The 45008-nt window shown below is 45.5% G+C and carries 41 protein-coding genes; 29 read left to right on the top strand and 12 right to left on the bottom strand.

Going from position 1 to position 45008, the window contains the following annotated elements; translation table 11 throughout:
* On the top strand, positions 1-1096 hold a 1096-nt coding region (locus QZZ54_RS17350), incomplete at its 5' end, for an aconitase family protein (protein WP_290704920.1).
* Between the two features lie 608 nt (positions 1097-1704).
* Here the strand turns inward: QZZ54_RS17350 and acnB are convergent.
* A complete protein-coding gene (acnB, locus tag QZZ54_RS17345) occupies positions 1705-4299 on the bottom strand; it encodes a bifunctional aconitate hydratase 2/2-methylisocitrate dehydratase (protein WP_290704917.1) in 2595 nt (864 codons plus the stop codon).
* Positions 4300-4728: 429 nt separating this feature from the next.
* Here acnB and QZZ54_RS17340 point away from each other — a divergent pair, with 429 nt between their 5' ends.
* From QZZ54_RS17340 to QZZ54_RS17310, 7 genes are all read left to right on the top strand, one after another.
* Positions 4729-5181, top strand: a complete 453-nt coding sequence (locus QZZ54_RS17340; RefSeq protein ID WP_290704915.1) for a hypothetical protein — start codon at positions 4729-4731, stop codon at positions 5179-5181.
* A gap of 39 nt (positions 5182-5220) precedes the next feature.
* Entirely contained in the window at positions 5221-6516 is a 1296-nt protein-coding gene (locus QZZ54_RS17335) for a hypothetical protein (RefSeq protein WP_290704912.1), read from the top strand.
* 96 nt (positions 6517-6612) lie between these two features.
* Positions 6613-7248 (top strand): hypothetical protein, encoded by a 636-nt coding sequence (locus QZZ54_RS17330; protein WP_290704909.1) that lies wholly within the window; start codon positions 6613-6615, stop codon positions 7246-7248.
* 54 nt (positions 7249-7302) lie between these two features.
* Complete coding sequence (locus QZZ54_RS17325; protein WP_019622314.1) at positions 7303-7665, top strand: roadblock/LC7 domain-containing protein; 363 nt, start codon at positions 7303-7305, stop codon at positions 7663-7665.
* 82 nt (positions 7666-7747) lie between these two features.
* A complete protein-coding gene (locus QZZ54_RS17320; protein WP_290704900.1) occupies positions 7748-8218 on the top strand; it encodes a PAS domain-containing protein in 471 nt (156 codons plus the stop codon).
* 5 nt (positions 8219-8223) lie between these two features.
* Positions 8224-8970 carry a phosphate/phosphite/phosphonate ABC transporter substrate-binding protein gene (locus QZZ54_RS17315; RefSeq protein WP_290704898.1) on the top strand — a complete coding sequence of 249 codons (747 nt, stop codon included), beginning with the start codon at positions 8224-8226 and terminating at the stop codon, positions 8968-8970.
* A gap of 326 nt (positions 8971-9296) precedes the next feature.
* A complete protein-coding gene (locus QZZ54_RS17310; RefSeq protein WP_290704895.1) occupies positions 9297-10586 on the top strand; it encodes an NAD(P)/FAD-dependent oxidoreductase in 1290 nt (429 codons plus the stop codon).
* Between the two features lie 87 nt (positions 10587-10673).
* Here the strand turns inward: QZZ54_RS17310 and QZZ54_RS17305 are convergent, their stop codons facing one another.
* On the bottom strand, positions 10674-12902 hold the full coding sequence (locus QZZ54_RS17305; protein WP_290704892.1) for an NADP-dependent isocitrate dehydrogenase: 2229 nt from the start codon (positions 12900-12902) through the stop codon (positions 10674-10676).
* A 289-nt stretch (positions 12903-13191) separates the two neighbouring features.
* The gene (locus QZZ54_RS17300; RefSeq protein ID WP_290704890.1) at positions 13192-14259 is read right to left on the bottom strand and encodes a 3-deoxy-7-phosphoheptulonate synthase; all 1068 of its coding nucleotides are present in this window, start codon (positions 14257-14259) and stop codon (positions 13192-13194) included.
* A 276-nt stretch (positions 14260-14535) separates the two neighbouring features.
* On the opposite strand from QZZ54_RS17300, the gene dsbD reads away from it, so the two are divergent.
* Together dsbD and QZZ54_RS17290 are read left to right on the top strand one after the other, a co-directional pair.
* Entirely contained in the window at positions 14536-16407 is a 1872-nt protein-coding gene (dsbD, locus tag QZZ54_RS17295) for a protein-disulfide reductase DsbD (RefSeq protein WP_290704887.1), read from the top strand.
* Positions 16408-16496: 89 nt separating this feature from the next.
* Positions 16497-16826, top strand: a complete 330-nt coding sequence (locus QZZ54_RS17290) for a hypothetical protein (RefSeq protein WP_290704884.1) — start codon at positions 16497-16499, stop codon at positions 16824-16826.
* Positions 16827-16964: 138 nt separating this feature from the next.
* Here QZZ54_RS17290 and QZZ54_RS17285 read toward each other — a convergent pair whose 3' ends face one another.
* Together QZZ54_RS17285 and QZZ54_RS17280 are read right to left on the bottom strand one after the other, a co-directional pair.
* Complete coding sequence (locus QZZ54_RS17285; RefSeq protein WP_290704881.1) at positions 16965-17624, bottom strand: CoA transferase subunit B; 660 nt, start codon at positions 17622-17624, stop codon at positions 16965-16967.
* Between the two features lie 74 nt (positions 17625-17698).
* Positions 17699-18400, bottom strand: a complete 702-nt coding sequence (locus tag QZZ54_RS17280; protein WP_290704878.1) for a CoA transferase subunit A — start codon at positions 18398-18400, stop codon at positions 17699-17701.
* Positions 18401-18627: 227 nt separating this feature from the next.
* On the opposite strand from QZZ54_RS17280, the gene QZZ54_RS17275 reads away from it, so the two are divergent.
* Entirely contained in the window at positions 18628-19542 is a 915-nt protein-coding gene (locus tag QZZ54_RS17275) for a LysR family transcriptional regulator (protein ID WP_290704875.1), read from the top strand.
* An 88-nt stretch (positions 19543-19630) separates the two neighbouring features.
* Here QZZ54_RS17275 and QZZ54_RS17270 read toward each other — a convergent pair whose 3' ends face one another.
* Together QZZ54_RS17270 and QZZ54_RS17265 are read right to left on the bottom strand one after the other, a co-directional pair.
* Positions 19631-20176, bottom strand: a complete 546-nt coding sequence (locus QZZ54_RS17270; RefSeq protein ID WP_290704872.1) for a hydrolase — start codon at positions 20174-20176, stop codon at positions 19631-19633.
* A 119-nt stretch (positions 20177-20295) separates the two neighbouring features.
* On the bottom strand, positions 20296-21495 hold the full coding sequence (locus QZZ54_RS17265; RefSeq protein ID WP_290704869.1) for a multidrug effflux MFS transporter: 1200 nt from the start codon (positions 21493-21495) through the stop codon (positions 20296-20298).
* Between the two features lie 224 nt (positions 21496-21719).
* Here QZZ54_RS17265 and QZZ54_RS17260 point away from each other — a divergent pair, with 224 nt between their 5' ends.
* From QZZ54_RS17260 to QZZ54_RS17245, 4 genes are all read left to right on the top strand, one after another.
* Positions 21720-22196 (top strand): GFA family protein, encoded by a 477-nt coding sequence (locus QZZ54_RS17260; RefSeq protein WP_290704866.1) that lies wholly within the window; start codon positions 21720-21722, stop codon positions 22194-22196.
* 362 nt (positions 22197-22558) lie between these two features.
* Positions 22559-23176 carry a bifunctional phosphoserine phosphatase/homoserine phosphotransferase ThrH gene (gene thrH, locus QZZ54_RS17255; protein ID WP_290704863.1) on the top strand — a complete coding sequence of 206 codons (618 nt, stop codon included), beginning with the start codon at positions 22559-22561 and terminating at the stop codon, positions 23174-23176.
* Positions 23177-23448: 272 nt separating this feature from the next.
* Positions 23449-24399 (top strand): transcription termination factor Rho, encoded by a 951-nt coding sequence (rho, locus tag QZZ54_RS17250; RefSeq protein ID WP_290704861.1) that lies wholly within the window; start codon positions 23449-23451, stop codon positions 24397-24399.
* Between the two features lie 60 nt (positions 24400-24459).
* Positions 24460-24948: an AAA family ATPase gene (locus tag QZZ54_RS17245; protein WP_290704858.1), complete on the top strand. Its 489-nt coding sequence runs from the start codon at positions 24460-24462 to the stop codon at positions 24946-24948.
* Between the two features lie 88 nt (positions 24949-25036).
* Here the strand turns inward: QZZ54_RS17245 and QZZ54_RS17240 are convergent, their stop codons facing one another.
* On the bottom strand, positions 25037-25954 hold the full coding sequence (locus QZZ54_RS17240; RefSeq protein ID WP_290704855.1) for a LysR substrate-binding domain-containing protein: 918 nt from the start codon (positions 25952-25954) through the stop codon (positions 25037-25039).
* 100 nt (positions 25955-26054) lie between these two features.
* On the opposite strand from QZZ54_RS17240, the gene QZZ54_RS17235 reads away from it, so the two are divergent.
* The 3 genes from QZZ54_RS17235 (at position 26055) to QZZ54_RS17225 (ending at position 28375) form a co-directional block, all read left to right on the top strand.
* A complete protein-coding gene (locus QZZ54_RS17235; RefSeq protein WP_290704852.1) occupies positions 26055-26960 on the top strand; it encodes a PhzF family phenazine biosynthesis protein in 906 nt (301 codons plus the stop codon).
* A 399-nt stretch (positions 26961-27359) separates the two neighbouring features.
* Entirely contained in the window at positions 27360-28070 is a 711-nt protein-coding gene (locus QZZ54_RS17230) for an AzlC family ABC transporter permease (protein ID WP_290704849.1), read from the top strand.
* Positions 28067-28375, top strand: coding sequence for an AzlD domain-containing protein (locus QZZ54_RS17225; protein ID WP_290704846.1), 309 nt, complete (start codon positions 28067-28069; stop codon positions 28373-28375). Before QZZ54_RS17230 ends, QZZ54_RS17225 begins: the two co-directional genes overlap by 4 nt.
* A gap of 99 nt (positions 28376-28474) precedes the next feature.
* On the opposite strand, the gene QZZ54_RS17220 is transcribed toward QZZ54_RS17225, so the two are convergent.
* The 3 genes from QZZ54_RS17220 to QZZ54_RS17210 form a co-directional block, all read right to left on the bottom strand.
* On the bottom strand, positions 28475-29227 hold the full coding sequence (locus QZZ54_RS17220; RefSeq protein ID WP_290704843.1) for a helix-turn-helix transcriptional regulator: 753 nt from the start codon (positions 29225-29227) through the stop codon (positions 28475-28477).
* 365 nt (positions 29228-29592) lie between these two features.
* Positions 29593-31518, bottom strand: a complete 1926-nt coding sequence (locus QZZ54_RS17215) for an FAD-dependent monooxygenase (RefSeq protein ID WP_290704840.1) — start codon at positions 31516-31518, stop codon at positions 29593-29595.
* A gap of 439 nt (positions 31519-31957) precedes the next feature.
* Entirely contained in the window at positions 31958-34501 is a 2544-nt protein-coding gene (locus QZZ54_RS17210) for a bifunctional diguanylate cyclase/phosphodiesterase (protein ID WP_290704837.1), read from the bottom strand.
* 566 nt (positions 34502-35067) lie between these two features.
* On the opposite strand from QZZ54_RS17210, the gene QZZ54_RS17205 reads away from it, so the two are divergent.
* From QZZ54_RS17205 to QZZ54_RS17185, 5 genes are all read left to right on the top strand, one after another.
* A complete protein-coding gene (locus tag QZZ54_RS17205; RefSeq protein ID WP_290704923.1) occupies positions 35068-35886 on the top strand; it encodes a fatty acid desaturase in 819 nt (272 codons plus the stop codon).
* Positions 35887-36335: 449 nt separating this feature from the next.
* Positions 36336-37892, top strand: coding sequence for a peroxidase family protein (locus QZZ54_RS17200; protein ID WP_290704834.1), 1557 nt, complete (start codon positions 36336-36338; stop codon positions 37890-37892).
* A 236-nt stretch (positions 37893-38128) separates the two neighbouring features.
* Entirely contained in the window at positions 38129-39133 is a 1005-nt protein-coding gene (locus QZZ54_RS17195; RefSeq protein WP_290704831.1) for a hydrolase, read from the top strand.
* Between the two features lie 88 nt (positions 39134-39221).
* Positions 39222-39629: a VOC family protein gene (locus tag QZZ54_RS17190; RefSeq protein WP_290704828.1), complete on the top strand. Its 408-nt coding sequence runs from the start codon at positions 39222-39224 to the stop codon at positions 39627-39629.
* A 186-nt stretch (positions 39630-39815) separates the two neighbouring features.
* Entirely contained in the window at positions 39816-40427 is a 612-nt protein-coding gene (locus QZZ54_RS17185) for an MOSC domain-containing protein (RefSeq protein ID WP_290704825.1), read from the top strand.
* A 177-nt stretch (positions 40428-40604) separates the two neighbouring features.
* Here the strand turns inward: QZZ54_RS17185 and QZZ54_RS17180 are convergent, their stop codons facing one another.
* Positions 40605-41111 carry a YcxB family protein gene (locus QZZ54_RS17180; RefSeq protein WP_290704822.1) on the bottom strand — a complete coding sequence of 169 codons (507 nt, stop codon included), beginning with the start codon at positions 41109-41111 and terminating at the stop codon, positions 40605-40607.
* 619 nt (positions 41112-41730) lie between these two features.
* Between QZZ54_RS17180 and QZZ54_RS17175 the strand changes: the two genes are divergently transcribed.
* From QZZ54_RS17175 to QZZ54_RS17155, 6 genes are all read left to right on the top strand, one after another.
* Positions 41731-42522 (top strand): hypothetical protein, encoded by a 792-nt coding sequence (locus QZZ54_RS17175; protein WP_290704819.1) that lies wholly within the window; start codon positions 41731-41733, stop codon positions 42520-42522.
* A 77-nt stretch (positions 42523-42599) separates the two neighbouring features.
* Positions 42600-42905: a hypothetical protein gene (locus tag QZZ54_RS17170; RefSeq protein WP_290704816.1), complete on the top strand. Its 306-nt coding sequence runs from the start codon at positions 42600-42602 to the stop codon at positions 42903-42905.
* Between the two features lie 97 nt (positions 42906-43002).
* Positions 43003-43533, top strand: a complete 531-nt coding sequence (locus tag QZZ54_RS17165) for a hypothetical protein (protein ID WP_290704814.1) — start codon at positions 43003-43005, stop codon at positions 43531-43533.
* Between the two features lie 2 nt (positions 43534-43535).
* Positions 43536-44060 (top strand): macro domain-containing protein, encoded by a 525-nt coding sequence (locus tag QZZ54_RS17160; protein WP_290704811.1) that lies wholly within the window; start codon positions 43536-43538, stop codon positions 44058-44060.
* Between the two features lie 97 nt (positions 44061-44157).
* Positions 44158-44424, top strand: coding sequence for an abortive infection system antitoxin AbiGi family protein (locus QZZ54_RS19210; protein ID WP_366645836.1), 267 nt, complete (start codon positions 44158-44160; stop codon positions 44422-44424).
* 196 nt (positions 44425-44620) lie between these two features.
* Positions 44621-45008 (top strand): HD domain-containing protein (locus QZZ54_RS17155; RefSeq protein WP_290704808.1); only part of this gene is annotated, 388 nt, incomplete at its 3' end.

Raw genomic sequence — 45008 nt, 5'->3', positions numbered from 1 at the left:
GTCTGTGAAGGTAACCTTTAAAGGTTCTATGAAGCCTCACATGGACTTCCGTGACATCGTACACGCGACTCAAGCACAAATGCTGAAGAAGTTCGGTGGCGAAAACGTATTCCAGGGTCGTGTAATCGAAGTACAAATTGGTACTCTGCTTGCTGACCAGGCTTTCACCTTTACTGACTGGACTGCAGAAATGAAAGCGAAAGCTTCCATCTGTATTTCTACTGACGACACGCTGATCCAGTCTCTGGAACTGGCTAAGTCCCGTATCCAGATCATGATCAACAAAGGTATGGAAAACGAAGCGGGTATGCTGCAAGGTCTGATCGATCTGGCTGACAAGCGTATTGCTGAAGTGACATCCGGCGAAGCACCTGCTCTGGCTCCGGACGACAACGCTAACTACTATGCTGAGCTTGTAGTTGATCTGGACGTAATCGATGAACCAATGATTGCTGACCCAGACGTAAACAACGAAGATGTCTCTAAGCGTTACACCCACGATGTTATCCGTCCTGCTTCATACTATGATGGCCGTAAGGTAGATCTGGGCTTCGTTGGTTCTTGTATGGTTCACAAAGGCGATATGCAGATCATCGCTGCGATGCTGCGTAACCTGGAGAAGAAAGGTCCTATTACCTTTAAAGCGCCACTGGTTGTTGCGCCACCGACTTACAACATCGTTGACGAACTGAAAGCAGAAGGCGACTGGGAATTGCTGGAGAAATTCGCCGGCTTCGAATTCTCTGACGAGAATCCAAAAGAAGCAGCGCGTACCAAGTACGAAAATATTATGTACCTGGAGCGCCCTGGATGTAACCTGTGTATGGGTAACCAGGAAAAAGCAGAAGCGGGTGACACCGTGCTGGCTACTTCTACCCGTCTGTTCCAGGGCCGTGTTGTAGAAGATACTGCAGAGAAGAAAGGTGAGTCTCTGCTGGGCTCTACTCCAATGGTTGTACTGTCTTGTGTCCTGGGTCGCTTCCCGACTCTGGAAGAGTACAAAGAAGCGGTTGAGGGTATTAACCTGACTACTTTCGCTCCACCGAGTGAAGACTTGAGTGTTGCGCCTACAGCTATCCCAGCTGCACGTATCTAATTACTGATAACGTGACTAACAAAAAGCCCTGATTATTCAGGGCTTTTTTTGTTTACGGGTTAGCTTGTTTATTCTGAACAAAGCTATTTAAATCATCCTAAGCCGTTCTTTCGCCGAACCTACCGCAGCATCAACACTACTCCAGTCGTGGCCCTGTGCCTGATACGGGTTGTGTACCAGCCATTACTATTACCAGCACAGCAATATGCTGGCAGATTGCTTTAACACTGTAGGTATCTGCAGGAAGTGATGTCAGAGCTACTTTAAGCCCCGTCTTTCCCAGTATTCAGATAGATCAGGATTCTTCTTGCGCGCCTGTGGAGAGGCCTTCATTTGGACTAATCGATCATGTTGCCCATAGCGTTAAATCTCTTCTTTGACCAGACTTATTGTTCTGGCATCAGCCAGTGACGCTGCTTGCCCTGTTGTGAGACTCTAAGCAACAGATCAGTGATCCAAAAACATTTGTCCAGCAGGGATTGCTGAACAGGCATAAAAAAATTCGATGTTGCTATCAACATCGAATTTTCTATCAAGCCCTCTATCGCTCAAATGCTTAAGTGAACACTATTGCACCAACAGGCGGTTTTTATCAGGCTATTTAACGGCTATGCAGTAGCGATAACGTTTGAAGCTGCATCCTGATAAGTCTTGATCTGATCGAAATTCAGGTAGCGGTAAACATCTTCAGCCATGCTGTCGATCTTTAACGCGTACTCCATATACTCAGCAACTGTAGGTATTTTGCCGGTCAGAGCTGCTACAGCAGCCAGTTCAGCAGAAGACAGGTAAACGTTAGCGCCAGTACCTAAACGGTTAGGGAAGTTACGGGTAGAAGTAGAAACAACGGTAGTGTTGTCGCCTACACGTGCCTGGTTACCCATACATAGAGAACAGCCTGGCATCTCCATACGCGCGCCTGCTTTTCCGAAGATGTTGTAGTAACCCTCTTCAGTCAGCTGTGCTGCGTCCATCTTAGTCGGTGGAGCGATCCACAGACGGGTTGGCGTAGTAGTGCCGGCGGCTTCAAGTAGCTTGCCTGCAGCGCGGAAGTGGCCAATGTTGGTCATACAAGAACCGATGAATACTTCATCGATCTGTGTGCCTGCAACGTCAGTCAGCAGCTTAACGTCATCCGGATCGTTAGGGCAGGCCAGGATTGGCTCCTTGACATCATCCAGATCGATTTCGATAACGGCGGCATAATCTGCATCAGCATCGCCTTCCATTAGCTCAGGGTTAGCCATCCATTCCTGCATACCAACGATACGACGCTCGATAGTACGTGGGTCACCATAACCTTCCGCGATCATCCACTTAAGCATGGTGATGTTTGAGCTTAGGTATTCTTTAATTGGTGCTTCGTTCAGTTTGATTGAACAGGCAGCAGCTGAACGTTCAGCAGCCGAATCAGACAGTTCAAATGCTTGCTCGACTTTCAGGTCAGGCAGGCCCTCGATTTCAAGGATTCGACCGGAGAAGATATTCGTTTTACCAGCTTTAGCAACGGTCAACAGACCCTGCTTGATAGCGTAGTAAGGAATAGCGTTAACCAGGTCGCGAAGAGTAATACCGGGCTGAAGCTTATCGCCTTTGAAGCGAACCAGAACAGACTCAGGCATATCCAGAGGCATAACGCCGGTAGCTGCTGCGAAAGCAACCAGGCCAGAACCTGCAGGGAAAGAGATCCCGATTGGGAAACGGGTGTGAGAGTCACCACCGGTACCAACAGTATCTGGTAGCAGCATGCGGTTCAGCCAAGAGTGGATTACACCGTCACCAGGGCGCAGAGATACACCGCCACGGTTCATGATGAAATCTGGCAGAGTATGATGAGTGTTTACATCAATAGGCTTTGGATAAGCAGCAGTGTGGCAGAAAGACTGCATCGTCAGGTCAGCAGAGAAGCCAAGGCAAGCCAGGTCTTTCAGTTCGTCACGGGTCATAGGACCAGTAGTATCCTGAGAGCCAACAGTCGTCATCTTAGGTTCGCAGTATGTACCAGGGCGAACACCTTCGATACCACAAGCTTTACCAATCATCTTTTGAGCAAGAGAGTAGCCTTTGCCAGTGTCAGTAGGTTGATCGGGCTTACGGAACAGCTCAGTAGGGCTTAAACCCAGCGCTTCACGTGCACGGTCAGTCAGGCCTCGGCCGATGATCAGAGGGATGCGGCCGCCGGCGCGTACTTCGTCATACAGCACTGGCGTTTTCAGGCTGAATTCGCTCAGTACTTCGCCAGTTTCAGCGTTTTTAGCAACACCTTCATATGGGTAAACGTCTATAACGTCACCCATGTTCATTTTCTCAACATCCATTTCGATAGGCAGGGCGCCTGCATCTTCCATGGTGTTAAAGAAAATAGGTGCAATCTTATTACCGAAGCAATATCCGCCAGCACGCTTGTTTGGCACGTTCGGGATATCATCACCGAAGAACCACAGAACCGAGTTAGTTGCTGATTTACGTGAAGAGCCGGTACCTACAACATCACCTACGTACGCAACAGGGTATCCTTTAGCTTTAACCTCTTCGATTAGCTTCAGCGGGCCTACAGAGCCCTGCGTCTCAGGAACAATTCCATCACGAGCCATCTTCAGCATCGCATTAGCGTGCAGTGGGATGTCTGGACGGGTGAAAGCATCCGGAGCGGGAGACAGGTCATCAGTATTTGTTTCACCGGTTACTTTGAATACAGTAACGGTGATCTTCTCAGCAATTTCAGGCTTAGCAGTAAACCACTCGGCATTAGCCCATGATTCAAGAACTTGTTTAGCGTGGAGGTTACCTGCGTCAGATTTCTCTTTAACGTCATGGAATGCATCAAACATCAATAGCGTGTGAGACAGTGCTTTAGCTGCGGTAGGTGCCAGAGCATCGACATCCAGAGCTGCAATCAGTGGCTGGATATTGTAACCGCCGAGCATAGTGCCCAATAATTCTACCGCTCTTACATTATCAATCAGTGGGGATGAGGCTTCGCCTTTAGCAATAGCGGCAAGGAAACCAGCTTTTACATAAGCAGCTTGGTCAACACCAGCAGGAACACGATTTTCCAGCAGGTCCAGGATAAATGCTTCTTCGCCAGCCGGCGGATTTTTCAATAGTTCAACTAGAGAGGCTGTCTGATCAGCATCCAATGGTTTAGCTGGCACGCCTTCTTGGGCGCGTCTTTCTGCATGTTCACGGTAAGCTACAAGCACAATACACCCCTCATTGGTTATCTATGTCCGGCGAGATACAGATGAACTACAGCCCGACTATCAATCAGTATAGGCATTCCGATCTTGAAATGGCAGGTGAGCTTTAGCCTAAATGGCCTCAAAAGTTAATATTTTCAGACCCTTTACCTGCTAATGCTAGCCTGCCTAGGCTAGGTGATAATTCTACTTTTTCTATGGGTTTTCATACGTTTGTATAATTTCGCCTATATGATGCAGATCAACGTTATACCTCGATTGAGGTGCAACCGATAACAATATGGGTATGATGCGATTTCATTACTTAAAATGTGTAGTGTTTCATTTCTCAAACACACGTTTATATATTATCTTTTGTTGCTAGCTATGTTATTCCGGTTATTGACGTATTCGACGGATGAGAGAAAAACTTAAGTAGTAGAGGTCGGGCTTGTGAATTCACCTATTTGGGCAGCTGTTTCTGGCTGGGAACTGAATGCAGAACTTGAGGGGCTAAACGCCCTCAATATTGAGACTCTTTTTACCGCACTTGAAGGTAAGGGGCTGATCTATGATGGGCCTCACAAGTCCGTACTGCTTCATCACTTCAATCGCTTGGTTGCGTCTACATCTAATAACCTCCGCAGCCACGTTCAGCGGGTGTACCTTTCTGTTCTTTGTCATGATGGTGTCGAGCTCACGGGAGCGTTGATGGATCTGTTTCTGACTCTAGACGGGCGAGGCCTTGCGTTAAGGCAGCGTTTGCTTGATCAGGGTGCTCCGCTACTTAACCCTGATGACTTGGAATTGTTCAAAGCTGTTTTGGATGATGGTGACAACTCCAGGCTGCTATCGCTGAATTCTCAGAAATCTGTTCTGTGCAATGGCTGTTTTTCGCTGCATTGATCAATTAGTAAAACTGACTTAAACAGGGCGGGAATAGTCGTGGGAGTATCTCATATCAAACTAAGCAAACGTGCAGCAAGCAAAGTTATCAAGCTGGGTGTCGTTGGCTTTGAGCTGCAATCCAAATCAGCGATTGATCTGTTCTTTATGCAGCATCAGGAGGCATACCGTATGGTACCGACTGAACAGGCTGAAGTCTTGATCATCGATATGGAGCACCCTGCGGTTAAACCCGTTATTGAACAATACAAAGCCAGTCGTCCGATCATTGCTGTTACTGCGACCGAAAACTCGTTTGATGGTTTTGAAACATTAAGTAAGCCTTTGGAAGGCAAGCGGCTTATTAAAGCGATTAAGCAGGCTGTTGAAAAATTTGTACCGGCTAAAAAAGATATGAACAGCTCTCCCAGCCTAAGTAATGAAGGGGAGAAAGCGTTTCAAGAATATCAAAAGCGTGTTGCAGCGGGTCGTCAGGCAATGTCTGATTACAGCTCTTTAACGACTGATCGGGATGAGCTTTCTCAGCAGGTACGCCAGCGTTTTCAGCTGAATGACACAAATTCAGCTCCCTCAGAATCCCCAGTGGTGCCACCTGAAGCTGTTGTTAAAAAAACAGGTGCTCAGAAACCTGTCGTAGCGCCGTCTAAATTAGAGGCTATTAAGGTAGCGACGCCAGCACCGCAGAAAACACCCGAAAAGAAGCCCCAGGACGTCAGAGCTAAGCTATCCTATCAAATGGTATATGAGTGCTGTGGTAATGCCCCTGATGTGAATATGCATGAGCCAGATCAGCGTCGCCGAGTATTTTTCAAAGATGATTCAACCTTGCTGGCTATCCTTCAGGAAGTGATTGCTGAGGGCGAGGCTCAGAAAGTGCCCGTTGAGATTACCGGTTTACCCGGCACTCTTGCGTATCTGCCAGAGCAGAAGAACTTTTTATTCGATTTTAGTGAAGAGCTGTTAGTGCCTCTGGCGCTGACACGTTTTGGTTATCAGGAGTTAACGCTGAAGGTGCGTCCTGATCTGGATGCTGATCGTCCTAGTGTAGCGGGCTCAACGGTGACAGTTGTCGATAGTGACGAGCTAATGTGGAAGCTCGCGCTCTGGACTTCAAAAGGTCGCTTGAACCGTAGTATTGACCCTGAAAAACCTCTGCGGCTGTCAAAGAAACTTGATTTTAATCAATTGCTTGCTATTCCTCATGCGACGACTATAGGTAGTTTATGGGGGCGGCATAGTTTGTCTGCTCTGGAAGTGGTCAAGGTACTGAAAATTCATCAGCGTTACGTTTTTTCTTTTATGACTGCGGCCAATGCTGTGGGCGCATTTAAATAAGTTGTGGTGTAGTTAGAGTCCTAAATGTTGATTCGTAGATATTTTGTGAATCATGGGGGCGTAAGATAATTTATGAAGGTATACGGAGAATAGTAGGTGGGAGATTTTAATCAGGACTCCATTCGTTATATCGCTATAACTCCTAGCGGTGCTTTTTTTGCAACACTGAATTCGACCCCGGATGACGCGCGGGCGATGTTGCTGCAATTGCTATCGACCGATTTTGAACTGTTGTACTCCCTTGAGCTTGTTTCTGAACTGGCGGATCTGGATGAAGTGCAGGCAATGGGGTTATTTCAGCAGTTATTAGACAGGGGCTTTGTCTGTCTTACAGAGACGCTGCCTGAAATTAAGCGAGGGCCCTTAGAAGACACTCTGCCTGATCTGTTAATGCAGTTGTCTGATAGTGGTAAAGCATTGCTCGCAGACGATCAGGGCTTCTGTCTTTCTTCTACAGGCTACCCATCAGAGCAGGCCGAAACGTTGGCAGCACTGGCAGCAGATCTGATATCACTGCAAGAGCGTCATCAGAAAGTTATAACTAACGACCTTGAGCTGGCTGGCGACTCCTGGGGCATTATGAATGCTGCAGGGCAGAGTCAGGTGGGCTTCTGGGTTGTTCATATTGGTCATCAGCGTTTTAGTCTGGTGATCTCGGATATGCCAAGACTTAATCAGCAGGCATTTGCTGAATTACTGAGTTGTTTGGCACGTCGTTATCTCGATTATTAATTTTTTGATTCTAAATAGCTCCCATAAAGGGAGACATTACCGAAGGAGTGTTCTATGCGTTCTGAGATGCTTACCTCAATTTTGAGTGATCTCAACGGTACATCAGCTGATATCGAAGCCTCTGCAGTTATCTCTACAGATGGTCTTATGATTGCGGCGTTGTTGCCATCTAGTATGGATGAAGACCGTGTTGGTGCGATGAGTGCTGCCATGCTTTCTCTAGGTGAGCGTACAGCTAAAGAGCTGGCTCGCGGAGAACTTGAGCAGGTACTGGTTAAAGGTGATGAGGGATATATCCTGATGACCCATGCAAACCAGGATTCAGTGCTGACTGTTGTTGCAAAGCCAAATGCGCGTCTGGGTTTGATTTTCCTGGATGTTAAGCGTGCGGCAGAGGCGATCGGTAAGATCCTTTAATCGTTAACGTAGGTTGCTGATTATTGTTAAAGCAGTCATTGACTGAGCAATAAGTGGTTTCCGAACGAAGAAGGCTTGAAGTATGTCTGAGCAAGACACAGGTGAAGTTCGTAACGTCGAAATAAAGTATTTTGATGGTACTGCGCGTACGGCGGCTATTACAGACAGGGAAGTTCCATACCCTGATGGCAAGTTGATCGTGTCACGTACTGATCCGCAGGGGATTATAACCCATGCGAATCAGGCATTTATCGACATGTCCGGATACAGTGAAGAAGAATTGATCGGTATTAACCATTATATTCTACGCCACCCTGATATGCCGGCAATAGCTTTTAAGGGGCTCTGGGATACGATCGATCAGGGCACAAAGTGGAATGGTTACGTTAAAAATTTACGAAAAGATGGCGCCTATTACTGGGTAAAGGCCACGGTTATTCCAAATATTCGTAATGGAAAACTGGTGGGCTATACCTCAGTCCGACGCAAGCCCTCACGAAGTAAGATCGAAGAGAGTGAAGCACTGTATAAAACTTTGTTGGCTGAGGAGTGACTGCCATGACTTTCAATTTGACGGTCAGCCCTGATTTTGCGCCTGACCATATCTCTGGATGGTATTTTTTTAATACCTGGCTTCAGCGTCAACTGGAAACAGGTATTCATCTGGAGCTGTATGATAGTTTTGAAGCGCAGCGTAATGATATTCGCGCTGATAAATTCGATCTTATCTATGCTAACCCATACGATGCGTCTATGTTGGTCCGTGAACTTGGCTTTCAAGCGATAGCGCGGCCTGCCAGTAAATCAGACGAGACGGTGATTGCGGTTAACGCTGAGTCCGGTTTTCAAACGGTTGAGGATCTTAAAGCAGGTGCACGGATAGCAACAACAGATGATCCTGATGTTCATACTATGGGTATGATCATGCTGGAATCTGCTGATCTGGATAAAAGTAATACAGAGATAAAAGAGCATAGCAGTTATATTGTTGTAGCGAAGAATTTGCTCAATGGTGGCGCGGATGCTGGTTTCTTTCTAAAAGAAGCCTACGATGAGATGTCTGATCTGATTCGCTCTAAAATGCGGGTGTTGGTTAGTAGCCAGATTAGTGTTGTGCATCACTCTTTGCTGGTCGGGCCACGAATGGCCGAGTATATTCCCGCTATTCAGCAGGCTATGCTGACTATGCAGGATAACGAAAAAGGTAAGAGTGTGCTGGAGAGTATGGACGTCAGCCACTGGGAGCCGATGGACTCGGAGCAAACCGAGTTTATGATCGATTTGATTGATACTCTTATCGATTGAGAATACGCCCCGAAAGGGGCGTTTTTTTTGTCTGAATTTTTAAAGTTCAATCCCCTGTTATTTCCTCTTAATAGTACGAGAGCCTTCTCTGCTAGCATCAGTTTCTCGCTCTTTTATAGACGCTATTTCTTATAAGCTTTTCTGCCTAGTCTTAGGGGTCCTAAGAGGCATGTCCTCAAGTATCTGTTTGTTTGTACTATAGATATATATAAAAATTAGTTAACAGATGGTCTAGTTATCTTGTACTGTTGCCACCTGAATAAGCCCAGATAAGTCAGGTTAATGCTCTAATCAGAGCATTAACCTCACTTTTTTGAGGTTCCAAAATGAAAACAATTGTAATCGTAGGAGGTGGTGCTGGTGGTCTTGAGCTGGCGACACGGTTGGGTCATAAGCTAGGTAAAAAGAAGCGAGCTCAAATTATTCTGATTGATCGTAATCGTCAGCATATATGGAAGCCATTACTCCATGAAATCGCAACGGGCTCGCTGGATATAAACAGCGATGGCGTAATCTATCGTGCTCACGCAGCGGTTCACCATTATCAGTTTCAATTAGGTGCAATGATTGGGTTAGATAACGCTAGTAAGGTTATACGTTTACAGTCACTGCATGATGATGATGGTAAAGAGGTGCTGCCAGAAAGGGAGATTGCTTACGATACTCTGGTCATGGCAGTAGGAAGTGTGAGTAATGATTTTGGCACTCCAGGCGTTGCTGAGCACAGCTACTTCCTTGACTCTCATCACCAGGCAGAGCGTTTTCACATGGCTTTGCTAAATCAGTTTTTGCGCATCAACCAAAAGTCTACCGAAGCAGAGCTGCGTTTAGCTATCGTTGGCGGTGGTGCTACCGGTGTTGAGTTGGCCGCTGAGCTTAATCATGTTGCGGATCTGTTGAAGGTCTACGGTATGCCGGATATGTCGGCTAAAAGGCTTAAAATCGATCTGATTGAAGCGGGCCCCAGGATTTTGCCCGCTTTACCTCAGCGGATTGCAGCAGCTGCTAAGAAAGAGCTGAATATCCTGGGTATTACCATTCATGAAAATGTACGGGTAACCAGCGCCGACGAAAGTAGTTTTATTACACTGGATGGTGATCCAATCAAGGCTGACCTTAAGGTTTGGGCGGCAGGGGTTAAAGCGCCAGATTTTATAGAAGCGATTGGTTTGTTTGAGACGAACAGAAACGGGCAGATAGTCGTAAAGCCAAGTTTGTTAAGTACGGTTGATGATTCTATCTTTGTGATTGGTGATTGTTGTGCATGCGAACAGCCGGATGGTAGCTGGGTACCGCCTCGGGCACAGTCGGCGCATCAGATGGCGAGCCTGGTATATAAGAATATCCTTATGACAGAGCAGGGTAAGCCGTTACAGGAGTACTTGTATAAAGATCATGGCTCACTGGTGAATTTAAGCCGCTACAGCACGGTGGGGAGTCTGATGGGAAATCTGACCAAAGGATCGATGTTTATTGAGGGGCGAATGGCCCGATTGGTTTATGTCTCTTTGTACCGTATGCACCAGATAGCCATTCACGGCTGGGTGAAAGCGTCAGCTGTGTATTTTGCACAAAAAATCGGCAGCAGCGTTAAGCCTAAGATGAAACTCCACTAGTTTCGCCAGTAAAGCGTCTTTTATTGGACGTAAAAAAACCGGGCTATTGCCCGGTTTTTTAATATTCTTTATACCTTGTTTTGGGTATTAAGAATTAAGTGAAGCTAAAGCGTTATTCAAGGTTTCACTTGGACGCATAACTTTCTTCACTCGATCGCGTGTAGCGTGGTAGTAACCACCTAACTCTGCAGGTGTACCCTGTACAGCGCTTAACTCAGCAACAATCTTAGCTTCGTTGTCAGTAAGCGTTTTTGCCAGTGGAGCGAAGATAGCTGCCAGTTCAGGGTTTTCGGTCTGACCTGCAACTTCCTGTGCCCAGTACATGCCAAGATAGAAGTGGCTACCCCGGTTATCCAGTTCACCAGTTTTACGAGACGGAGACTGGTTGTTTTCAAGCAGAGTGCCGGTCGCTTTATCAAGGCATTTAGCCAGGACTGAAGCGCGACCGTTATCTTCTTTGATACCCATCTCTTCTAGAGATACCGCTAGTGCCAGGAATTCACCCAGAGAGTCCCAGCGAAGGTGGTTCTCTTCTTCCACCTGCTGAACATGCTTAGGTGCAGAACCGCCAGCACCAGTCTCGTACATACCGCCGCCCTTAAGCATAGGTACAACAGATAGCATCTTAGCAGAGGTACCCAGCTCAAGAATTGGGAACAGGTCAGTCAGGTAGTCACGTAGTACGTTACCGGTTACGGAGATAGTATCGTTGCCACGGATCAGGCGATCCATAGTGAAACGGATTGCCTGGCTGTAGGACTTAATAGAGATGTCCAGACCGTCAGTATCGTGATCTTTCAGATACTCTTTAACTTTCTTGGATAGCTCAAGATCGTGAGCACGCTCTTGATCCAGCCAGAAAATAGCAGGGGTGTCAGACTGACGTGCACGAGTCACGGCCAGCTTAACCCAGTCACGGACAGGCTCATCTTTGGTTTGGCATGCGCGCCAGATATCACCTTTCTCAACATCGTGCTGAGTCAGTATAGTGCCGTCAGCAGCAACAACGCGCATTACGCCGTCTTCAGTCTCAAACGTTTTGTCGTGAGAACCGTATTCTTCAGCTTTCTTAGCCATCAGGCCAACGTTTGGTACGGTACCAATGGTAGTCGGATCAAATGCACCGTTGGTTTTACAGAAATTAATCATGTCCTGATAGATACGTGCGTAGGTTCTTTCTGGCATTACCGCTTTAGTATCTTTAGGTCGGCCATCCGGGCCCCACATCTTACCGCCGTTACGGATCATTGCTGGCATAGATGCGTCAACGATTACGTCGGAAGGTACGTGAAGGTTAGTGATGCCTTTAACGGAATCAACCATCGCCATTTCAGGGCGGTGCTCGTGGCAGGCGTGAATCGCTTCTTCGATCTCTTCGCGCTTAGAGCGAGGCAGATTAGCGATTTTGTCGTAAACACTGCCGATACCGTTATTCGGGTTAACTTCCAACTCTTCAAACAGATCTGCGTATTTTTCAAATAACTCTTTGTAGAAAACAGTAACCGCGTGGCCGAATACGATCGGGTGGGATACCTTCATCATGGTCGCTTTAACGTGCAGAGACCACATGACGCCAGTTTCCTGTGCATCGTTTAGGGATTCTTCAAAAAAATCACGTAGTGCTTTGCAGCTCATACGCATGCTGTCTAGAATTTCGGCTTTTTCAAGGCTCAATTCTTTCTTAACAGTAACGTCGCCATTAGGTGCTACGAATTCGATACGTACATCGCCAGCTTCTTCCATTGTGAAAGATTGCTCGCTAGAGAAAAAGTCGCCATCGCGCATGTAATCGGCATGGGTACGGGATGCTTTGCTCCACTTACCCATAGAGTGGGGGAATTTACGAGCGAAGGCTTTTACTGCACCTGGTGCGCGGCGATCAGAGTTACCTTCACGCAGTACAGGGTTTACAGCAGAACCCAGAATTTTGGAGTAGCGGGCCTGGATCGCTTGCTCTGCATCAGACTTAGGTGCTTCAGGGTAAGTAGGGATATCGTAACCCTGAGATTGTAGCTCTTCGATACAAGCTCTCAGCTGGGGAATAGAAGCAGAGATATTTGGTAGTTTAACAATGTTGGCATGTGGGTCCTGGGTCAGTTTACCCAGAAAGCTCAGGCCATCTTCAACTTTTTGATCGTCGGTAAGATTGTCGGGGAAAGTTGACAGTACACGGCCTGCCAGAGATATGTCGCTGATCTTAACGTCGATGCCTGCTGCGCCGGTAAATGTTCTAACTATCGGTAGAAAAGAACATGTAGCCAGTGATGGAGCTTCGTCGGTAAGGGTCCAGTAAATAGTTTGATTAGTTGTAGTCATTTCATCCCCTTTGTATTTTTGGCTGATAAGCCAGAGGCTTAACAGAGCAGCTTGTGGCTGTCTGTCACATCTTTGCGTAAGCCTTTCTAATTTTTTATTCCGCGGTGCATTATACGTTATAAATTTACCAATACTGAAGTATTAAGACGGACTCAGATGTGAACTATCGACTAAAAGATAGTGTGCTGTAGTATTATTACCGCACTGCAGCATAGAAAGTTAGTGATTCTGTGTTGCCAGATAATAAAAAAGAGACCCGAAGGTCTCTTTTTTCAAGGCTTTACTCAACTTAGCGAGTTGGCAAAACATCTTTTAATCTGGCATGCATATCGAGTAAGGTTTTCTCAGTAGTATCCCAGTCAATGCAAGCGTCGGTGATAGAAACACCATACTGGAGATCGGCAGGGTCAGCAGTCATCTTCTGATTGCCCCAACCCAGGTTAGATTCAACCATAAGACCAATAATAGATTTATTACCATCCATAATCTGATGAGTGACATTTTCCATTACCAGTGGCTGCAATGCCGGGTCTTTATTGGAATTTGCATGGCTGCAATCGATCATCAGGTTGTTCTTTAAGCCGGCTTTATCAAGCGCCTGCTCACACAGAGCAACATTCACAGAATCATAGTTAGGCTTACCGTTACCGCCGCGCAGTACTACATGGCCGTATTCATTGCCTTTAGTACGCACGATGGAACATTGGCCTTCTTCGTTAATACCGAGAAAATTGTGCGGATGGGAAACAGATTCCAAAGCGTTGATCGCAACGGTAAGGCCACCATCAGTGCCATTTTTGAAGCCAACAGCTCCAGAAAGACCGCTGGACATCTCGCGGTGTGTCTGTGACTCAGTCGTACGTGCACCAATAGCCGACCAGGATATAAGGTCTTGCAGATACTGAGGTGAGATTGGGTCTAGTGCTTCTGTCGCTAGCGGCAATCCGGCTTCTGAAAGTTGTATCAGTAGTTCACGGCCTATATGTAAACCCTCTTCGATCTCAAAAGAGTCATTCATATGCGGGTCGTTGATCAGGCCTTTCCAGCCAACGGTGGTACGGGGCTTCTCAAAATAGACGCGCATTACCAGATAGAGAGTGTCCTGTACTTGCTCAGCAAGCTGTTTAAGCTTGTGGCCATATTCGATTGCGGCTTTGGTGTCATGGATAGAGCAGGGGCCCACCACCACAAACAAGCGCTTATCTTCACCCTTTATAATATCCTTTATTACCTGGCGGCCTTCCATAACAGTAGCCGTTGCAGATTCAGACAGGGGAAGCTTAGTTTTTAGCTGGTCAGGTGTGACCAGAACCGTATTACTCTCAATATTGAGGTTTTCGACTCGGTTATCAGACATCTCAATTTCCTAAAGTGCACAGCCTTTACTCTGTACACCCGTTAGCGCGTTCGTAAAGGAGGTACTTTGTAACATATTCAGAGGAAAGGTTTAAGTGCTGAGCAAACTGATCAGATGATACAATCGTCTTAAAGCTATTGATCTTTTATATTCTTTAAGGTTATTAAGATATATAGATAAGTTTGTTTGATCGTTTTTTGCATCGTTTATCGAACTCCTCCGATAGATTGCTGTCCATAAAGCTGTCCGATATTGCTTATAATTTAAGGGGTTACCGTGCCTGTAGTTTTACATCGTCTAACAGTTTCTATGATAGCAGTGCTGGTGTTAGCACTGCTGCAGTTCAGCTTGCCCGCGAGGGCGGGGCTGTTTGATAACGCCAACCCTTTTTCTTCTCAGGATGGGCCTCTTCAGGTTGAGCAGGCATTTGTCTTTGATTCTGAGCAGAATGGCGGCAGTGTCAAACTGATCTGGACGATTCCGGATGACTATTATCTTTATCGTGACAAAATTGAGCTAAGTTACGGGCCAGAAATTAATGAATTAAGTCGTGATTATTCTCAGGCTACTCAGAAACAAGACCCTCTGTTTGGTCAGGTCTGGGTTTTCCATAATCAGGCCGTAGTGAATGTCGACCTCACAAGTACCACTGGCCAACCAGTCGACTCCGTGGTCACTATTAATTACCAGGGCTGCTGGGACGGAGGAATATGCTACCCGCCGGTAACCAAGACCATCAATCTGAGTCAGGTACCGCTACAAACTCAGTCCGTTAGCGCCACAAGCACACCCCAAAATGATTCTAGGGTGATTCCTGCGCAGGCTAGTCAGCTCGCTTCAACCCAACTCAGTGAACAAGATCGATTTGCTGCGCTTATTTCGGGTAGTAGTTTGTTGCTGACACTTGGCGCTTTCTTTGTCGCTGGCCTCGCGTTAGCGCTAACACCCTGTGTGTTCCCGATGATTCCGATTCTCTCCAGTATTATTGCGGGACACGGGCATAAAACCACAGCGGCACACGGTTTCATGTTGTCGCTGGTTTACGTATTAGCGGTATCGCTGACCTATACCGTTGCGGGTGTCATTGCTGGATTGTTCGGTGAAAACTTACAAGCAGCGTTTCAGAATGCTTGGATTATTAGCGTCTTCAGCTTGATTTTTGTTCTGCTTTCGCTATCGATGTTCGGCTTCTATGAGCTGCAGCTGCCCTCAGGTTTACAGAGCCGTTTAAATAACCTCAGCAGTAGCCAGAAAGGCGGCACTGTGATGGGTGTCGCGATAATGGGTTTCTTGTCAGCATTGATTGTAGGGCCCTGCATGGCCGCTCCTCTGGCGGGTGCGCTTATCTACATCGGTCAGAGTGGTGACCCATTATTGGGTGGCGCAGCGCTGTTTAGTCTGAGTATCGGTATGGGAGTGCCGCTGTTGGTGATTGGCGCATCTGCGGGTAAGTTATTACCTAAAGCCGGTGCCTGGATGGAAAGTGTTAAAGCGGGCTTCGGTGTCATGCTGTTGTTGTTGGCTGTGTGGATGCTGGATAGGGTTATTGCCGATAATATCGCGTTACTACTTTACGCCGTGATACTGCTGGTGGCGGCTGTGCATATGAAGGCGCTGGACAGGTTAAAAGATAAAGCCGTCGGCTGGAGTTATTTCTGGAAGGGGATAGGCGTCGTATTACTGCTCTATGGAGGCATTCTGTTTATTGGTGGTTTGACGGGTGGGAAAAGCCTGTTACAGCCGTTGAAAGGCTTTGCTGGGGGCGGTCAGGTTCAGGCCTCTTCAGAAATGAGTTTTGCCAGAGTTACCAGTAAGCAACAACTCGATCTATTGCTTGACGAAGCGAAGTCAAAACAACAACCCGTGATGCTGGATTTCTACGCCGATTGGTGTATTTCCTGCGTTGAGCTGGATTATGTCACTTTTGCCGATAGCGCAGTGCAGGCTGGGCTAAGTGGATTCTCACGAATTAAGGTAGATGTGACAGCTAATGATGAGGCGGCAAAAGAGTTAAATCGCCTTTACAGTGTCATCGGCCCACCCGCGCTGATCTTTTACGATCGGGCGGGTGAATTACAACCCAACATGACTTTGATCGGGGTAATAGACCCACAAGTATTTGTAAACCATATCGCTGTACTGAATTGATAGGGAGTGCTGTACTGAGTTAATACAAGTACAGCAAAGCAGGTTTATAGCGCCTCCCTAAAAATAATAAAAAGTCTATGGAGGACTCTATGAAAAAGATCTTACTTGCTGCGACAGCAATCTGTTTAACCTGCGGACCGGTATTGGCTGCTGATCCTGATACTGGGAAAGAGCTATACGATGAAGTGCAGATTGAGCGCACCTATCAGGGGGAGCATCGCACTGATATTGACTGCGAAACTTGCCATGACACTGACTTTTTTTCTCGAAGCGATCGAAAAGCAACAACCTACGCTAAGCTTGAAGCGATGGTTGAAGGCTGTAATACCAACCTAGATGTTGGTTGGTTTCCGGAGGACGTAGCCGATGTGGCGGCCTATATGAATAGGGAGTTTTATCAGCTGCCCGCGCCGGAATAAACTCAGGATTCATTCAATAAAAAAGGCTGATGCGTTAAGCATCAGCCTTTTTTGTGTCAACCAGTTGTTATTGACTCGATAGCTTATTGCTCACTATCGGAAAGGCTTTCTCTAGCCGTTAACAACTAGCGGCTGCCTTTAAGAAAATGTCATCTCTGGTACTTCGTCAGGAACAACCAGCTTGCCTTCAGTCTTAGAAATGATCTCTTCAACTGAAACGCCTGGAGCGCGTTCTTTCAGGTGAAAAGCACCATCTTTTATTTCCATATAGGCAAGGTCAGTTAGTACCTTTTTGATGCAGCCAGAACCGGTTAGGGGCAGGGAGCATTCTTTCAGCAGTTTGGATTCGCCGTGCTTTGATGCATGGGTCATGGTGACGATGATGTTGTCAGCACCGGCTACCAGGTCCATCGCGCCGCCCATCCCTTTGATCAGTTTGCCGGGAATCATCCAGGAAGCGATGTTGCCGTTAACATCAACTTCAAATGCGCCTAGCACTGTTAGGTCTACATGGCCGCCACGAATCATCGCAAACGACTCAGCAGATGAGAATATAGATGCGCCAGTCGCTGCAGTAACGGTTTGCTTACCCGCGTTGATCATATCTGCATCGATCTCATCTTCAGTAGGGAAAGGGCCCATTCCTAGCAAGCCGTTTTCTGATTGCAGCATTACTTCTATTCCGTCCGGAATATAGTTAGCCACCAACGTTGGGATACCAATACCCAGGTTAACGTAAAAACCGTCTTGTAGTTCGCGGGCAATACGCTGTGCTATCTGTTCACGTGAGAGTGCCATTGTCTTTCCTCTTCTTCCTGATAGCGCAAACTTAGCTGCTATCCGAAATTAAATATGTTTACCGGAGTGTCGTATCAGCCCTGACGCACAGTGCGCTGCTCAATACGCTTTTCGAAAGTGCCTTTAATTACACGATTGACGTAGATGCCAGGCGTGTGAATTTCGGCTGGGTTCAATTCACCAGGCTCGACAATTTCTTCAACTTCTACCACAGTGATCTTGCCAGCTGTCGCTGCCATCGGGTTGAAGTTTTGAGCGGTATCACGGTAAACCACATTGCCGTAAGTATCAGCTTTCCAGCCTTTTACAATGGCAAAATCTCCGGTAATGGACTCTTCCATAATGTATTTACGGTCATTGAATTCGCGAACTTCTTTACCATCACCGACGGGAGTGCCGTAACCAGTGGCAGTATAAAATGCTGGAATACCTGCACCACCAGCACGCATTTTCTCAGCCAGGGTGCCCTGAGGTGTTAGTTCAACCTCTAGCTCACCTGCTAACAACTGTTTTTCAAACAGCGCGTTTTCACCGACATAGGAAGAGATCATCTTTTTGACCTGACGATCTTCGAGAAGGATGCCCAGACCAAAGCCATCGACACCGCAGTTATTAGAGACAACGGTAAGGTCCTTGGTTTTCATTGTCTTGATCTGTGCGATCAAGTTTTCTGGGATACCACAAAGGCCAAAACCCCCGGCGATGACTGTCATGCCATCTTCAAGGCCCTCCATCGCTTCTTCATAGCTGTTTACAACTTTATTGAAACCTGACATCGGTGTAACTCCGCATTTTTGGTTTTTGTTATCTTAGATCCGCACTTTTTAGGCACTTTGAAAAATGGTATCCGGCTGGGACTATTCCGTTCCCGGAACACCGGATACCTGTTTCGCGAATAGGTTAAGTTTCTTATAGGTTGTATTATTTAGCAAATTTAATGATTTAAACTATTTATAAATTTTGTTTATATATAGGTTGGATATGATTAGTTGGATAACGCGAAATGGCCAATATTACCCTGAAGCAGTTGCGAGCTTTTGTCGCGGTTGCCCGAACACAGAGTTTTACTGAAGCTTGTGCTCAGGTACATCTGTCTCAGCCAGCGCTGAGTATTACCATTAAAAATCTTGAAGAAGAGGCGGGTGGCGCGTTATTCAGCCGAACTACCCGGGCGATTGCACTAACTCCTGAGGGTGAAGAGTTCTATCCGGTCGCACAAAAAATTATTCATGATTATGATGCAGCACTGGATGATCTGACGCAGCGTTTTGCGCTTAATCGTGGGCGCGTAGTACTCGCGGCGATGCCGTCATTCGCCAGTAGTTTACTGCCTAGTATTATCAGTGATTATCGCTCGCTTTATCCAAATGTCAGCGTAACAGTGAATGATGTTATCGCTGAGGACGTCGTAGATATGGTACGAAATGGTCAGGTTGAAGTGGGTATAACCTTCGATCCAGGCCGGTTTGATGATCTGAGTTTTACACCTTTATTTGATGATCGATTTGTTGCGGTTGTCTATCCTGATCATCCATTGGCTCTGCAAGAAACGGTTGCCTGGCAGGCGTTGTTAGATAATGACTTCATCGCACTGCAGCGACCCTCCAGTATTCGCTTATTGATCGAAGCTAAGTTGCGTCAATTGGGGTTGCAGGTATCACCTGAATTTGAAACGCATCAACTGGCGACTATCGGCCGAATGGTGGCTACCGGGTTGGGGGTGAGTGCCGTCCCTTCACTCTGTATTCAGCAGATGCGGGAGTTAGGCGCTATATGCCGTGAGCTTGATACGCCGGTTATGTCTCGCCCGGTAGGAATTCTAACCCGCAAACGTTATCCGCTCTCAAAAGCAGCGGTAAGTCTGGTTGATATTATTCAAGGGGCAGCCGCTGATCTGTCTGAGCGGATAAAACTTTAGCGTTTCAGTGAATGCTACAGATACAAAAAAGCCACCCTGTTAAAAGGTGGCTTAGTTGGTGGGCCAGTATTAAATTAGTGCTGCAATATCAGCGCGCGTAGTTGATATTGAATTCTTTAAATTGAGGAGTGCCTGATGTCTGCATCCACTCATACCCAACCATTTCTTTGGTTACAATATGAATTCCACAATGGCGCATTCGTTCAAGCGCCATCGCCTTATCAGCGGGGTTACGTGAAGAGACAGCATCGGATACAACAAATACTTCCCGTGCCTGCTGTTTAATTTGAATGGCTGTCTGCAAAACACAGACATGGGCTTCCATTCCTACAATGATTACCTGATTAGGGCGAAGGCTATTGATCTTCTCGTTACAGCCCGGGTCAGACATACAGGAGAAGTGAAGCTTTTCCATATAGCCGTCTTCAGGTAATACATCCCGCAGTTCCTTAACGGTCCGGCCTAAACCTTTCGGGTATTGCTCCGATGTTAAGACGGGTACTTTGGCGAGTTTCGCTACCTCTACTAACCAGCGTGCGTTGGCGACCACAGCTTCGGCTTCATGTATCGCTGGGGCCAGTTTTTCTTGTATATCAACAACCAGCAAACAAGATGAGTTTGGATAGATCAACATAAATATTCTCCAGCGAAAAGATACAAAATAGAGTAGTGAATAGTCGTACTGCAGGCGTTACTTTCACATGAATATTCATAAAGATAAACCCTTATTAAAACTTTGACCTTGGTTAAAACTCAAAGTTGGTTTTTGCTTATAGCGGGTTTAACAAGTAGTAAGAAGCTTAGCAAAGAGAGGGCCCCCATTAACGCAATCGTCACTGCCATGGTGGTCGGTGTGCCACTATGGTAATGCCCAACCAACATGCCCGTAGTGGCGGCAATCACTGACTGGGTGAAACCAAGCAGAGAAGAGGCTGTGCCGGTGATTTTAGGGAAAGGTATGAGCGCGCCTGCCATTGCCTGGGGCATTATCATACCGACACCTACCATATAGACGACCTGAGTTAACGCCGTTAGCCAGAGGTTGTGAAAGTTAAACAGGGCGGGTACGAGCATAGTGATTCCCGAGATAACGGCAAATAAGGCACCTCGCTTGATAACGCCATTAATACCCACGCGGGAGCCGATGCGCTGGGCAATGATAGTACCGGTTAAGAAGCCGCAGGAGGCGATAGCGTAGAAGATACCACTGTGTTCAGCCGGAAACCCAAAGTAGTCGATGATGACAAAAGGTGCACCTGAGAGAAAGGCGAATAAGCCGGAAAAAATGAAGCTACAGCTTAGCGTATAACCCATGAAGACAGGCTGCCTCAAGAGAGAGCCAAAGTTTTTCAGGATGGTCCAGGGGTTGAGTGAGTTACGGTTTTCAGCAGCCAGGGATTCGGGCACTTTAAACACAATCAGTATGAAGGCTAAAACGCCATAGATGGTGAGGAAGATAAAAGTTGAGGTCCATTCGAACCAGAGAATCATCCAGCCACCAATAATGGGGGCTACCACCGGCGCAAGCGCCATAATACTGCCCATCATTGAGAGAGCTTTCGCAGCATTAACGGGGCCATGAATATCACGCACCATTGTTCGGGCCAATACCTGTCCACCGCAAGCGCCAAGGGCTTGAAGGAAACGAAACACTATCAGTTCATCAATGGTGGTTGACTGAACGCAACCGATAGAACTAAAAATGAACAGTACCAGCCCGCCTAGCATGATGGGTTTGCGGCCAAAACGATCCGCCAAAGGGCCGTAGACTAATTGAGCGAAGGCAAAACCATAAAGATAGACTGAAAGCGTCACCTGTACTCGATCGATCGTCGTATCAAATACCCCGGTCAACCCTGGCAGGCTTGGCAGATACATGTCCGTCGACAGTGGCCCCAATGCAACGGCTGCTGCGAGAATGATAATGACTGAAATCGATTGAGGCTTAAACATCTTCTTCCTACAAACGGCCTTTCAGGTTATGAAGGCAGTTATTTTGACAAGACCAATTTAATTAGCATGTTAATTAAATTATAAGAAAATAGGAAGGCTTGAGTGCTGTTTCTGGCTTATCATCGAGCCAGAATACGTCTGGAGCGATGTGTGAAAATATGCGAGAGTTAGATCGTTATTCGTCTTAGCCAAATTAGACTACAAGTAAATGAGATACATGAATCATGTTAAAACCAATGCGAGGGGAGTGTCAGTGCGGTCAGGTGAAGTATGAACTGACAGCACCGGGATTCGTTGCCTATACCTGTCATTGCCGTGCCTGCCAAAAACTTTCGTCGAGTGCATTTAATATCTGTATGCAGGTACCGGCTGAAGCCCTGACTATCTCTCAGGGGAGCGCCGGTAGCAGAATTAGGGTTGCAGATTCGGGTAATGAACTGACAAGCTGGTTTTGTATAACCTGTGGCTCAGCATTGTTTGCACAGAATTCTGCTCGTCCCCGCATTAGAACTCTTTATGTAGGTACTCTCGATAATCCAGAGGCTGTTCAGGTAAGTGCGCATATCTGGATTAAGCGAAAGCTACCCTGGGTTATTCTGCCGCAAGAACATCGTATCTTTGACGGTGCAGGTGACTGGACCGAAGATTATGCAAGCGATATGAGTCGATATAAGCCTGAAGCGTCGCCTCGCGGTTGCTAGAATGAGCTTCGTAGGTTGGGGTGAGGTACGAACCCCAGCGTGATCAATCAAGTGTTTATCTGAACGATTAGAGCAGTTCGTAGGTTGGGATGAGGCACGAATCCCAACGCGATCTATTGAACAATCTTGAGTTTCCATATGAGCGATTAACAGCGTATTTAACTGCCCAAGTAGCTTTATTCCCTGACAGACCTTTAATGCTAAGTCTCTTTGAAATCCAATATTCAAAAGAAAGCTATGAGCAAGTCCCTTGTACATAGCTTTCTTAGCTACTTGTTGAGTAGTGCTTCATTCCGGTAGAATCTGGCGCACATAATTTGATAGCGCTTTTTGCTAAATAACTAAAAACACAGGAGTCGCTTGTGGAACTCGCATGTCTTGACCTGGAAGGTGTACTGATCCCTGAGATCTGGATCGCTTTCGCTGAAGAAACCGGAATTGAAGAGCTTAAAGCGACCACCCGTGATATTCCTGACTATGATGTGCTGATGAAGCAGCGTCTGCGTATTCTGGATGAGCATGGACTGACACTGCCGCAAATTCAGGCGACAATTGACCGTTTGTCACCGCTGGAAGGTGCCGTCGAATTTATCGATTGGTTGCGTGAACGTTTCCAGGTCGTGATCCTGTCAGATACCTTCTATGAGTTTGCCGCACCTTTAATGAAGCAGCTGGGTTATCCGACTCTTCTGTGTCATAAACTAGAAGTGGACGAGAGTGGTCGTATTACTGACTACACACTGCGTCAGAAAGACCCAAAGCGCCAGTCTGTTCGTGCCTTTCAACTGTTGAACTACCGTGTGATTGCCGCGGGTGATTCTTACAATGACACCACCATGCTGACTCAGGCTGAATCGGGTGTACTGTTCCATTCACCACAAAATGTTATCGATGAATTCCCGCAGTTCCCAGCGGTACAGTCCTTTGAAGATCTGAAGAAAGAGTTCATCAAGGCGAGTAACCGCGAACTCACTCTTTAAGAGTGGTTGCCTGTTGTTAGAACGTCGCTGCGCGACTCGCTAGATAAGAATTAAGAGCGCTCATGCGCTCTTTTTTTGTCTCTCGGGTGTGCCAATATTTTTAAGGCTGAGGTCTGCCTGAAATCTTTCCTGCATAATGGGGAGGACTATGAATAAATAGGTTAAATTATATTCATTCGAGTTACTCAGAATTTAACGTCACAAGAGCCTTCGTTGGACTATTGTTAACTGGTCGATAAACACTTAATTCTCTAGAGCTATAAACAGATATCATGACGCGAAAAACATTAAGCTTGAAGGTGAAAAAGAATAAAAATGCGGTACCCGTAGATGCAGTGGACCAGTTTGATGGTGACCCACTCAAGCGTTTTGCAAATGGCGTAGTTATCCATCCTACACCCGGTATTCGCCTAGAGGCAGGTTCTAAGGAACTCTCCATGCGAGCGATGGATTTGATCACGCCCATTGGAATGGGACAGCGAGGTTTGATTGTTGCTCCTCCAGGTTCTGGTAAATCCACTATGTTGAAACATATATGCCAGGCCGTGGGAGAAGCTTACCCCGAGATAAAGCTATACGCATTGCTCATCGATGAGCGCCCTGAAGAAGTGACTGATTTTAAGCGCAACGTAAAGGCAGAAGTTCACGCTTCATCCTCCGATGAAAGTTATGCCCAGCATGTTCGTGTGGCTAATGAGCTTCTTAACACCGCCCGTAAGCAAGTTGGGGAAGGTCATGATGTCATGATTGTCATAGACTCACTCACGAGGCTCTCACGGGTTCATAATGCAGAGCGTAAGAGTAGCGGCCGTACAATGTCAGGTGGGGTTGACGCTCGAGCCCTGGAAATACCACGTAAACTGTTTGGCGCTGCGAGAAAAATTGAGAATGGTGGCTCGCTAACGATTTTGGCGACCATACTGGTTGATACCGGAAGCCGGATGGATCAGGTGATATTTGAGGAGTTCAAGGGTACCGGTAATATGGAAATCGTATTATCGCGCGAGGTGGCGAACCACCGGGTTTTCCCCGCGTTGGATATTTCAAAAAGTAGCACGCGCCGTGAGGAACTTCTTCTCAATTCTAAAGAGATTCAAAGCGTAAGAGTTTTGCGTAGAAGTCTTACCAATCTTAAACCGTTGGAAGGTGCCCGCAAGCTTGTTGAGTTATTAGAAAAGTACCCAACGAATGCCGAGCTGTTGAAGGACTTTTCACCAACATAAATGATGGTAGAACTCTTAACTTACATAACAAAGTGCTAAGCGTTTTTTTGAGGTGTAAGAGTGCAGAAAATTTTGGTATTTGGAAACTCCGGCGCTGGTAAATCGACTCTCGCGAAAGAGTTGTGCGTTAAGCGTGGGTTAGCTCACCTGGATTTAGATCTGCTTGCATGGCTGCCTACAACGCCTCCTTCAAGAAAACCGTTAGTGGATTCTCAGAAAGAGATTTCTAAATTTATGGAATCTAACGAAGCTTGGGTCATTGAAGGCTGCTATTCAGATCTGCTTGAGATGGCGTTGCCAGAGTCTGATGAAGTTATATTTATGAATCTGCCGATTGATGCCTGCATAGCAAATGCCAAGAGCAGGCCATGGGAGCCCCATAAATATGCCACTAAGAAAGAACAAGATGCGAATTTAGCCATGCTGCTGGACTGGATAGCTCGGTACCCTGAAAGGACAGATACTTTTTCTCTGGCCGCCCACCGTGATCTGTATAACAGATACGCTGGCAAAAAGAGTATGTTTACCAACAATGAAAGAAGCGCGTAACAAATCAAAAAATTTCTCTCGTCGACCTTGCGCTGGCAGCCTCGCTACAGTTTTTAGTTTTTCGAAACCTAGAGGTTAATTAGACCTGCTAATCGGTTTTTGTAGTTGTTAGTATCTCGTTTTTGAGCCAATCACGTAGCCCTTTGAATCGGTTTGTTTCGGCAAAACTGGCTGAGCAGACGAGCCAGTAACCTGACTTCATACGGACCGGTGCGCCCAACGTTTTGAGATACCCTGCCTCAATATCGCCTTCGACAAGTAGTGTTCGACCCAGACCAATACCCATGCCACCAATAACTGCCTGCAACATCAGATCTGCACGATCAAAATGGTACTGCGGCTTAAAGTCTTTATTTACTGATTCAATCTCTTCGTAGTAATAATCCCAACTAAAATCGGTCTTATCGGTTTCGCCGCGACGATCAGCAAGGAATGTGGTTTCTGGGTTGGTTAAAAGGGTCTCATCATTGGTTCGGCCATCAAGATAGGCAGGGCTCACAACAGGTTGAATCCAGCTATGGGAGAGGCGTGTAGCATGCAGCCCTGGATACGGACCCTGACCAAACCGGATAGCTGCGTCGGCTTCATTGGCGTGGAAGTTGACTGTTTCCTCGTTCACATCCACTGATATGTTCAAACCCTTGGCTTGCGCATTCGGCAATACTGGGATTAACCATTTCATCGCCAGTGATGAGGGCAAAGACAGATGTATCAGGTTTGTCGACTGGCTGCGTTCTAGTTTATCGAGTGCGATATCCCATCTGGACATAGTATCTGAAGCGGCATGACACAGAATCTCTCCAACTTCAGTCAATCGCAGCTGCCGGGTGGTGCGATCAAAGAGCTTGTGGCCCAGTGCGTCTTCCAATGATTTGGTTCTATGGCTAATAGCCGACTGGTTTACCTTTAGCCGTTCGGCAGCTCGAGTAAAGCTCATCTCTTCACCAATAGCGGCCAGCATAGGGGAGGCGTTAATCAGCTTGGCAATCGTTTCGTTGCTATCCATATTAATGAGCTAAGCTCATGTTCATATGAGTTCCTATGTCATGTTAGTTGCTTTAAGTTTGTTAATACGAACTATATCAATAATTAACTCTGAGAATAGCATGAACAAAACTCATATAACTACGAAAACTATTTCGGCTCATATTGTCAATGGCTTTGTCACCGGCGGCATTGGCGGCAATCCTGCAGGCGTCGTATTGGATGCCGATGAACTGAACGAAAACGAAATGCTCAGGATAGCGGCGAACATCGGTCTTTCAGAAACCGCGTTTGTTTCTTCGTCAGAAACGGAGGGGGTTAAACTCGACTTCTTCACCCCCAACCGTCGGATCGCCCATTGCGGTCATGCTACTGTTGCAACGTTCTCTTACCTAGCAGAACTTGGGCGTGTGTGTGAAGGGGATACATCCAAAGAAACCGTCGATGGTCCACGCAAGATTTCGATCAAGAAAGGCGCTGCCTATATGGAGCAGTTGGCACCTAAGTATCGGCTACCGAGAGATTGGGAAAAAGATGATGTAACAAAGGCTGACCTGCTGGAGTCTCTCGGGCTAACTGAAAGCGAGCTGGATGGTAGTCCTATCTTGGTGAACACCGGAAATAGTTTTATCGTCGTTGGGGTGAAGGAGGGGGCAACGCTAAGCGACTTAAAACCCAACTTCGATCTAATCTCGGGTATCAGTGAAAAATTAGATTTGATCGGTTACTACGTATTCACAACTGATCGCAATGCAACCAACAAAGACGCAATAACTCGGATGTTTGCACCACGCTATGCCATAGAAGAGGAGTCGGCTACCGGGATGGCAGCAGGGCCGCTGGCCTGTGTGCTCCGTGATTTCCTGGACATAAAAAAAGAGACTTTTCAAATCGAACAGGGTCAGTTTATGGAACCCGCATCTCCAAGCCTGATCAGGGTAGAGCTTGCTGTTGAAAATGGTGAGATTCAAAACCTTATGGCTGGTGGTAATGGAAAGGTGTCAAAAAGCCTCAGTATCGATTATTAAAACCTGCTGCTAGTGGCAAATGTTGCCTCCTCAGGTGCATGAAAGTCTGTGCAATGCGCTAGAAAGAATTAGAGCGCTCAGGCGCTCTTTTTTATCGCTTTCGGGGTTCTTGCGGGAATGGCTGAGGCTGTTCTGAAGGCTTGTCGGTCTCTTGAAAAGAGAAAGAGCTAACGGAATAAACGACAAAGACCGAGCACAAAGCAGATCAAATATATTTGGTTCATTAAGCGTTTTTATAACCGGCGGAAAAAGCGTAAGCTAACTCCGGTTGCTCTTAGCTGCTATCGGTGAAAACAAGCCTTTCCTTTAGCCATCACTAGCAATAAATTCTTCAGCATGAATTTGAGATTATTATGCTGGGTATCGACTGTAAAAAATGAGTTAAAGGGGCGGCGTCTGTTGTCAGATTTTGATGCGAATTTACACGAACTTACTTACCAAAATGTATGGGCTGGCTTTAAGCAGTTAGTGCCTATTTCTCTTTTTGTGGCGGTGTTCGGATTAGCCTTTGGGTTGGCGGCTACTCAGGTAGGTCTGGATGATTCTTCAATCATCGGCATGAGTGCGCTTGTCTTTGCCGGTGCTTCACAGTTTTCAGCTTTGGAACTCTGGGGGACTCAAGTTGCCATAATCCCGCTGGCAATTACTATATTTGCTATCAATGCCCGACATCTTCTTATGGGGGCGACGCTGTACCCTTGGTTGCGCCATCTTCCTCCCGTAAAACGCTATGGCGTTATGTTGTTTGTCACAGACCCTAACTGGGCTATGTCTATGCAAGCCTTTAGCCGCGGCGAGCCGGCTATGGGGCTTTTATTCGGCGGTGGTATTTCGCTCTGGATTTTTTGGGTATTAGGCACCTGGCTGGGTTTATTTTTTGGTAGTGCCATTAATGACCCCGTAAGTCTGGGGCTGGATATGGTGATGGGCTGCTTTCTGTTGGCGATGGTGTTTGGAGGGCAAAAGAACCTGCGTGTACTCATTATCTGGATAGTGGCTGCATTCTCATCGCTTATGGCTTACTGGTATCTACCGGCCAATAGTCATGTTGTGGTTGGAGCTCTGGCGGGGGGAATACTCGGTGCCATATGGATGGAAAAACAACAATGACTATAGAGACGACAGGCTTTGGTGCCCTTATCATCATTTTAGTGATGGCGGCGGTGACTCTGGTAACACGCTGGGGTGGGGTCTATGTGATGTCGTTCGTCCCCATTAGCTATCGAATACGACAGTTCATCAGTGCGATGTCGGGCTCAGTATTGGTGGCGCTGTTAACACCTTTAGCGATTAACGGAGACAACGGCGCCCGGTTGGCTTTATTGACCACGGCAATCAGCATGTTGCTCCTGAAGAAACCACTGCCATCGATCGCTTTAGGAATACTCGCAGCGGCGCTGTATCGGCAGATATGATTATCAAATTAGAGCGCTCCCGGAATAGAATTTAAGTCCAGCTTGCTCCTTATTGTCTTTGTATTGCCATTTCAAAAGCCGAACATTGTTAGGTTCTGATCATACGAACCGGACTAATTCAGATTTTCGATTGATCTGTAGTTTTTTAAACGCTCGTTTTTTGTAGGTGGTGATGGTTGATTCCGACAATCCAAGCTCATTACCAATCGATTTTGCGGTATGGCCCTTAAGAATCATATTACAGATCTGAGCTTCCCGTTCTGAAAGGCCGGAGGCGAGTAGGGATTTAATCACACCACGTTGTTTTCGCTCATCACGGAAATGCTTTAGCAGCAATGACCCTATCAGTGAGGATATCAGCTTCAGTGAGTCCAGCTGACCTTCGGCAAAGCCATCCTCCTTCTTGCTATAGAAGTTCACATAAAAGATATGTTGGCTTTCCCGGTCCAGCACGACTAATGAGAATTTGGTGTCGAAATTTGGGACGTTAAAAAAACGTCTTCGATAAACGTGAGGAAGCTCTCTTTTTTCCAGCAGGCGGTACGGTGATACGTCAGTTTGAGAGAGTACGGACTCCTTCAGCTCTTTCAGCATCGGGTCATCCAGATAGGCTCCATCCAGGTAAAGTGATGCCAGTTCGAGTCCCTGATCAGGACGATCCACATTATGGGCCAGACGGCAGGTGGCGTAATCGCCATTTGGTGAGAACTCAAACACCATATATTGATCGATCTGGGCGAGGGTTTTCATCATTTGAAAGAACCGAGGATAAAACTCACCGCTGCCGAGCCGGTCTATACAGCCCGCAATCAACTCAGGTATATCCTGCCAAATATCTCGTGAGCCTTGCATCTACACCTTCACCTCTAATTCCACTATAACGCCAAGAATAGCTCTATAACTGAATTATCTCCTGCAGGGGCTTAATCGTGACGTCCTCGGTCAACACTACAGCTGAGGGAGTCATTAATCGACGTTGACCCGCTGACCAGTTTTGCTGGTCATTAACGTCAGCTATGCCAGAGTATTCTTCGTGGCATAAATGGACGCCATCTATGTTGAAGTAAGAATCGCCATTAGCAGTGAAATTACATATAAAAAGCATACGTAAAACTTGGCATAACAGTTTGTACATCTGTGTTTTAACAATGTCGAAAAGCTGGTGGCGCCTCCTAAAATTACTCTTTTAAGAGGCGCTTTAGTATTTAAATTTTGCCTTATGAAATCATAAAGGCATCAAAAAAGTCACTCAATTCATCATAGGCATTGAGGGGTAATATATTGGCAATATGTTGATCGGGTCGCACCACAATCATACAGCCGCTAGAGCGATCTATGCCGCGTTGCTCAAATATATCGTTACCTTCTTCAGCATGAAAAACCTTTTCGTAATCTCTCAGTCCGTACTTTCCTTTGGCTGGCCATAGGTAATCAGGCATCTCCTCCATTAATAGATCTTGTTGCTGAAATACAGCATAGCAATCAATCACAGAATCTATATCGGTAGCATCAGGTGTATATTTTCGTACGGGTGAAGACTCAGCGTTGGCTAAGAACTGTATCAGCTTGTATGACTCAGAAGAGGCATCTACCGGGTTTTGTTTATTGCCAAAGATGAAAATGCGCCAGCGACCATCAGCTTTATTCAGATGCCCTAAGTGCTGTCTTCTACCATCTGCAACCCGGATAGCCTCGGCTGAATGAAATCGTTGGCCAATCTTAAATCCACTAGCCAATTTCTGATTCTCTGCACCCGTACAGATGTATGAAGGGTTGTACTCGATAGAGGTACCAGCAATAAAACCATTCTGCCGGGCTATGAATTTTTCAATATCGGCCGTATTTGTTTCAGTCTGGGCTGCACCATTACTGGACGTAGGACGAGTTGCCATCAATTTTGACATCTCTTTATCTGCGTTAATTAGCTGATACGCAACTTTTCGACGCTCTGACGCATAAGTCTGCAGCAGTTTTGGCTGAGATTTACCCAATAAAACAGCAGCCAGCTTCCAACCCAGATTGAAGGTGTCTGGCAGTGAAGTATTCAAACCCCAGCCGCCTTTAGGGCTGTGTGTATGACAGGCATCGCCAGCAACAAATGCGCGGGGAATAAGACCTTCTGTATTATCAGCAGGCGTGTCATCAAACCTGTCTGCTACGCGTTGTCCAACCTCATAGATTGACCACCACGCCACTTCTTTAACTTCGAATTTATATGGGTTCATGATGAGTTGAGCCTTGGCAATAACATCGTCGACGGTAAGATCGAGACTTGACGCTCTTTCATCTTTACCCAGGTTGTCGAGCTCTACATATAGCCTTACCAAGTAGCCACCTTCACGGGGGACGATCATCACCGCACCGTTTTCTTTTGACTGAATAAAGCTCTTAACTCTAATGTCGGGGAAGTCTGTAACACATAATACATCCATGACGCCCCAGGCCTTATTCGCTGAATCTCCCTCTAAAACTATCGATAGGCCCTTGCGAACAGCGCTTCTTGCTCCATCGGTTCCTACAACATATCGCGCTCGAACCGTTTCGACTTTGGATGATGAGGAATCGTTACGCTCAAAGGATGCCGTAATAGGGTGTGCGTCTAGATCCTGGGTAAGGCTGGCATCAACCTCTAACTCAAGCAATCGACGACTGTAATGGGGAACAAGGTGTGTGACTGACTCCTCCATGCCATCTAGCAATAACTCGTGTAATCGTGCCTGATTAACTACCACATGCGGAAACTCAGAGAGGCCAATTCTTGCATCGGGAACTTTGTGAGTACGCTTTATGTTATTGGGCTGCTCGTTGTCAGGCTCCCAGAATGCATTCTGATTCAGCGGATAAGCTTCTTTAACAAGCATTTCGCTGTTGTTAAATGCTTCCATAATCTCCATTGTGCGACAAGATATTCCATCCGCCTGGCCAAACAACAGAGGGCCGTCTTTTAAATCAACAATACAGGTTTTAATGCCGGCGAATTCTGATAACTGCCTTGCCATCGCTAAGCCTGCAGGGCCACAGCCGATAATTAACACATCTACTTCTTTTGGAAGATCTGCAATAGGTGGCTGAACGTATGGTTCTCGAGCTTCATCTGGAATCTGGTAGTTGCCGGGTTTAAAACCATTGAGATGATACTGCATCACATAATCCTCTTAGCTTACTTAGCTGGCCATTATTATTTTTGTATATCGTTTTTTTACATTCATCATTTACTGATGATGCAAAGTCTACGTGGATAAGTGCAGAGAGCCTGTCATCTAAAAATGGGGACTCTGGAATCACTACTGGCTTGTAGGTTTGGAGTTGGCTTTATACGTCTGGTGATTGTTCTAAATAGCCTGCATGAACATGGCTATCGAAGCAGCTGAGGAGTTTACTCTTGTAGAGGGGTGGTGGAGTTGTATCAATTACATAATAGAAACTGGCAATTTTATTTTGGTGCGAAGCTGAAACTAAAAACAGATGCTTTCTCCGTCTGCTTTGGTCGGGTAAGCAGCCTAATTGTTTTGGGCAGAACAAGAACAAACCTTTGATTGGTTTTGCGCCAGAAGCCGTCTTCGTATGAAAACTTCAATATCATTAAATAGCCTGTTCTGACTCACGAATAAAGCACAGAAACTCGTCAAAGGGTAAAGGCTTACTGAACAAAAAACCCTGAAAGAACGTACAGCCTTCTTGTGAAAGAATAGCTGCCTGTTGCTCCTCTTCAATGCCTTCGGCTACCATTTTCAGCCCAAGGCTTTTAGACATCGCAATGATTGCAGTGACCAAGGCCCGGCTTTGTTTATTTGAGGTTAAATCGTTAACAAAAGCTCTATCGATCTTTAGCGTTGATATAGGGTACTTATGTAAATAACTTAACGATGAATAGCCCGTGCCAAAGTCATCGATAGAAATTCCCACTCCCATGCGTCTGAGTTCCTCTAATTGTTCTAATATACATTTGTCATCGTTCAACATAAGACTTTCAGTAATCTCAAGAACAAGCCTGTTCGGGCTGAGACCGAAGCGTTCTAATGCTTTACCTACTAATAAAGGAATATTGTTTTTCTTAAATTGATAACTTGAAACATTGATAGAGACAAAGAAATCTTCAGGGCAGGTGGGCAGTATGGAGGAGATCTGACGACAGGCTTCGTTCAAGACCCATTCGCCAATGGTTAAAATTAAACCGGTGTCTTCCGCCAGTGGAATGAATTCTGCGGGGCTTACAATCCCCATATCAGGGCTTTTCCAGCGAATAAGCGCTTCACTGCCGACGATGTTTTTTGTAGTAGAATCGACTATAGGTTGGTAATAAAGAACAAACTCATTCTGATTTACGGCTCTGCGTAAGGAGTTTTCAAGTAGGCGTCGTTTTTCTGCATCTTTGTGCATTTCACCAGAATAATATTGAAAAGAGTTACGCCCATTTTCCTTAGCCTTATACATTGCGCTATCAGCGTTTCTCAGGAGATCATCGATGGTAATTCCATCATCTGGATAGACCGTTACCCCAATGCTGGCTGACAGATAAACTTCGTTACCTTCAATTTTATATAGCTTAGACAGGTTGTTAAGAATATTCCGGATGGAGTCTTCTACATGATGAATATCGGGCACGTCAGGAAAGATAACAGCAAATTCGTCACCTCCTAACCTGGCTGTAGTATCTGATTTTCGAACATGGCTGTAGAGCCTGGAGGAGACCTCTTGTAATAGCTTGTCACCGAACGTATGGCCAAGGCTATCGTTTACCTGTTTGAAGCGATCGAGGTCAATGAAGAGGAGGGCAACTCGGCTATTTTTTCTATCGGCGCGGTCGATTGCTCTTGAAAAACGATCGGCCAATAAATGGCGGTTAGCCAGACCAGTGAGAGCATCATAATTCGCTTGATACTCTATCTTCTCTTCGTATTCTTTCCTTTTTGTAATATCACTGAAGAGTGAGACATAGCCGCCTATGTCCCCTTGATCATTCTGTATTGCAGAAACAGTTAACCATTCAGGATAAATCTCTCCATTTTTTCTTCTATTCCATATCTCGCCTTCCCATTCGCCGCATCGCTGAAGGGTTTTAAGCATTTCGATATAGAAATATGCATCATGGCGTCCTGATTTGAGAACAGAAGGTGTTTCCCCCAGGACTTCATCTATTGTGTAGCCGGTAATGGTTGTAAATGCTTTATTGACTTTGATGATGTGATTATCGATATCAGTAACCATCACGGCCTCAGTTGCCGTTTCAAGAACGGTAGCCGCAAGCTTTAATTCTATCTCTTTCTTCTTCCGCCCTGAAATATTACGATCTACACCTCGGTAACCTTTGAATATGCCTTGAGAGTCAAAAATCGGAACACCACTGGTTTCTATGTATACGAGTGTCCCGTCTTTATGAATATTAATATTCTCAAGGCCAGAAAAGGTCTCTCTTTGCTCCCAGATTGATGTGAAAGAAAGCCTGACTTTTTCTGCTTCTTCCTTGGGCATAAAATCGAACGGCTTTTTTCCAACGAGTTCTGCAGCGGTATATCCTAGGAGTCCATCTGGGGAAGAACTAGAAAAACTGTATTCTACGTTTTCATTTACCTCCCAAATGAAGTCAGAAGAACAATCTACAAGATCACGGTATTGCTTCTCTTGATCGATTAACCGCTCCATGATGTTAAGGCGATCATATTCTGCGGCTACACGCCCGACTACCAAATCGAAATACGTCTGAATAAAGCCTTCATTGAGTATCGGCTTACTATGTAAAGCCACAATCAAGCCGAAAGGAGCTCCTGTAAGGGAAAAGAGGGGTGCTCCAACGTAACCTTCTATCCTTAGGTCTTTAAGCAAGGTATCTGTAGGAAAGGAGCGCTGAATACCCTCCTGATAAAAACATGCACTCTGGCCAATTACCCCATCGCATGGGGTTCCTGACAGCTCATAAGTAATGTTTTCAGATAAGCTGCCATGGGCATATACCGCTTTTGTTTGGATGGCAGATTTGTTGGCTGTAAGTTCTCCGATAAAAACCATATCAATCTTTAAGGCGTTGCTGAGATACTCAACCAAGGCCTCAAAGTACTCCTGACCAATCTTGGAAGAAGTCGCTTCCGAAAGATTCGCAATACCAAGGGAAATGTCTGAAAGCTTCATGACTCCGCCTGATTACAACTGATTAGCCTGTAGAGTAGCAAAGCCTGATGCCAATAATCATTAGAACCTAATGGATTAAATGACCACTTTGGTGAAGATATATATTGGTTCTACCATCCGATCACACCCTTTGAGGTTAATGATAAGTTGCAACATAGCCAATGGCGGGTGCTAAGTGATTATCGGGCTACGAACAAGCAATAAATGCGGCGTGCGTATTTTCTATCCTTTGCTCTAACCTCATTTCTTACTCGTTTTGGACCGTAGTTGTCGCATCCATTATATTCCGTGTGGCAACAAGCGGGCAGTGCGCCTTACCTAACTAATGACTGAAGCAGCTATTTGGTTATTTACAGATCCCTGATTTTACTTTATGTTTCTACCCTATTTTGCCGTGTTATCGTCTGAAATAAACCAGAGGCCTCGATGCAATTTCTTCGAAGAGGTTGTAGGGCAGCTGGTTACCGAAACAGGATGATAGGTGTAGGCAATATGAAAGAGGCAATGAAGTTTTGCTAACGTGCTGATAAATATTGCTTTTTTTACTGGAACTATGTGTGAAGAGAATGCTTGAGAAACTAAAAAAATTGAGTGGATTCAGATATAAGCAGGACCGTTGGCCTGTCTTTATCGTTCTCGCCCTGACCGTTATTGATTTTGTTTTGTATTTTACAGTCAGCAATATAGCCATTCTGAGCGGCTATTATCTGTTGATGCTAATTCCCAAGGGAATTATCTGTGCCTGGAATCACCACCACCAACACCTTTTCACATTTAGACAAACTTTTCTCAATCGTGGTTTAGAGTTCGTTTACGCCTTGCACACAGGGGTTACTACACACCTTTGGCGCCTGCACCATGTATTGGGCCACCATTTGAACTTTCTCGATCAAGAGCAGGATGAGAGTCGCTGGAAGCGCAAAGACGGAACCCGAATGGGTGTGATCGAGTACACGCTCATTGTCGCCCTGACAGCTTACACACGGGGCTATAGCGTCGGTAAAAAGTACCCTAAGCAGTTATCTCCCTTTCTTATTTATACGGCGCTAACATTCATCGTCGTTGCAATACTTGTTTGGTATAAACCAGTCGCTGGTTTAATGCTATTTGTCTTGCCGATGATCACCAGCCTCCTGTTCACCGCTTATGTGACATACGAGCATCATTCAGGTCTTGATACAGAAAATGAATTTGAAGCGTCCTACAACAATCTTGACCCGCTTTTCAATCGTCTGACCGGTAACCTGGGCTACCATACTGCACACCACCATAAACAAGGTGTTCATTGGTCTAAATTGCCTGCACTCCATGCGGAAATTGAAGATAAAATCCCTGCGGCCCTTTACCAAAAATCAATATTCACTCGAATGTTTTTGGGTGGCTGATATAAAGGCAGTTGCTAGATGCTAAATGTGGCTTCGCCACTGGCTAGAAAATGATGAAGAGCGCTTAGGCGCTCTTTTTTTTCGTCTAAAGATCAGGGCTTCATAGGTCGGGCAGTGGTAATTTACAAGCGATTGCTAGTGCATGGGTGATGGTTGTTTTCTGATAGTTCGCGACTATTCTTATTTAAAACTCTTGTTTTAATACAATCAAATGCAGCTAAGCGCCAAGTGAGTTTTCTTTAAACTCGACTGTTGTAACGCCTTGGAAACGTTATCCGGCCTGACTATATGCCCGATTAACATTAAAACAACATGCGTAAAAATTATGTGTTTTTGATGAGGGGGAGGCTCTTGTGATGAGCGCTTATCAAAGAGCTTTGTTCGATGAGCTTTGTCGCTAGTTGAACTGATTGCCTAAGTTTACCAACGACGATAGAAGGGAGTCAGATATGTCTACGCTGAACACACTACTAGGGTTTGCCAAACGAATACCTGGCGTTGCTAACCTTGCCAATCGAGTCGCTTCTAATAAGTTGGCGTCAGCCACAACACCCAGGCCCCATAGTTATAGCTTGTGGTCGCCCCTCGATAAAGTTGATTCATCCCCCAGTAACTATCTGACCTGGCACACGGTCACGGATAAAAACTACTTCGATCGGCATCTTGCCCCAGCAGATGATCGCTTCATGAAAGCCTTACCCTCAAATGAAGGGACGACTGAATTCCCTTTCGGTGAAGTGACGGCGTTATTCGAGCGAAAACATGGGATGAAGAAAGACAGGTCATCAGTCTTTTTTATGTTTGTTGCTCAGTGGTTCACCGACGGTTTTTTCCGTTCCAGTCATCTCGACTTTAGACAGACAACTTCAAACCACAATATCGACCTTGCCCAGATATATGGGTCTAACGAAGCCGTTGCACTGATGCTTCGTTCAGGTGAGGGCGGCAAGCTGCGTAGCCAGATGAAAGAGGGGGAAGAATACCCGGACACGCTTGGTGAGCTTGATGGCGATGGTGTCTGGCAGGTTAAAGATCGTTACAAAAACCTACCTTACATAGCCGATAAAGAGTGGATGGAGTCTATTTTCGGTGGGTTAAGTGATTCACAGAAAGCGAAGTTATTTGCGACAGGTTTAGAAAGAGGTAACTCAATCGTTGGGCATATGGTGATGAGTACCTTGTTTCTGAGGGAGCACAACGGTATCTGTGATCAGCTGGCCAGCAGAAACCCCAGCTGGGATGATGATCGGTTATTCCACACCGCTCGCATAATCAATACCGTTATCCTGATGAAACTTATCATCGAAGATTATGTAAATCACATTGCTGGACTCGATGTCTTGGTGATGGACACTTCATTCGTTGAGAAGCAGCAGTGGTACCGTACTCCCTGGATAGCCGCTGAATTCAATCTACTCTACCGATGGCATGGGCTGGTACCTGATGCGTTAAAGATAGCGGGTAGAGACGAGAGTCTGGTTAAAAACTTTGATCTGCTAACCAATGAAGGTCTGAGCAATCTGTTAGAAGCATCAACACTGCAGGTGGCCGGCAAAATTTCACTGGATAATGTCCCCGGGTTTTTAATGCCGGCAGAGCAAGCGATGATCAACAAAGGGCGAGATTGGCGATTAGGGTCTTTTAATGACTATCGCGTCAAATTTGGTCTGTCTCGGCTAGAGTCGTTCGATCAACTGACGGATGATGCTAACCTCAATAGAAGCCTCAAAGCGCTCTACAGCGATATCGATAATCTGGAACTCACGGTAGGGCTGTTCGCAGAAGACGGCAGCAGCACGCTGACAGGCGAGCTACAGACCGCAATGGTTGCCTACGATGCGCTGACTCAGATATACACGAATCCTTTACTGGCTAAGGAGAACTTCTGTGACAAACACTTCACCGCTTACGGTATGGAGCGAATCGAGGCGACAAAATCGTTTCAGGATCTGTCCGACCGTAATACCAAGCGACGGGTGAAAGTTAGCGTTGAGAGGCAGAAGTAAAACCGTGGCTCGTTGTTCGAACGTCACAAAAAACGTGACTTGCTCGTCGCTCGAAAAAGCCATCAAAAACCAACTTTAACACCTAAAAATATCACCACCGAGAACACGGAGAAGGACCGTTAACTAGCCTCTATCCGCTTTTCTCTGTGCTCTCTGTGTCCTCGGTGGTAAAAGCTCTGAAGTAGCGGCTTGATGATCTGTTATCCTATGCGCTTCCCTCAAATAACAGCCAATTTATGATGATCCGATCTTTTTTACCCCCCTGGTGGGCAAAAAGTCCACATGTGCAGACGATTTTACCTGTGTTTGCAAAGGTAGAGTCCCCAGCGCTATCCCGCCAACGCCTGGAATTAAGCGATGGTGATTTTATCGATCTTGATTGGTTGGGTGACCCCCAGAACGCCAGCAGCATTATCGTTATTTTGCATGGCCTGGAAGGGAGCTCTGATTCCCATTATGTACGCCGCTTATTGCGAGATTGTCATCGGTTAGGTTTATGCGCTGTTGTGCATCATCATCGTGGTTGTTCTGGCGAACCGAACCGTTTGGCTCGCAGTTATCATAGTGGAGATACTCAAGATATTAGAGGCTCCTTAGCGTATCTCCAACAGCATTACCCCCAAGCAAAGCTGTGCGCTGTTGGTTATAGCCTAGGGGGGAATGTATTGGCTAAGTATCTAGGAGAGTTGCAGGGTGATAGCGCCATAGGCCGCGCCGTTGTTGTCTCGGCTCCTCTGCAATTATCATCCTGTGCCAAACGACTAGAAAAAGGTTTTTCGACCCTTTACCAATGGCATCTGATTAAGCAGCTTCGAGAGAAACTCACCGAAAAATTTAATCATCGAACCATTGTTGATCAAGCATCAGTCACGCAGAAGCAAGTCAGTACACTGAAAACATTTTATCAATTTGATCACCGGGTGACGGCACCATTACATGGTTTCGAGGGTGTTGATGATTACTATGCGAAAGCTAGCGGGCTACCTTATCTGACGCAAATTAAACGGCCAACGTTAGTGATACACGCCGCTGATGACCCGTTCATGAATGCAGATGTCATCCCTTCAACTAACCAGTGCTCCGCAGATGTGACTTATGAGCTGCATCAACATGGTGGTCATGTCGGCTTTATTGATGGGGGCTCTCCATTCAAACCACGCTACTATCTAGAGCAACGCATACTCCATTTTCTGACGATAAATAAAGCCGTTGCTACTGATGAAGCAGTCGCTAGTGGTTAGACGTAGCTTCGCCACTTGCTAGAACGTCGCTACGCGACTCGCTAGGAAAAGATTAAAAGCGGCAAACTGTAAATAAAGGCAGGACTCAATGAAAGAGATCACACGAATTAATCATATTGGACTTCGGGTTAGAGATTTAGATATCTCTAGAAAATTCTACGAGCAGTTAGGATTTAAATTCATTGCAGGCCCGGTTGGTCCAGAGCCCGCGGCTATCGTAGAGCATCCATCAGGCATCAATATTAATTTCATTCTCAACGCATCTGATGACGCACCTGAGGATAATATTCTAATGAAACAGGATATAAAATATCCTGGCTACACGCATATCGCGTTGGAGATAACTGACGCAGAGGTCGTGTCTAAGAAAATTGAAGATCTGGGAATAACAATCACTGAACGGGTAGAGATTAATGGTGCAAAATTCTTCTTTATCAGAGACCCGGACGATAACGTCATAGAACTTCATCAGGCCTCAAATAAGAGCAGTAGCTAGTGGTTAGACGTGGCTTCGCCACTTGCTAGAACGTCGCAATGCGACTGCTAGGGAAGGACTAAAAGCCGTAGCGCGTTGTTCGATCGTCACATTCACATGGGATATTAAGTCAGAATGATCAAGGACAACTTTCTCAATAACATATTCCAAGGAAAGGTAAAGCAAAGCTTTGGCCTAGAGACAGGGATGGAGAAATCGCCTGTTGAAGGTGATATTTACCTGTCTATTGAAGGCCTAGAAGGTGACGCCTGTGCGGATAAAAATCACCATGGTGGCTTAGAGCGTGCCCTTCATCAGTATCCATCTGAACACTACAAATATTGGTGCAAGCGATATGGGGCAGGGGTTCAATGGCATGCGCCGGGAATGGGAGAGAATCTTAGCTCTACGGGTATGACAGAGCAGAACGTTTGCATCGGCGATCGTTTTAGCTGGGGCGATGCCGTCATTGAGATAAGCCAGCCTCGCTCACCCTGCTATAAACTCAATACACGTTGGGGCATAGAAGACTTTTCACTTCATATGCAGGAGATCAGTCGATGCGGGTGGTTATATCGAGTGATCGAGCCCGGAATAGTGAATGTTGATAAGCCTCTTCAACTGATAGAGCGCGTTCCTGACGCGCTAACGGTTCGTGAAGTATGTGATATGTACTTTGGAAACCCACTCGATCAAGAGGGTTTGTGTAGACTGAAACAGCAAGCTAGATTGTCTGATAGTTGGATGCAAAAAGTTGTACAGCGTATGGAAACAGGTGAAGTTGAAAATTGGAATTTTCGATTATTAGGTCATGCTTAAACGTTGAGCATTAGTTGAGTGTGAAGATTTGGAGCAGTAGCTAGTTTTGGAGCAGTCGCTAGTGGTTAGACGTGGCTTCGCCACTTGCTAGAACGTCGCTACGCGACTTGATGCTCTGTAATCTCATGGGTCAGTTAAAGGGGGCAGACCCCTTTAGTTCCATCATAGTTGGTGGTGTTAGAACATAGTGCTTGATTTTTCGGCTAATAAATCCAAATAACCCTTATCCAGGCCTTTTCTTGAAAGGTAGTTAGTACCGCCCTTATGGATGACTATAAAGCCCTTCTCAGTGGTCTTTAATTCATCAATATCGTTCCAGAGGATACTTTGCTGGTGGTGGGTGCTGTCGCTATAGATACCTTGATCATCAATCCGAATATTGACCCGGCTACCGGCCCTGCTACTGAGCATTTGACGGGTTACCCACCAACCACGTTTATAGCGAATAGATAGCAGTTCAACAGCGCCGAGGGTGAGTAGAAACCATGCAATATAGGCTGCAGACTCTACGGCAAAAAATACACTGGCAAGAATGACCAGTAAAATCACCTGACGGTATGTTTTGAGGCTGATAGTAGTATTGGCAGATTCGTCAAAGCACTCAGTGAAGTATTCACGATTGAGGATATAGTAGCTGCTCTGATCGGTACTGGTGCTGCTGTTAGGGTGAGCGGTGTCTGTCATGCTTGGCCTGGCGATGGTGAGGGGCAATGTTGTAGGAACGCTAGTGTAGCAAATCTGGCTAATGAAGCTTAATCAGTTAAAGGGCTCTGATCCCTTTAGTCTTTAAAAAAACCGTGCTCGTTGTTCGAACGTCACAAAAAGCGTCACTTGCTCGTCGCTCGGGTATCGCTACGCGACTTGTGGGGCAAGATTTGAACAGTGGCTTGAAGCTCTATTATCTCATGAGTTTCTATGTAATTATTAGGCAATCAAGGAAAAGAACACACCAGCTCAGGGAGTCAGAGTGAGAATGAATCTTCTTAATGCCCATTTCAAAGATTGTCAGCCGATAGACGATACGTTGTCGAGCATTTCCACGCTAAGAATAAAATCAATTACTCTGACCCCATTGATTCTCGGATATTAAACCTGATCCGAATGTTCCATTACCTCAACCAATAAGAGGCATTATATCTTTGCCTTACAATCGAGACGAATGGGCCTAACAAGTTACTTAAACGGAACTAAAGCAGTGGGTTACGTTTCGCTTCGCTCCACATTATAACCCACAATTTTAGTCCGCTTAGCAAGGCGTTAGGCTCTTAAGCGAATACTTGAAATACCTCTAAGGAAAGTTGCAGTGACAAATGAAGAAAGCAATGAAAATGAAAAAATTAAAGGCTTAATGTCAAGTGGCGCAGAAATAGCTGGAGGTGCACTCGGAGGTGCATTAGGTTTTTTAGCTGGAGGGCCTATTGGTGCAGCTGCGGGTGGCGCAGGTGGAGCTGCAGTTGCCGTTGCATTAAAACATATTGGAACTGAAGTAAGTGATAGGGTTTTGGCACCAAGAGAAAAAGTAAGAGCTGGTGGTGTTTTAGCAATTGCAGCATCAAATATTGATAAGAGAATCAATGCTGGTGAAAAAACCAGAGAAGACAATTTTTTCACAACCACACCAAATAGTAATCGCTCCAAAGGCGAAGAAATAGTAGAAAGTGTAATTCTCAAGGCACAGAAAGAACCCGAAGAGAGAAAAATCCCATTCATGGGTAATCTCCTGTCTAATATCTCTTTTGATAAAACAATAAGTGTAGAACTAGGTCATCAAATTATAAAAACTGCAGAGCAGCTTACCTACAGACAGCTATGTATTTTGAAGCTTTCAGCAGTTAGAAGTCAGTTAAATATAAGACAGCAGGATTACAGGGGACAAGACTCATTTCCGAAAGAGCTTTATCAAGTTCTTTATGAATTTCTTGATCTTTACAGCCGAGGGCTAATAAATTTTGGTGGGGATGTCGCTTTTGGTCCAACAGATGTAAAGCCCGGAGCTACAACAATCCAAGGAATGGGGGCAGATGTTTTTAACTTGATGGGGCTGATTGACATACCTGATCAAGATGTTTTAACTATTGCCAAAACGGTGTCTTAGAAATCAGAGCCTAACAAGAAATTCCAGCAGATGCCTACGGCGCAGCTGAATTAGGCGTTAACTGTCAGGAGCATAACGTGCAGGAAGCAAAGAGATTCGTCATAGCTTACAAAGATGAACTAGATAATGGTCTAAGCGGGTACACACTCATTATCACCACAAAACCCGCAGGCGAAGTTATGGGGGCTCGCTCCTCTGCACAAATTCTAGTAAACGAGCCTATCTCCCCTGAAAAGGAATCTGAGATACGGGTCACTATGAAAATGCTAAACCTAAAAACCAATAAATGGTTTACCGAAAAAGATACTCCTCATTCAGCAAAGTATGTAAAAGCAAAATTAGGTTTTTCATTTTTTGGTAAGTTATTTAACCGCAACAGTTAACAAGGTGCTCAAGCAAGGACGCGCTAACGCGTGCCCTTTATTGAGGCGTTATATACCTGATGCGGTTATGCACTAAGATTTAGAATGAGGATATTCAATGGATTTACCACCTTGGAAAGAACTGGCTCCTATATTTGCTGTTCTTTCACCAATTTTTGTACTCCTATTATCAGGGATTTGGCTTAATAAATCGTTAGAGAAGTTAAAAAGCCGCTTACAACTAAATCATGCAATAATTCAAAAAAGAGCAGATATCTATACTGAAATTCAAGAAGATCTAAACAACATATACTCTTACATTAAGCGAGTAGGTAATTGGAAAGCTTTAACACCAATGGATGTTCTTGAATACAAGAGAAAAGTAGATCAGAAAATTCATTCGACTAAACCCTATTGGTCGAAAGACATGCTGAAAAACTACGATGATTTTATGGAGGCTTGTTTTGTCACAAATCGCGGACACAATATAGATGCAGGGATAGTTGCAGAAGTAGATAAATACAAAAGACTTGGCTCATGGAATGATGACTTTGAAATTCATTACGATGGTGTTTTTAATGAGGCAACACTAGATCAAGCAAACGATAATCTTATGTCAGCACTGTCAAAAGATTTTGGTGTGGAATAACTATGATAAATGGTACGGCTAAGTTTAATATTGTTTGGGGTGACATAACTAAAGCTACAGTTGATGTAATCGTTAACGCTGCTAAAACTAGCCTGTCTGGTGGAAGTGGTGTTGATGGAGCAATCCATAAGTCTGCTGGCGAAACAGTTTTACAAGAATGTTTAGCGCTTGATGTTGTTGACGGTGTTCGATGTCCTACAGGCGAAGCTCGAATAACGAAAGCAGGAAACTTAAACTGTAAATATATAATTCACACTGTTGGTCCAATATTTAGTCAGCATGAAAATCCGGAGCAGTTTCTAAGACTAGCCTATGTGAACAGTATTGAGTTAGCTTTAAAGAATAGGTGTAAATCGATAGCCTTTCCAGCAATTTCATGTGGTAAATACGGTTACCCATATGATGAGGCAATAGATATCGCGTTTTCCAGTTTGGAGCCTTACTTGGGGTTGGAAATTAGCATATATTTTTATGTCTTCGAACATAGCCTGTACCAGAAGTACCTTGAAAAATTAGAAGTTTTGTAAAAAGGCATATAACAAGTCGCTACACACAGAAATTTTACTCGCTGCGCTCCCAAAATTCCGGTGAGCGAGGCGTTAGCAATCAAGGAATACACCGTACATGAGAACGAAGAGTTTATTTCACTTTACTAGCGATTTAGAAACATTATTTCTGATAATGGAAAACGGATTTTGGCCAAGATTCTGTTATGAAGATATAAGTTGGTGCAGCGATGAGAAGTTCTTTTTAAATGCAATGGTTTGCTTTTGCGATATACCTCTACGTAAGTTAGAAAGCCATACTGAATTCTATGGCCGATATGGGATAGGAATGAAAAGAGAGTGGGGAATACAAGAATCAATGGGGTCAGAGTCATTGATTTTGTAGTTTGAGGTGTTACTTCGCTTCTGTCTTGTTGGGATTCGTTCCTCCCCCCAACCTACGGACTAACGATTTTGAGTATGAGAAAGAAGCCGAAGTGAGGTTTTCCTCATAACAATCAGATCAAGATCGCCCCTACGGGGCTGGAACACAGCAAGCTGCGCCCCCTTATGTATGGCGTTAGGTCTATAAAAGGTAAATCATGAAAGTATGGAATCAAGATAAATATCAGGAGGCATGGAATTTTGCCTCTAATATACACAATGGTCAGAAATTACCAGGCAGTGATATACCTTATATAAACCACCTTGGGCTGGTTGCGATGGAAGCAACTACAGCTGTTGCTCATACAAGTATTAAGAATCCCAATCTTCTTGTTTTATGTGCATTGTTACATGACACAATTGAAGATACTTCGGCTAACTATGACGACATTAAATGCAAATTTGGTAGTGATGTTGCGAAGGGTGTCCTGGCACTAACAAAAAATACAGAGCTTTCATCAAAATCAGAGCAGATGAAAGACAGCATTAATCGAATAAAGAATCAGCCTAAGGAAGTGTGGATGGTTAAATTATGTGACCGAATTA

Source organism: Amphritea sp. (genome assembly GCF_016744155.1).
Taxonomy (GTDB): Bacteria; Pseudomonadota; Gammaproteobacteria; order Pseudomonadales; family Balneatricaceae; genus Amphritea.
Note: the sequence above shows the minus strand (reverse complement) of the source record. Positions and strands in the feature narration are given on the sequence as shown.

Coding starts and splice junctions, on each gene's coding strand:
- QZZ54_RS17325 (WP_019622314.1), top strand. CDS start 7,303: ATGCGTTCTGAGATGCTTACCTCAATTTTGAGTGATCTCAACGGTACA.
- QZZ54_RS17320 (WP_290704900.1), top strand. CDS start 7,748: ATGTCTGAGCAAGACACAGGTGAAGTTCGTAACGTCGAAATAAAGTAT.
- QZZ54_RS17315 (WP_290704898.1), top strand. CDS start 8,224: ATGACTTTCAATTTGACGGTCAGCCCTGATTTTGCGCCTGACCATATC.
- QZZ54_RS17310 (WP_290704895.1), top strand. CDS start 9,297: ATGAAAACAATTGTAATCGTAGGAGGTGGTGCTGGTGGTCTTGAGCTG.
- QZZ54_RS17305 (WP_290704892.1), bottom strand. CDS start 12,902: ATGACTACAACTAATCAAACTATTTACTGGACCCTTACCGACGAAGCT.
- QZZ54_RS17300 (WP_290704890.1), bottom strand. CDS start 14,259: ATGTCTGATAACCGAGTCGAAAACCTCAATATTGAGAGTAATACGGTT.
- QZZ54_RS17290 (WP_290704884.1), top strand. CDS start 16,497: ATGAAAAAGATCTTACTTGCTGCGACAGCAATCTGTTTAACCTGCGGA.
- QZZ54_RS17285 (WP_290704881.1), bottom strand. CDS start 17,624: ATGGCACTCTCACGTGAACAGATAGCACAGCGTATTGCCCGCGAACTA.
- QZZ54_RS17280 (WP_290704878.1), bottom strand. CDS start 18,400: ATGTCAGGTTTCAATAAAGTTGTAAACAGCTATGAAGAAGCGATGGAG.
- QZZ54_RS17275 (WP_290704875.1), top strand. CDS start 18,628: ATGGCCAATATTACCCTGAAGCAGTTGCGAGCTTTTGTCGCGGTTGCC.
- QZZ54_RS17270 (WP_290704872.1), bottom strand. CDS start 20,176: ATGTTGATCTATCCAAACTCATCTTGTTTGCTGGTTGTTGATATACAA.
- QZZ54_RS17265 (WP_290704869.1), bottom strand. CDS start 21,495: ATGTTTAAGCCTCAATCGATTTCAGTCATTATCATTCTCGCAGCAGCC.
- QZZ54_RS17260 (WP_290704866.1), top strand. CDS start 21,720: ATGTTAAAACCAATGCGAGGGGAGTGTCAGTGCGGTCAGGTGAAGTAT.
- rho (WP_290704861.1), top strand. CDS start 23,449: ATGACGCGAAAAACATTAAGCTTGAAGGTGAAAAAGAATAAAAATGCG.
- QZZ54_RS17240 (WP_290704855.1), bottom strand. CDS start 25,954: ATGGATAGCAACGAAACGATTGCCAAGCTGATTAACGCCTCCCCTATG.
- QZZ54_RS17235 (WP_290704852.1), top strand. CDS start 26,055: ATGAACAAAACTCATATAACTACGAAAACTATTTCGGCTCATATTGTC.
- QZZ54_RS17225 (WP_290704846.1), top strand. CDS start 28,067: ATGACTATAGAGACGACAGGCTTTGGTGCCCTTATCATCATTTTAGTG.
- QZZ54_RS17220 (WP_290704843.1), bottom strand. CDS start 29,227: ATGCAAGGCTCACGAGATATTTGGCAGGATATACCTGAGTTGATTGCG.
- QZZ54_RS17215 (WP_290704840.1), bottom strand. CDS start 31,518: ATGCAGTATCATCTCAATGGTTTTAAACCCGGCAACTACCAGATTCCA.
- QZZ54_RS17210 (WP_290704837.1), bottom strand. CDS start 34,501: ATGAAGCTTTCAGACATTTCCCTTGGTATTGCGAATCTTTCGGAAGCG.
- QZZ54_RS17205 (WP_290704923.1), top strand. CDS start 35,068: ATGCTTGAGAAACTAAAAAAATTGAGTGGATTCAGATATAAGCAGGAC.
- QZZ54_RS17200 (WP_290704834.1), top strand. CDS start 36,336: ATGTCTACGCTGAACACACTACTAGGGTTTGCCAAACGAATACCTGGC.
- QZZ54_RS17195 (WP_290704831.1), top strand. CDS start 38,129: ATGATGATCCGATCTTTTTTACCCCCCTGGTGGGCAAAAAGTCCACAT.
- QZZ54_RS17190 (WP_290704828.1), top strand. CDS start 39,222: ATGAAAGAGATCACACGAATTAATCATATTGGACTTCGGGTTAGAGAT.
- QZZ54_RS17185 (WP_290704825.1), top strand. CDS start 39,816: ATGGAGAAATCGCCTGTTGAAGGTGATATTTACCTGTCTATTGAAGGC.
- QZZ54_RS17180 (WP_290704822.1), bottom strand. CDS start 41,111: ATGACAGACACCGCTCACCCTAACAGCAGCACCAGTACCGATCAGAGC.
- QZZ54_RS17165 (WP_290704814.1), top strand. CDS start 43,003: ATGGATTTACCACCTTGGAAAGAACTGGCTCCTATATTTGCTGTTCTT.
- QZZ54_RS17160 (WP_290704811.1), top strand. CDS start 43,536: ATGATAAATGGTACGGCTAAGTTTAATATTGTTTGGGGTGACATAACT.
- QZZ54_RS19210 (WP_366645836.1), top strand. CDS start 44,158: ATGAGAACGAAGAGTTTATTTCACTTTACTAGCGATTTAGAAACATTA.